The organism is Pseudoflavonifractor gallinarum (genome assembly GCF_014982855.1).
Classification (GTDB): domain Bacteria; phylum Bacillota; class Clostridia; order Oscillospirales; family Oscillospiraceae; genus Pseudoflavonifractor_A; species Pseudoflavonifractor_A gallinarum.
Map to the genome: position 1 here is coordinate 1 of NZ_JADCKF010000001.1, position 57,482 is coordinate 57,482.

A 57,482-nucleotide genomic window follows, 5' to 3' on the forward strand; every position below is an offset into this window, starting at 1 on the left:
ACTAAGTAACCCAATCCGTTGTCCGAAAACTCCGTCATGAGCACTCCGTTCGACTTGCATGTGTTAAGCACGCCGCCAGCGTTCATCCTGAGCCAGGATCAAACTCTCAATAAAATGGTATCTAAACACTTTCGTGCTTAAATCAATTTTATTGAAGCCTAATTCTTAGCTTCAAAGAAATTAATCAGTCGCCCCTTCACAAACTTGCGCTTGCGAAGGACAACTTGTCCTTCTGGTGCTTCGTGTTTCTTTCACGTTGTTTAATTTACAAGGTACACGCTCAACAGCTTTTCAGCTGTCAGTGCGCTATATTTTAGCACACTCTTTTTCGCTTGTCAAGTACTTTTTTCAGAAGTTTTTCGCTTCTTACTCAGCAGCACTCTCATTCAAGCTCGTTCGCTCTCATCGAGGAACTCGTTTATTTTACCATACTCTTTCGAGTCTGTCAAGAACTTTTTTCAAGTTTTTTCGAGGTTTTCAACCTCAAATCACTTGATTTCAGTCCTTTTTCAACGACTTCCACTCTCCCGAGCGAACTCATTTAGTTTACCACACGCTCCTCACTTTGTCAAGCACTTTTTTCAAATCCCGTTCGAAGTCCGTCCAGCTTCCGCTCGGTTTCTTCTCACTTTTCGACTCGCTTCAGTGCCCTCTCGTGAGGCGCTCAGATAGAATACCACCCCACACCACTTTTGTCAACACCTTTTTTCACTTTTCTTCACTTTTTCTTTGCAGTGGGTCTGGCTTCCATTTCTATGATGTTATTTTGTCCGCCTTATTTCTTTTATATACAGGATAATTGCCCCAATGACAGGGAGCAGGATACCCACACACACATTCCCCACTGTGACCGCCTTTTCCATCAACCAGTTCAACCGAAAGGCATCCGGTACCGTCCATAGTCCAGCTGCCATGGCTTCTCCGGCAATCACCCAAGGCATCCACTCCCGGTACGCTCCACCATTCCAATGTTCCAGAACACTCCGGCAGCCAAAAAACAGCATTCCCAACAGCGCAAGGTCAGCCAGTACCCACAGCGCCATCACCAGGGATTCCACCCGCTCAAAGGCTCCGGGCACCCGTACATCCTTTACCATCATAAAAAAGGGGATATCCATTCGTTCGATCAGATCCGGGCCAAAGGTCGCAATACACACCAGCTGGAACACCGCCAACAGGATCCCTGCTCCCCAGATCCAGCGCGTGAGCTGCCTCCCGTTTTCCGGCCGTCCCGCCATATGCCCGCCCAGAAAGGCGGCATATACGCCATAGCCCAGCAGCCCCAGCACCGGAAGCGCCCCCCATACGGCCCCGGGCAGATCTTCAATCCAAATGGGGGCAATGTTTCCCCATTCTGTCTTAAGGGTCCCCAGGCCCAGCGCCAGCACCAGGGCAATGCCCAGTGCCAGTGCAAACACCTCCGCCGCGCGCAGGAAGGCCACACGTTTTCCCCGCCCGATCCATAAGGTCACACCCAACAGAATAAAAAAGAACAGCTTGAGCGGCGCATTGCGGTACGTAGTGGCCAGAAAGCGAAAGGCGCACCAGCGGGTATTCCACCCCAGCAGCAGCAACCCCCACACCAGATAAACCAGTGTGACCACCCGGCCGCCCCACCGTCCAAAGGCCAGCTCCAGTGCACCGGCCAGTCCCGTCCCCGCCGGGGCCGCCCCCAGCAATCTGCGGAATGCCCATCCCACCAGGAGAGCCACAGGCAGCGCTGCCAGCGCAGAGAGCCATCCCGCCCGTCCTCCCACTGCCACAGTCTCCCCCGGAAGAAGCAGGATCAGAGGAGAGAGCAGCGCCGCGCTGAGCAGCGACAATACCTGCCGCATGGAAATATTATCGGTCTTCATTGGTGTTCCCCCTCATGGTAAACTCGTTTCCCACATCATAGCCCCGGCGCAGGGTCCCTTCCACCCGAACTTCGATCGGCATGGACGGCTCCCACTCCTTTTTCAGCATCTCTTTCTGCCAGGGGGCCGACCGCCCCGCTCGGTTTTCCAGCTGAAAGAAATCTGCATTCCAGGTCCGGCAGTATTCCAGTGCCTGTTCCAACCGGCTGCGGCTGCACTGCTCCAGGGCCTCCTCCAGCTGTCTGCGGATCTCTTCCCGGGCCAAATTGACTTCTCCGGCGCCCTCCGCCAGGTTGGCGTCCACCCGGCAGGTCACCGTCAGCCCGGTCACTCTCCCGTCTTGCACCACCGGCTCCACCCGGCTCTTGGCCCCTACAATCCGCAGGGCCACCTTCCCCAGCTCGGGCAGAGCCAGCTCCAGCACATCGGCATCCACCTCTCCCATGAGAAGGTTCACGCCTTTCGCCCCATCGCCGTCCACCCAGTCGACCAGCTGACCATATTGAATGAGACCATATCCGTCGGCCGCCATGGTTCGCTCCTCCCCCTCCAGGCGAAGGGAGGGCAGAAAGGTACATCCTGTCTCCTCCAAATCCTGAAGCGCGTCCTCCACACTCCGGGACATGGAGTGAGACAGGAGCCCCGCGTCATTTTCCATAGCCTCCAGACGCCGGGTGGCCGACCCGGTCTCCGCGGCCGCCTGAATGGCCTCCCCCGCCCGGGCGCCCCGTACCAGATAGACATTGGTCTGCAGGCGCATCTCAATATCTCGCAGCACATAGTCCAGAGAGGTGTCCACTCCCGCGCGGGCAAGTTCTTCTCCCAGCAGCAGCTGGCCCACGTGCCCGTAAAAAACATAGGATACTCCCCTGCCCTGCATGGACAGGCAGGCCCCGCTGATGGTCTCGGCCTCTTCCTGCAGGACCACCGCGCTGCTGTTGCCCTCTCCGCTGCCCTTGCTCTGTTCTCCGCTGGATACCGTCACGGAGATACTCTCTCCCTCTCCGGCATCCACACCCATGGTCCGCATGAGTGCCATATTCTCCAACTCTCTGGAGTAGGGCAGAAAATCAAAGGTCTCCTTGCACCCGCTCAGCCCCAACAGCAGGGCCGCGCTGGCCGCAAGACACCCCATTCGTTTTACCTGTTTCATCGCTGCTTTCTCCTGTTCGGGGTTTTCAGTGTCCGCTCCCGCAGCTTCTGCCAGGGCAGCGGGGCACGCACCACGGCCCGTGCCGTTCCGCCCAGGCCGGCTCCGCCCGCAAAGGGCGCCAGATAGGGCACACCGAAGCTCTCTATCTTGGCCAGGTGATAGACCAGCAGCGCCGCGCCCCCCACTACGCCGAAGAGTCCGGCCGCGCTGGCCAGAACCGCCAGCAGGAAACGCCACATCCGCAGCGCGCCCGCCATCTCCTGACTGGGCATGGTATAGCCCGCGATGCCCGCGATGGCCACCGCAATCAGGACAGCAGGCGAGACGATCTTGGCCTCTACCGCCGCCTGACCCACCACCAGGCCGCCGATGATGGATACCGTCTGTCCGATGGACTGGGGGAGCCGCAGCCCGGCCTCCTGCAAGATCTCAAAGGCAATGAGCATGATGAGCACCTCAAACACCGTCTGAAAGGGCACATCCTGCTTGGCCGCGATCATGGACAGGGCCAGACGTGTTGGGATCATCTCCTGATGGAAGGTAGCCATGGCAATATAGAGGGCGGGCAAAAGCAGCGTCACCAGGACGCACAGATAGCGCAGCAGCGTCAGCACAGAGGCCAGCAGCCAGTTGTTGGATTTATCCTGTCCCGCCCGCAGAAAGCTGCTCACCGTGCCGGGGGCCAGGTAACCGAAGGGCAGGCCGTCCACTAAAATGCCCACCCGACCTTCCGCCAGGCCGCCGCAAAACCGGTCGGGCCGCTCTGTATATTGGATCAGCGGGAAGGCGGTGGCAACATCATCCACCAGATATTCCTCCAGATTTCCCGAGGAGAGCACGGCATCTATGTCGATCCGGGCCATTCGCCGTTCCACCTCTGCCACGGTCTCCGGATCGGCGATCCCGTCCAGCCAAACAATGTCCACGCTGGTCAGGGACTGCCGTCCCACGATCTGCTCTCGGATCTTGAGCTCGGGCGCCTTGATGTGGCGGCGCACCAGGCTGGTATTGGTGCGCAGGCTCTCCACAAAGCCGTCTCTCGCGCCCTTGAGCACCGTCTCGTTGACCGGCGGGCCCACGGCGCGCTTGTCCTCGGTGGCCACAAAGAGAGAGAGCGCGGTACTCTCCCCCGGGCAAAACAGAATGCACCATCCGCTCACCAGATCATAGGCCACCTGGTCCACCGTGGTCCGCTCGGTCACCAACAGATTGTAAAGGGCGCCCTCCGCCATTCGGCGGTAGGCCGCCCGGTTGTCCAGCTGCCGGAGCGCATCATCCTGGGCCAAGGGGCGCAGAATATAGTCGCTGACCCGCTCCAGCTTTACCATTCCCATAATGGAACAGAGCACCAGCTTTTCTCCGCTCCCCCCCGGCCGCTCCACCTCCCGCACCGAAAAGTCGGCGCAGTCCCGGAAGACTTCCCGGATCCGCTCCAGGGTAAGCGGTCCCTCCAGCCTTGGCTCCTTTCTCGGATGCGGCGGCACGGCCTCTTCCCGTTTTTTTCTATCCCACATAGCGCTCCCTCCCCCATATCATCCAGCCATGGATCGGTTTCATTCTGCCCATACCCTCCCCTTTTTATACCACGCTAATTCGTCATATTATCTATGTTTAGCCCGGTGTTTTTGTCTGTTTCTCCATAATATACTGTCCTAAGTATTTTTGTACTTGCAAATTTAGAATGATGAGTATAAAATTGAATCATAAATTCCAAGTCGGCACTTTTTATGGCTGTATGCCATCTTTTTTTCTGTTTGTACCACTTTTTATAAACTTTATACCGCAGTTTCTGTTTTTTAAACTCACCCGTACAGCCCAGTGCGGGTTTAAAAAGGAGGCCCCTGCATGAAGCCCTTTGCACAGAAATTAAATGAGCTTACGCCCGAACTGGTGGCCCTGGTGGACGACGTCATCGCCCGTCATAACGGAGATCCCACTCAGCTGGTCGGGATCCTGCTGGACCTGGAGGCCGGTGTGGAGCGGCACTATATCCCCGAGCCCGCCGCCTACTATCTGGCCGAGCGGCTGTCCATTCCTCCCACGCAGGTCTACGACGTCATTTCCTTCTATACCGCCCTGCACGATCAGCCCAGGGCCAAGTACACCCTTCAGGTGTGCGACAGTGCCCCCTGCCGGGTCAAGGACAGCGACGCACTGTGTGAGACCCTCAAGCGGCTTTTGAATCTCGAGGTGGGAGAGGTCACCTATGACGGCCGTTTCTCCATTGAAAAGGTCCCCTGCTTCGGCGCGTGCGACGTCTCCCCTGCGGTGCGGGTCAACGGCGTGGTCTACGGCCATCTGGACAGCGAGGAGCGTATCATGGATATGCTCCGCCAGCTTGATTAAGGGAGGCGTGAAGGCATGAGTAAGACTGTCTCTTTCATCACTCGGAATTTCGGGAAGTATAACCCCTCCAGCCTGGCGTCCTATGAGTTCATCGGCGGCTTTACCGCCCTGCGCAAGGCGCTGGATATGGACGGGGACGCCATCGCCCAGCTTCTGGCGGACAACGGCGTCCAGGGACGCGGCGGCGCGGCCTACGACATGGGACGCAAGTGGTCCCAGGCCCGGGCGGTGCAGGCCCCCCACAAGTGCGTGGTCTGTAACGCCGACGAGGGCGAGCCGGGCACCTTCAAGGACCGTGAGCTCCTCTCCAAGGACCCCTTCCAGCTGCTGGAGGGCATGATCATCGCCGGCTGGGCGGTGGGCGCCGATAACGGCTACATCTACATGCGGGAGGAGTACTCCCATCTGCGTCCCCAGCTGCTCTCCGCCATTGAGCAGTGTGAAAAGGCTGGCTATCTGGGCGAAAACATTCTGGGCCACGAGGGCTTCCATTATCACATCCACCTCTACTCGGGCGCGGGCGCCTATGTCTGCGGCGAGGGCAGTGCCCTGTGTGAATCTCTGGAGGGCCACTCGGGCCGTCCCCGCATGAAGCCCCCCTTCATCAAGCAGTGCGGCGCTTTCCACCTGCCCACCTGCGTGAACAACGTGGAATCCCTCTCCCTGGTGCCCCCGCTGCTGCTGGACAAGGACGGGTTCTACAAGAGCCAGGGCACGCCCGACTGCCCCGGTACCAAGCTCATCTCGGTCTGCGGAAACGTTAAGAATCCCGGTGTGTTCGAGGTTCCCTTCGGCATCACCCTGCGGGAGATCATCTATGACCTGGCCGGCGGCATCGAGGACGGCCATCAGCTCCAGCTGGTCCAGCTGGGCGGCGCTTCCGGCCGGCTGGCCTCTCCGGCCCAGCTGGATACCCAGTACACCTACAAGGGCATGAAGGGTGCCGACCTCACCGCCATCGGCTCGGGTGCTATCCTGGTGGTGGATGAGCGCACCAGCGTCATCGGCTTCCTGCGCATGACCCAGCAGTTCTTCTCCCATGAGTCCTGCGGCCAGTGCACCCCCTGCCGGGAGGGCAACCGCCACATCGCCCGCTTCCTGGACAAGATCGCCGCGGGCACCCACACCGAAGAGGACATCAAGCTCATGGAGAAATACGCCAACATCATGTCCACCGCATCCATGTGCGGCCTGGGCGAGACGGCGCAGTCCGCTCTCCTCTCCGCCATGAAGCGCTTCCCCGAAGTATTTGCCGTTAAGAAGGAGGTGGCTGTCAGATGAGCGAGACCAAAATGATCCATCTGACCATCAATCATATGCCCGTGGAGGTTCCCGCCGGGACCCGGATCATCGAGGCGGCCCAGAGCATCGGCATCGATATCCCCCACCTCTGCTATCATCCCGACCAGTCCATCAAGGCCCACTGCCGTATGTGTATGGTGGAGGTCACCGGTCAGCGCAAGCTGCTGGCCGCCTGCTCCACCCTGGTGTGGGAGGGCATGGAGGTCGTGACCGACTCCAAGCGGGTCTACGACGCCCAGGTGGGCGTGCTGGACCTGATCCTGGCCGATCACCGGCAGGACTGCCTGGCCTGCGCCCGCAACAATAACTGCGACCTGCAGAATCTGTGCCGCCGCTTCAACCGTCTGAAGCCCGACCTGCCCGACGTCTCCTCCCAGGAGCGCCCCCGTCTGGATAACCCCTCCATCGTGCGCGACCCCTCCAAGTGCGTCAAGTGCGGCCGCTGCGTGAAGGTCTGCTCCGAGGTTCAGGGCATCGGCGCCCTCTCCTTCACCGGACGCAGCGCGGACTGCAAGGTCACCACCGCCTTTGACCTGCCCATGAACGAGACCGACTGCGTCCTGTGCGGCCAGTGTACCCTGGTCTGCCCCGTGGGCGCCCTCACCGAGGTGGATCACACCAGCCATGTCCGCCACGCCCTCCACGACTCCAACAAGCACGTGGTGGTGCAGATCGCTCCCTCGGTCCGCGTGGCCCTGGGCGACGACTTCGGGCTGGAGCCCGGCGCGCTGGTCACCGGCAAGATGGTCACCGCCCTCAAGATGATGGGCTTTGAGAAGGTCTTTGACACCAACTTCACCGCCGACCTCACCATCATGGAGGAGGGCTCCGAGCTCCTGGAGCGCATCCAGAAGGGCGGCCGTCTGCCCATGATCACCTCCTGCTCCCCCGGCTGGGTCAACTTCATGGAGAAGCATCACCCCGAACTCATCGGCAACCTCTCCACCGCCAAGAGCCCCCAGGGCATGTTCGGCGCGGTCCTCAAGACCTATTATGCCCAGCGCATGGGCTGGGATCCCAAGGACATCTTCTCGGTCTCGGTCATGCCCTGTACCGCCAAGAAGTTCGAGGCCACCCGTCCCGAACTGGGCCGGGACGGCTATCAGGACGTGGACGTGGTCCTGACCACCCGCGAGCTGGCCAAGCTCATCCGCTACGAGGGTCTCAACCCGGTGAACCTGCCCGAGAGCGACTTTGACTCTCCCCTGGGCACCGGCTCCGGCGCAGGCGCCATCTTCGGCGCCACCGGCGGCGTCATGGAGGCCGCTCTGCGTACCGCCTATGAGCTCTACACCAAGAAGGAACTGCCCCGCCTGGAGTTCGAGGAAGTCCGCGGCGAGGTGGGCGGCATCAAGGAGGCCACCATCGATCTGGACGGCACGCCCCTCAAGGTGGCCGTGGTCAACGGCCTGAAGAACGCCGAGGAGGTCATCCGCCGGATTCAGAGCGGCGAGGCCGACTATCTCTTCGTCGAGATCATGGCCTGTCCCGGCGGCTGCATCGGCGGCGGCGGACAGCCCATCGGCACCAACAACGAAAAGCGCAAGGCCCGCATCAAGGCCCTCTATGATCTGGACAAGAGCCTGCCTCTGCGCAAGAGCCACGAGAACCCCGATATCCAGACCATTTATCAGGAGTTCTTCGATCATCCGCTCAGCCACAAGGCCCACGAGCTGCTCCACACGGAGTATTTCCCCCGGCCCAAGCGCTATGACTTCTCTCCCTACATTGAGAAGTACCGGAAGTTCCTGCCCGACTCGGCGAAAAAGTAATCAAAAATCCCCCGGAAGCCGCGGCTTCCGGGGGATTTTTCTGAAATTCCCTCCTCCGCCGTTGCCTTTTGGAGGGGGACTGGTTATAATAATGTCTACCGAAAACCCGCCGCGGCCCCTGCGGCCGCCCGATACTATATATCTGTGAAAAGAGGAACGTTCATGGAATTCCATGCCAACGAAGGAAAAAGCGTCACCATCCAGGCCATGGGCAAGACCTGGGCCCGCCATGCCATCGCCACCCATTTTGTCACGGTGGGAGAGAGCTATATCGACCTGATGGAGCGGTATGTCAAGCCCGTCTATCAGGAGGGGGACATCCTCTCCATGAGCGAAAAGGTCATTGCCATCTGCCAGAAGCGGGTGGTCACCGAGGAGGAGCTCAAGCCCGGCTTCTGGGCCAAAGTGCTCTCCCGCTTCGTCCATCAGACCTCCGCCGGCCCCGGCATGGGTCTGCCCATCAAGATGCAGTTTGCCATCAATGTCTGCGGTCTGCCCAAGATCCTGTGGGCCGCGTTCCGGGCCGCCATCGATAAGCTCCGCGGTGTCCGGGGCACCTTCTACCGGATCGCCGGTCTGGAGGTCTCCGGTCTGGACGGCTTTTACGGCGAGGACATCCCTGAGTATGAACATATGGGCGTGCGCATCCCCGAAAATCCCGCCGGGGTCTGCGACGAGATCTTTGAAAAGACCGGTATCCTCTCCATGATCGTGGACGCCAACGACCTCAACGTGGAGATGCTGGGCCACTGCTCCCAGCTCAAGGAGAGCGATGAAGCTCTGCTGGACCTGATCCGGGACAATCCCGCCGGCCAGGACCGCCAGCTGACCCCCTTCGTCCTCATCCGTCCCCTTCCGGAGGAGCAGGCTAAATAAATACAAGATCCCGCCTGAGATAGGAGCTACGCCTCCTATCTGGCGGGGTCTTTTTTCTTACACATGTTCACCTTATCAAAAGCAGTTCCACCCCCAACTATTCAAACTCCTCATGTCTGCGTGTCGGAAGGCCATGGTCAAAAAAGATTCCTATAATTTCTTCTATCCTACGAAAACAAGTCGGATCATCTATATCCATATTTTCAAGAACTTGTCGGATCTCTTCCAGTGCGTGAACCGCCCTATTGCAGCCTAAGTGGTATATCACTCGCTCTCTCGCTTCCTGGCCCATCCATTTTAATACCAGCTGACCAACGGCCTGTTCTGCTAACACTAATGGTATGATATTTTCTTCGTTCCCCTGCTCACACATTGAAATCACCTCTTTTACCGCATTATAGGTCAAAATCACCCTAATTTCAATAGGTCAATTCACCCATAATAAGCTTGGGTGATGTACCATGTCCCGACTGAAAGAACTCCGCAAAAAGCGGGGATATACCCAGATCAAAATGTACCATCTGACCGGTATTGACCAGAGCGACTATTCTAAACTGGAAAATGGCCACCGATATTTTACCTTTGAACAGTGCCGCCGACTGGCCTTGGCATTGGATACCAGTATGGACTACCTGGCCGGTCTCACCGATGTGGAGGCTCCCTATCCCCGCACAAAAGAATCCTAAAAAGCCCTGGCCGCTCTGGCCAGGGCTTTTTTATGTTTCAGCAAAAGAAAGGCTTGGCTCGGGGCGGCTTATCCCTTCCTCACCAGCACTTTCTCCTCCTTGGGCTTTTTCCCCTCACCTCTTTTTCTCCGCCGCAGGGCCTTGGTCAGCTCGCATACCACCAGAGGGGTCAGGGCCAGGGCCAGGACCGCAGACCACTCCGTCACCCCCAGGGGCACGGTCTTGAAAATCATCTGAAGGGGCGGCATACACAATACCGCCAGCTGCATCAGCGCCCCCACCAGAAAGGCCTTATTCATGGAGGGATTGGAGAACAGGCCGATGTGAAACAGGGACTCGGTCTCACTGCGCACATCAAAGGCATGGAAGAGCTGGCAGAAGGTCAGCGTGGCGAAAGCCATGGTATTGGCGGTGGCCGACGCCGTCAGCGGGTCGGAGAGCACATACTCCCCCAGGAAATAGGCTGTCAGGGTGAGCAATCCCACCATGGCCCCCTGCCAGGCCAGGCGGAAGGAAAAGGCCCGGTCAAAGAGGGAGGCATGGGCATCCCGGGGCTTGCGGTCCATCATCCCCTCCTCCACCGGCTCTACCCCCAGCGCCAGAGCGGGCAGGGCGTCGGTCACCAGATTGAGCCACAGGAGCTGCACCGGCAGCAGAGGCATCTGCCGGAACTGAAAGAGAGTGGCCAGAAAAATGGTCAGGATCTCTCCAATGTTGCAGGAGAGCAGGTAGTAGATGGCCTTCTTGATGTTGGCGTAGATCCCCCGCCCCTCTTCCACCGCCGCCACAATGGTGGCAAAGTTGTCGTCTGTGAGGATCATGTCCGCCGCGCCCTTGGCCACGTCGGTCCCGGTCACCCCCATGGCACAGCCGATGTCAGCTGCCTTGAGAGCCGGGGCGTCGTTGACGCCGTCCCCGGTCATGGCCACCACCTTCCCCCGCTTCTGCCAGGCCTTGACGATGCGCATTTTGTGCTCCGGGGAGACCCGGGCAAAGACCGAAAACTGTTCCACATCGGATTCCAGCATCTCCTGGGGCATAAAATCCAGGTCCTCTCCCGTCAGGGCCAGATCCCCCGGCTGGAAGATGTCCAGCTCTTTGGCCACCGCCACGGCGGTGAGCTTGTGGTCCCCGGTGATCATGACCGGCCGGATGCCCGCGCGGTAGCAGCGGCCCACCGCCTCTTTCACCTCGGCACGGGGTGGGTCCATCATCCCCGCCAGCCCCACAAAGGTCAATCCCTGTTCCAGTACCGCGCTGGAGCACTCCCGAGGCATCAGTTCCAGATCCCGGTAGGCCAGTCCCAGCACCCGCAGGGCCCGCCGGGCCATTCCCTCGTTGGCCGAGAGGATGCGCTGCTTCTCTTCGCCCCCGATCCTGCACCGCCGCAGCAGTACATCGGGCGCGCCCTTCACCAGTACCCGGAAGCCCCCCTCCGGCCGAGCATGCACGGTACTCATCAGCTTCCGCTCCGAGTCAAAGGGGACCTCCCCCCGGCGCGGCCGGGTCTCTTCCCACACATTTTTGTTCACGCCCTCCACCAGGGCCAGCTCCACCAGGGCGATCTCTGTGGGGTCGCCGGTATATACCGCCTCCCCCCGGCTGCCGCGCTCCACGTGGACGTCGCTGCACAGCGCCCCGATCTCCAGCGCCAGCTTTCGCTGCCCCGGGCGTAAGGTCCACAGATCCACCACTTTCATCCGATTCTGGGTCAGGGTGCCCGTCTTGTCGGAGCAGATGACCCCGGCGCACCCCAGGGTCTCCACTGCCGGCAGACGCTTGACGATGGCATGGCGGTTCACCATCCGCTGCACGCCCATGGCCAGAACAATGGTTACAATGGCGGGCAACCCCTCCGGAATGGCCGCCACGGCCAGAGATACCGCCGTCATAAACATCTCAAAGACCGGCTTGTGAAAGAGGAGACCCACCCCAAACATGACGCCGCACACGCAAAGGCACACAAAGGAGAGGGTCCCCGAGACCTCGGCCATTTTTTTCTGCAACGGGGTCTCCCCCCGCTCCTGGAGGAGCAGCATCCCCGCGATGCGGCCCACCTCACTGTCCATCCCGGTGGCGGTCACGGCGCACAGGGCATGTCCCGCCGTTACCACCGTGGCCCCCACCACCATGTTGCTCCGGTCGGCCAGAGGGGTATCCTCCCCCAGCACCTCCCCGGCGCCTTTGGAGACCGGGACCGACTCCCCCGTCATGGCGCTCTCGTCACAGCGCAAGGCCGTGCTCTCCAGGATACGCCCGTCCGCCGGGACCAGATCCCCGGCCTCCAGCACCACCAGATCTCCCGGGACCAACTCCTCCGCCGGGACCAGCACCACCGTGCCCTCCCGGATTACCTTGGCCTTGGGGGCCGACATCCGGCGCAGGGCCTCCAGGGCACGCTGCGCTCCGTCCTCCTGAGAAATCGAGATGGCGGCGTTTACCACCACGATCAGCAAAATAATGGCGGCATCCAGCCAGTCCTCTCCGCCGCTCACCAAAAGGGAGAGCCCGGCCGCACCCAGCAGCACCAGGATCATGGGGTCCCGGAGCTGGTCCAGCAGGCGCAGGGCCATGCTCCGTCGCTTTCCCTGCTCCAGGGTATTGGGGCCGTACCGCTCCAGCCGCTGTGCCGCCTCCTGCCGGGTCAACCCCTTCTGTCCGTCGGTTCCCAGGCCGTCCAGGACCTCCCGGACACTTTGACTGTGCCATCCGCTCATGATTTCCTCCGCTCCTTTGCACGTCCACTTTTTTCCAGTACTCTGGACTATAACCATACCCGGGACGTAAGTCCGATTGCAAGGGAATCCTGGCGCAAGGCAAAAAAACTCCGCGGGAGAGATGTAAGATCTCTCCCGCGGAGTCAGGATTCAGATGATTTCAAGCCGGTCCGGCGCTCGATCTCCCGGGCCACCGCCCGGAGAAAGGCCCGGTTGGAGGGGCGGGTATCGCTCTTCACGATGCGCTGATAGGAAGCCGCTCCCTTCTGGTGGAGCTGGTGGACCAGATCGCGGATATTTTTGTCCACGCTCTGATAGGTGCCTCCACTCTCCCGGATGGCCGCATAGTAGAGCTCCTTCATGAGCCGCTCTCCAATATGACCGGCCAGACATTCGGCCGCCAGCGCGGCGCAGAGACTGCCCTTCCACTCACTCTGCGCCCCCATTTCCGCGAGGATCTCCCAGGCCTGGCCCCGGAGAACGGGCTCCTGCTGGGGAATGCGGCAGATCAAAAGATCCACCAGGTTCCCCAGCTCACTCAAATTGACCGGTTTCCGCAGATAAAAGTCCACTCCCATGGACAATACCTGGTCCACAATGAGCTCACTGCCCACCTTGGAGAGGACCAGGATGCGGGGCCGCACCGGAGGCGGGTCCCGCTCCAGTTCCCGCAGAAGGGAGATCCCGCTGCACTGGGGCATGATGAGATCCAGCAGCACCAGCTGCGGCTGCCAGTCCCGGATCAGGCGCATCCCTTCCTCCCCGTCGGCGGCAGACCAGGGACACAGCTCCAGTTCGGGCCGGGTCCTCACCCAGTCCTCCAGCAGCATGCGGGTGGCGCGGTCATCTTCCACCACCAGCGTGCGCACCCGCGTCTCCATGGTCTCTCCTCCTGTTCCTCCTCCGGCTCCCCAGGGGGACGCCGCCGCGCTCGGCCGGCGGCGGGCGGTTCGGTCTCCCCCTGCTTAGGGCTGGGCCGACGCGCTGGGCGCAGGACTGGCCGTGGGCTCCGGCGCGGCACTTCCGGTGGGCGCGGGGCTGGCGGTGGCCTGCTGGTTGGCCTCTACCTGGGCCTGGATTTCCTGCGCATGGGCGGTCAGCTTTGTGTAGTAATCCTTGGGATCGATGCTCTCATAGGCGTCGGTCAGTTCCACCTGGACATCCTGCATCCACTCCTCCGTCAGCTGGCTGAAGCGGTACTGGGGATAGGAGGCCCGGGTCTCGTCGGTATCGGCATCCAACCGCAGGATGATGTGGTAGCCGAACTCGCTCTTGACCGGATCGCTGATCTCTCCCACGTCCAGCGCCAGGGCAGCCGTCTCAAACTCCTGCACCATCTGGCCGGGCGTAGCGGTGTACCCGTCAGGAGAGTAGAGGTTGCCGTCGGCATCCCGTCCGTCGTCGCTGCGGGCGTTCATCTTCTCGTCAAAGAGGGCCTGAGGGTCGGACGCGGCCCGGATCTCGGCCGTCAGGGCGTCGGCCTCGGCCTTTACCTGGGCCTCTTCGGCCTCAGAAAAGGCGGTGTAGGTGCCGTCCTCGTTCTCATGCCGGGTGGAGAGGAGAATGTGCTTGACCCGGTAGATTCCCTCCTCTTCCAGATAGGCATCCATGTCCTCGTCGGTGGGGACCAGGGGGCCGCCCTCCTCACTCAGCTTCTCATAGAGATTCTGGACCAGATAGCTGCTCTGCTCCATAAAGCTGCGGAAGCCATCCTGGGAAATGCCCTGGGCGTCCACTGCCATCTGGAGGGTGCCGCCCTGTTCCTTCAGGCTCTCCTCCAGCTGCTCAAACTGGGTATCCAGCTCACTCTTCTGCTCGTCCGTGACCGTGACGCCGTACTCCTTGGCCTTGCTCTCGATGACCGAGTAGTATTTCACCAGCTGAAGGGCATCCTCCTTCACATACTGGGAGAGGGTCTTTCCATCGCTGATCTCCTGTTCCCAGGCATCCTCTCCGGAGAGGGCCCCCAGCTGCTCCATATAGCCGATGTCCTGTCCCAGCTGGAAGAAGTACTCCTCCGCCGTCACCGGCTGGCCATCCACCTTGAGCAAAACAGCATCCCGCGCGATCCCGGTCAGCTGGTAGGTCACATCATCGGCCGCAGGCTTGCTCTCACAGCCAGCAAGGGCGCCGGTCAGCACCGCGCCGGCCAGGAACACGCCCAGCCCTCGTTTCATTCGATCCATGGATATCCTCCTTTTATTTGCTTGTTACACTATACCACCGATGTCCGTCGAGCACAACCGGAAAAGGGCACGCCCGCTCCGTCACTCCGCCACGGCAGGGGCGGTGGCGGAGTAGTCCTCCACCAGCTTTCGGCTCCACTTGAGGGCGTCCTCTCCCTTTTTCAGGCGCAGGGCGATGCAGGGCCGCTCCCCGGGCACCACCACCAGCCGCCCCTGGTATTTCCGCTCGGCGCAGAGAGTGGAGATCCGCTCCAGCCGGAAGTCGCTGAGGTAAAAATGGAGGTTGGTCCCCTTCTGATTGATCTCCAAAATGCCGTTTCGGGCGGCGTCGGCACGCATGAGGGCCACGGCGATGAGGTTGTTCACCGTCCGCGGGGGATCGCCGTAGCGGTCGATGAGCTCGTCGGTCAGATCGTCGGCATCCTCCTCGCTGCGGATGGCGGCAATGCGCCGGTAGAGGTCCATCCGCTGCTCAGGACTGGGCACATACCGGTCGGGGATGGAGGCCGCCACCGTGAGGTCGGCGGAGCACTCGGTGTTGCGGGGCACGGGCTCTCCCCGCTCCTCCAGCACCGCCTCCTCCAGGAGCTTGAGGTAGAGATCGTAGCCTACGCTGAGCATGAAGCCGCTCTGCTCGGGGCCCAGCACGTTGCCCGCGCCCCGGATCTCCAAATCCCGCATGGCGATCTTGAAGCCCGAGCCGAACTCCGCAAACTCCCGGATGGCGCCCAGCCGTTTGGAGGCCACCTCGCTGAGCACCTTTCCCTTCCGGAAGGTCAGATAGGCATAGGCCCGGCGGCTGGAGCGGCCCACCCGGCCGCGGATCTGGTGGAGCTGGGCCAGGCCCATGTGGTCGGCGTCCTCAATGATGAGGGTGTTGGCATTGGCGATGTCGATGCCGGTCTCAATGATGGTGGTGCACACCAGGATATCCACCTCGCCGTCGCTCATGCGCTTCATGACGTCGTTGAGCTCCTCCTGGGACATCTTGCCGTGGGCCACCCCCACGGACACCTCGCCTCCCAGCATCTCCTTGATACGGGCGGCCGTGCGGGTGATGGTCTCCACCCGGTTGTGGAGGTAGTAGATCTGGCCGCCCCGCTCCAGCTCCCGGCGCATGGCGTCGGCCAGGACTCCCCAGTCGTGCTCCAGCACATAGGTCTGCACCGGCTGCCGGTCCATGGGGGGCTGCTCCAGGGTGGACATATCCCGGATGCCCGAGAGGGCCATATTGAGGGTCCGGGGAATGGGCGTGGCCGACAGGGTGAGCACATCCACCTGCTTGGAGATCTCCTTGAGCCGCTCCTTGTGGGCCACGCCGAAGCGCTGCTCCTCGTCGATGACCAGGAGCCCCAGGTCCTTGAACTTCACATCCTTCTGAAAGAGCCGGTGGGTTCCGATGAGCAGGTCCACGCCCCCCTGCTCCACCCGGCGCAATGTCTCCTTCATCTGGGCGCTGGTGCGGAAGCGGGAGACCACGTCGATGTCCACCGGATACCGGGCAAAGCGCTGCTTGGCGGAGAGGAAGTGCTGCCGGGCCAGAACGGTGGTGGGCACCAGGATGGCCGCCTGCTTGCCGTCCAGCACACACTTCATGATGGCCCGGAAGGCCACCTCCGTCTTGCCGTAGCCCACGTCGCCGCAGAGCAGACGGTCCATGGGCCGGGCCGTCTCCATGTCCCGCTTGATCTCCTCGATGCAGCGGAGCTGGTCGTCGGTCTCAGCGTACTCAAACTGCTCCTCAAATTCCCGCATCCACTCGGAGTCGGGAGAAAAGGCATAGCCCGGCTGGCGCTGCCGCTCGGCATAGAGCTGGATGAGGCCCTTGGCCAGGTCCTTGACCGCCTTTTTCGCCCGGGTCTTGGCCTTTTCCCAGTCGGTCCCTCCCAGCTTGGAGAGTTTTTTCTTCTCCTGGGCGTCCTCGCCGCCTCCAATGTATTTGCTCACCAGGTCCAGCTGGGTGGCAGGAACATAGAGTACATCGGCCCCGGCATAGGCGATCTTGATGTAGTCCTTCTCCACCCCGTCCACCTGCATCTTGACCATCTCCTGATAGCGGCCCACCCCGTGGTGTTCGTGGACCACCAGGTCACCGGGAGAGAGATCGGCATAGGAGCTGAGCTTGGCCCGATTGGTGACTGCCTTGGCCCGGGCCTTCTTGACGGGGGCCGCGCTCCCCTCGGTGAGGATGGCAAAGCGGGCCTCCGGGAATTCCAGGCCCGCCGACAATCCGCCCACGGCGATGGTGGCCTTTCCCGACTCGGGCAGAGCATGGAGGGCATAGTCCACCGCAGGCCGGAGCCCCTGCTCCCGCAGGAGGGCCTGGAGGTTGTCGGCCCGCTGCTGGCTGGAGACCAGCACCACCGCCCGGTATCCCTCGTCCAGATAGTGGGAGAGGTCGGAGACCGCCGTCTCCAGGCTGGTCCCGTAGGAGGGGAGCTGCTTGGCCAGCAGGTTCAGGAGGGTGCGGGGCTTCATGGGGTACTGCCCCGTGGCGAAGGAGTCCAGATAGGCCACCGGCCAGTCGGACAGGCGGGCATAGAGCTCCTCCAGGGTGCGGGTAAAGCGGGCGCACTCCCCGGCCAGGGTGCCGTTTTCCAGCAGGGCATTTGTGTCCTCCCCCATCTGCCAGAGGTAGTTTTTCCCCCGCTCGACCACCCGGGGGCTCTCGCTGAAGAGCACCACCGCGTCCTCGGGCAGGTAGTCGGCGGCGGTGGCCATCTCCGGATAGACCAGGGCCAGATACCGGTCCAGGGCCGGGAAGGAGGTCTCCTGGGTCAGCCGCTCCAGATCCTCCTCCAGATTCTGAAGGAGGGCGGCCTGGTCCCCCTTCCGGCGGCGGACCTGGGAGAGCAGCCCGGTCAGGCGCTCCTTCAGTCCCTCCGCCCCGCCGGGGGAGAGCTGGGGCAGCACCTCGGCCGCCGGGAGGAAGCAGGCCTCCTCACAGTTTTCCGTGCGGCGCTGGGTGTTGACGTCAAAATAGCCCATGGAGTCGGCCTCGTCGCCGAAGAACTCCACCCGGACCGGCCGCTCCTGGGCCGGGGAGAAGAAGTCCAGAATACCGCCCCGCAGGGCAAACTGGCCCACGCCCTCCACCTGCTGTCCCCGGGTATAGCCCGCGGCGGAGAGGGCCTCGGCCAGCTCGTTGAGGTCATAGCTCTCCCCCAGGCGGATGGTGCGGCTGGCCCGTCTCAGGGCCTCCGGGGGCAGGGTGCGCTGGAGGAGGGCCTCCACCGTTACCACGGTGAGGGGACTCTTCCCCTCCAGCAGAGCGTGGAAGGCGGCCAGGCGCCGGTGCTCATATTGCCGAGAGACCACCGCGGCGTGGTGGAAGGTAAACTCCCGGGCCGCTACCAGGCGCACCTCCTCCCCGGTCAGGGCCCTCAGATCCCGGCTGAGGCGCTCCCCCTCGGTCTCGTCGGCGCAGAGCAGTACCACGCTCCGGCCGGTCTCCCGCCGGACGGCGGCGGCAATATAGGCCCGCAGCACTGGGGAGAGGCCGGAGAAGGCCGCGGGGCAGCCCCCCTCCTCGATGGCCGCCAGGAGCTTGCGCACCTCCGGCAGCTCCCGCAGGACCTGGGTCAGCAGCTGCATGCTGTGCCCTCCTTTCTAGAAAAATATGGAAGTTATAGACGTGCCGAAAGCCCCCGTTCCCATCCGGGAGGGGGGTATACGTGTGGACAGTATAGTCCCTGTTCGGGGTGGCCGTCAAGGGAAATCAGGCGGTTTCCGGCACAAAAACGCCCCCTTCTCAAAAACTCAGACGGTTTTGAGAAGGGGGCAGACCTTTTTTCTATGTCACATTTCGGCCGCCCGGGCCGCCTGCAGGATGGACTCCGCCGTGCGGAAGGTCTCTCTGGGAAGCTGGGTGGGGATCAGCTCGATACCCCGGTCCTCCAGACCCTCCAGCAGGGTGATGAGGGCCAGGGAGTCCAGAAGTCCCCGCTCCAGCAGGTCCACCCCCGGCTCCCCCGCCTCCGGACTTCCACAGGCCTCCACCAGCAGGTCCCGGATCTCATCCAGGCTTACCATCTCGCACCCACTCCTTTAAGGTATTCCGGTCGCATTTTCCGTTGGGGGTAAGGGGCATATGTTCCACCCACGCATACTGCCCCGGGCACATCCAGGGTGGGAGGCGCTGTTCCAGTTCCTCCTTCACCCCGCTCCAGTCAGGTAATTGGGGGCTCTCCACAAAGGCGACCAGGCCCTGTACGCCCCCGTCCCGGCCCAGCCGGGGGAGCACCGCCGCCCGCTCGATGCCGCTCAGGGTCTCCAGCGCCGCCTCGATCTCCCCCGGTTCCACCAGGTAGCCCCGGTATTTGATCTGTTCATCCATCCGTCCCCGGTACCAGAGCTTTCCGTCGCGAATTATCCCCAGGTCTCCCGTGCCGTAGGCCCGCCCGGTGAGGGTATCCCGGAACCCGCCCGGTATCCCATTCAGATAACCCGGCGAGAGCTGCGCGCCCCGCAGCACGATCTCCCCCACCGTCCCCTCCGGACAGGGCGCTCCCCCTATCTCTATGGAGATATCCGCGCCGCACCGCGCCATCTCTCCGATGGGAAGCTCACTCCCGCAGTCCTCGGGATGGATGCGGGCAGCAGAGACTGCGCAGGTTCCCTCCGTAGGGCCGTAAGCGTTGTAGAGGAGCAGTTTTGGGAAGCGCCGGAACAGTTTTTCCGCTGTCCGTGACCGAAGGACTTCCCCACAGGAGAGCACCCCGCCCAAAGTTCCCATCTGTCCGCAGCAGAAGGACGCATCCGTGAGGCAGAGCCGCAGAAAGGTGGGCGTGGCCACCAGCAGTCCCGCTCCGCTTTTCCACATCCGGGCAAACATTGTGGAAAAGTCGCTCTGCTCCTCTCCGGTCAGGGCGGTGTGGGTCCCCCCTGTCATCACCGCCAGATAGAGGTCGGCCACCGACAGGTCAAAGGCATAGCCCGCCTGATTGAGCACTCCCCGCCCGGCACAAGCGGCGATCCCCGGCAGGGAGAGGGCCCAGGTCAAAAAATGGTCTAAACTTCCCCGGGAAATGGGGACTCCCTTGGGTACTCCCGTACTCCCCGAGGTGAAGATAATATAGGCAATCTCCGCCGGACCGGCCATACATTCGCACCATGTCCCAGGGTCGGGGAGGGCCTCCAGCGCCCCCCGGTCCCAGGTCTCCAGTCCGGGCAATTCCATCGGTTCCACCGCCAGCAGCAGTGTGGCACCGGCCAGCTCCGCCGCCCGGCGCACCCGCTCGTGGGGCCAGCTCCGGTCCGCCGGGAGATAGGGCCGCCCGGCCAGCAGGCAGGCGAGAAAGCACGCGGGCATCCACGGCTCCTTGTGCCCGTATACCACCACCGGTCCCCGGCCACGGGCCAGCATAGCCGCGGTTGCCCGCACCTTTGCCCCCAGAACCGCCCAGCTCATCGCCTCCCCGCCGCCGCAGAAGGCGGGACGCTCCCCCAGTCCGCCGCAGTTCTCCCGCAGCCGCTCCAGCAGTCTCATACCTTCTCCTCCTGGGGGATGAGGGCGGGATCATACATCACCCGGGAGTGGTTGTCCAGCACCAGCTCCCGGCCCACCACTTCACCGGTGGCGCGGTCCAGTACCTCCCGGTAGACCTGGCTCACCCGGAACCAGTCCTCCCCCTCCCGGACATAACCCGCGCCCTCCTCCCGCAGGCGGTAGCGCCGCAGGAAGGGATGCCCGGCCCGCAGTTCGCCGCACAGGTCGTCCCCCTCCAGCCACACCCGCAGCTGTACGGTCTGGTCCGTGTCATTCCGGAAGCGGTAATCCACATGGGGATAGAAAATGGACGTGCCCGTGCCGAAGGGTACCCGCCGCTGGGCGTCCGGGAAGAGGGCGTCCGAGTGGTGGTGGAGCTCCCGCACGGTGAGGGGGCTGTTGAGCACCAGATAGTGGATCAGGTTGGCCAGCTGGCACAGTCCCCCGCCCACACCGGTGTAGAACCGCCCCCCGCCGATGGTCAGGCCCTCCCGGTATCCCCGCCGGGCGGTGGGCGGCCCCACCAGTGCCCAGAAGGAAAAGACCTGCCCCGGCTCCACACAGATGCCGTCCACACAGGGGGCCGCCAGGGCCAGATTCTGCCGCTTGTTCTCCTGAAGGGCCATATCCACCCCGTGCAGCGGGCGCAGGATGGGAGAGCGGTGTCCCTTCACCACCACCGGAAGCGATTCCACCTGTCTGGTCCGGGCAAAGGCGGTGCGCTCCCGCCAGTCCCACAGCCTCCGCCGCAGCGCTTCCTTTTTCAGTGAGATCCGGTAGCAGACCGGCCCCCACTGGCAAAACAATTTCCTCTGTCCCATGCCTTCCATCCCTCTCCCGGGCCGTTCCAGGTCCGTCTCTCTGGATTGTATCCCATACGTGCCAAAAAGTCCCCACAGTTTGGTAACAAAATTGCCCATGCGTACAGCGCCGCGGGAGTGCTCTCTCCCGCGGCGCCCATTTGCTCCGATATGGATTGGAAGAACAGTCTGCCTCAGCGTCCCAGCTCCAGCAACTCCTCCGCCCGGCTGCGTATCGCCAGACGGTTTCCATACTGGGCCACGAAGCGCAGATGCTCCGCCGCCTCTTCCGGCCGGCCCAGCGCCCGGAAGAGCTGCCCCAATTCATAGTGCCAGGCCACCCGCAGACGCAGGGAAGACGCCTTCTCCAGGCAGGCCTTCATGGCCCCCTCCAGTCCCTCGGTCTGTCCCTGCCGCAGGGCGAGGCAGAGCTCCTGTTCCCTCAGGGCCTTCTCAAGGGTCTTGCGCCCCAGCCATTTCCGGCGGGCCGCCCGGCGGCCCTGCTCCAGCCACTGTCCCGCCGTCCCGGGGTCGGACAGATCACTGCGGCAGGCCACATAGAGCAGGAAGCTGTCCGGCTGCCGCCAGAGCTTCCGCCGCCCCTCCACCTGTTCCAGGGTCGACAGGGCCTCCACCTCCCGCCCCAGCAGAAGCAGGCAAAACCCCTCATAGACCCGATAGCGGGTACTGCCTGGGTTCTGCCGCAGGACGGAGCGGCACCACGCCAACAGCGGTGCCGGATCACAGGTCTGATCCAGCCGGGCCATCTGGTGGCGCAGTTCTTTTATCGTTAGAATGGAGATCACATCCATATAGCCTATGACCCATACCCAAAACAGCAGCAGCGGGAGCTGCCACCCATCGTACAGCATTTCCGCCGCTGCCAGGCCCAGCAGCCCCAGGCCCATCCAGATCCAGGCGCCCACCCGGGCCCGTTCCAATATCCAGCGTCTGATAAAAGCCGCCTCCCATTCCATGTGTTCTCTCACACAGAATAGCAGACGGCTTTTGAGAAGAATGAACGATTTTCTTACAAAATACGAAAGATGGCAGACTTACCCGTTGAAGCGGCTCATGGTCTTGTCCGGCCCCTCCCGGAGGAAGCACTCCACCGCGTCGGCCGCCCGTTTGACGGCCACGTCCATGGTCTTGCGGTCCTCCCCCTGGAATTTTCCCAGCACCCAGTCGGCCATGTCGTAGTCGGGATGGGGCTTCTCCCCCACGCCTACCTTGATCCGGGGGAACTGGTCGCTGCCCAGGTGCTGGATGATGTTTTTCAGGCCGTTATGTCCCCCGGCCGAACCGCCGCGGCGCACCCGCAGCTTTCCCACCGGCAGGGACACATCGTCCGAGATAACCAGCACATGGTCGGCGGGCACCTTGAAAAAACGGGCCGCCTCCCCCACCGCCTCACCGGAGAGGTTCATATAGGTCACCGGCTTCATCAGCAAAACCTTTTCTCCCCCGATCTCCAGGGTGTTGGTGAGAGCGCGGTACTTGAGCTTCTGGATGGGTACCCGTCCCCGCTCCGCCAGCTCATCGGCTACCTCAAAGCCCACATTGTGCCGGGTGTTGTCGTACTTTTCACCGATGTTGCCAAGGCCCACTACCAGCCAGGATACGCCGCCCGATGTCCTTCCGAAAAACATGGATACCACCTCACAGGATTACAGCATTGCAGAAAAGGGGGCGTCCCCGCCGGGCAAATGACCCGGCAGGGGCGCCCCGCACCCGCCCGCAGGCGGGAGAGGATGCTTACAGGAACAGCTTGGAGACCGAGATCTCCTCGTAGATGCGCTCAATGGCCTCGGCGAACATGGGGGCCACGGACAGATACTTGATCTTGTCGCAGGTCTCCGCCTTGGCGGGGATGGTGTTGAGGAAGAGGACCTCGTCCAGGGCGCTGTTGCGGATGCGCTCCACCGCAGGACCGGAGAGGACGCCGTGGGAGGCGCAGGCGGTGACCGACTTGGCTCCGCCGATCTCCACCAGAGCCTGGGCGGCGTGGCAGAGGGACCCGCCGGTGTCCACCATGTCGTCCAGCAGGATGACGCGCTTACCGCGCACATCGCCGATGATGTTCATGACCTCGGAGGAGTTGGCCTTCTGGCGGCGCTTATCCACGATGGCCAGAGGCATATCCAGCTTCTGGGCAAAGGCGCGGGCGCGGGCCACGGATCCCACGTCGGGGGAGACCACCATCACCTCGTCGTGGCAGTCCTTGTACTTCTCCAGGAAGTGGTTGACGAACACGGGAGAGCCCATCAGATTGTCCACGGGGATGTCGAAGAAGCCCTGGATCTGATTGGCGTGCAGGTCCATGGTGAGGACCCGGTCGGCGCCGGCGCGGGTGATGAGGTTGGCCACCAGCTTGGCGGAGATGGGATCGCGGGGCTTGGTCTTGCGGTCCTGACGGGCATAGCCGAAGTAGGGGATGACCGCGGTGATACGGCCGGCGGAGGCGCGCTTCATGGCGTCGATCATGATGAGCAGTTCCATCAGGTTGTCGTTGACGGGGCTGCAAGTGGACTGGATCACAAAGACGTCAGAGCCACGCACCGTCTCGTAGATGGACACATACTTCTCGCCGTCGGAGAAGGTGCCCACCTCGGCCTCACCCAGGGAGGTGCCGATCTTCTTGCAGATGTCCAGGGCCAGCGCCTGGTTGGAGCTTCCGCAAAAGATCTTAATGTCCTTACCGTGTGCAATCATTTCTACATACATCCTCTCATATGTTTTGCGGCCAAACCCTGCCGCTCAAGTCACTTCTCTATCTGCATCTTATCCGGGTTCTGCCCGGGGGATGGCTTATTTTCTGCGGTTGCGCCGGCGGGCCGCCCACTGCTTCTTGACCACCTGGATGCTCCGGGCAATGGCCAGAGAATCCGCCGGCACATCGTCGGTGATGGTAGAGCCGGCAGCGGTATAGGCGCCGTCCCCGATCTTTACCGGGGCCACCAGATTGGTGTTGCAGCCGATGAAGGCATTGTCGCCGATGGTGGTGCGGAATTTGCTGGTGCCGTCATAGTTGACGGTGACCGTACCGCAGCCGAAGTTTACATGGCCGCCCACGTCGGAGTCGCCCACATAGGTCAGGTGCGAGATCTTGGTGCCGTCGCCGATGGTGGAGTTTTTCAGCTCCACAAAGTCGCCCACCTTGACCTCCCGGCCCACATGGCAGCCCGGACGGATATAGGCAAAGGGTCCCACCTTGGTCCCCTCCTCCACCGTGCTCTCATTGAGCTGGGAGGCATTGACCGTCACGCCCCGGCCGATCACGCAGTCCCGGATCATGGTGTTGGGGCCCAGTTCGCACTCCGGACCGATCACGGTCCGTCCCCGCAGGATGACCCCGGGCAGCACCACCGTTCCCCGGCCCAGTGTGACCTGAGGCCCGATATAGGCCTGGGCGGGATCCAGGAAGCGTACCCCCGCTTCCCGGGCACGGCTGACGCTGTCCTCCCGGGCTACGGTCTGGAGGTCCTCCAGATTTTTCTCCTCCAGGGGGAGGAAGCAGCTCTCATAGGGACGGCAGTGGACGGTCAGGACCTCCAGAATATCGCCGCCCTCGGCCAGCGCAGCCCGGCCGGCGGGAGTAAACTCAAACACACCGTGTCCCTCCGGGTGGATCCCCCGGCTGAGCATGGCATTTTTCTCCTGGGGCGGCAGCTCAGCCAGCCCATCCCGGACGCGGCTGACGGCATAGGCGGGCATAAAAACAGGCCGGGTCACCGCCACCACCCGGTCATGTCCCTCCAGGAAGGTCAGCAGACGCTCTCTGGCCCCGTCGGTCCCGGTGGTGATGAACACCGTTCCCTCCGGGAAACAGGTCTCGGCCTGGGCCTGGTCGTCCTGATGGCATACCACCAGAAACTCCTCTGCTCCAGCGCGCTCCAGTGCCTGCTCCAGCCAAAGGGCCGCAGGGTCAAAGAGCAGCGGCTCCAGCAGCAGGGACGGCCGGTTCCCCTCCCGCGGCAGGAATACGATTGCACCCACCTTTTCCGTCATACGCGGTCACACTCCTTCTCTTTTTTCGATTATATCAAAGCGGCCGTGGAAATGCACCCATATTTTTGGGAAAATCCGTCTCCCGATGCCATATCAGACAAATGCACAATTCCAAATGGGTTTTCCCCCGGCTTCTCAACAACTTTACCGCCTCTTTACACAGCAGGTTGCCTGGAAAGCGTAAAAAAAGGAGGACCCCCGGGGATCCTCCTTCCGGTTCTGCCCCGGTTATGCCATGACCAGGCGGCGCATCCCCATGACACGCCAGAGCTGGGAGACCTCCAATGTGGCACAGAACTTATCCGCCAGGTTCACAACCGCCGCCTCCCGGCTGCGGGGCCGGCGTTTGGCCAGGGGCCACATATGGGACAGAATGATATTCTCTTCTTTGGGCGAGAGCTCGCCGCACAGCATGCGGGCATTGCGTGCCGCGGCCACCGGGTGGTCAAAGCACTGGTTGCCCGGATGGGTCCCGGGTTCCCGGGCGTTGTACAGGTACAGGTCGTGGAGCAGGCCGCAGCGAGCCGCCGTGCGGCAGTCCAGTCCCCAGCGCCGGGCCAGGCGGAAGGCAATATAGGCTACGAATACCGAGTGCTCGTAGCAGTTGCAGCCCGGGTGGTGGGGGATCTCCCGCATGGAGAGCACCTCACGGCTCTCAATCAGGTCGGCCACGCACTCCAGGAACCGATACCAATGCGTCTCATCGAACAAAACCATGGGAATCACCCCTTCACAGTCATTGGACCCACTTGGGTCCGGGGCCCTGAGATCCGGGCCCCTCCGTATTTATTATAGTAGCTTTCCAACGGTTTGTCATGTCGTTTTGGGCAATTGCCAGCATTTTCTTTCCGGTCCGAACCGGCCCCTTTCCCGCTCTTTTTCATGCGCACGACATATATTTCACTTTTTTACAGTTTTTTGCTTTTATTTTTGTTCTATCTATACAAATTTTTCTTACATCGTCTCCAATATAAATACGTTTTATTTCAAAGTGTATTTACATCAAATACACTCACTGACTGTTCAATAAAATTTTTCTTGACAAACTGCACAACCTTGCCGTAAACTCCTCATATCACTATATGAGTTTTGGCAAAACAGCGGCTTGCCGGCTCATAAAATTCAAAAGAAAAGATGGTGGATTTTCTATGTCTACTCCCTCCGCTGCAACAAAAGATCAAGTGGTCAAACGCTGGATCGTCTTTTTCATCGGCATGTTCCTGATGGGTACCGGTATTGCGCTGAGCATCAAGGCTACCATTGGTGTCTCTCCCATGAGCAGTATTACCAACCTCTTCTATCTGATTTTCCCCAACATTTCGCTGGGTACCTTTTCCTTTCTGCTGAACTTCCTGTTTTTTGTGGCTGAGTTTATCGTGGCGCCTAAGACCTGGCACCCGGTCAAGATCCTCACGCAGCTGGTTCCCACCTTTATCTGCAGCGTCTTTATCGACGTCAATATGTGGCTGTGCAACGCTGTGGTGCCCACCTCCTACGTGTCCAAGCTGCTGGTCCTGGTGGCGGGCTGCATTGTCTTTGGTCTGAGCCTGGCCCTGATGGTCTCCGCCGACGCCACCCTTCAGCCCAGCGAGGCTTTCATCAGCGTGGTGGCCGAGCGTACCGGTCGGGCCTGGGGCAATGTCCGCACCGCGACCGATATTACCCTGGTGGTGCTGGCCACCATTGGTTCTCTGATTGTTTTCCATGGCGTGACCACCGTACGGGAAGGCACTATTATCGCTGCTGTGCTCATTGGCCAGTCCTCCCGCTGGTTTGCCCCGCTCACCGACCGCCTCTTCCGCTCTCAGGAAGAGCTTACTCCCGTCTCTCAGAATTGACCGTTCCGAACCGCCCCGGTGAAACCGCCGGGGCGGTTTTTTGTCTCCCGTCCGGAATCGTCAGAAAATGTTAAGACTTTTTCCCTTGTTCCCGGTCATATACTCCTCTATACTGACTGTATTAATACACCTCATACAGTTCAACTCTAGGAAAGGGGTCTGATTATGATTCGTCTTGACTCCCGGGATGCGCGCCCCATTTATGAACAGGTGATGGACAGTCTGCGCCGTCTGGTGGTGTCCGGCGCTATTCAGCCTGGGGAGAAGCTCCCCTCGGTCCGCGCGATGGCCACTACGCTGGCCATCAACCCCAACACGATCCAGCGGGCCTATGAATCCCTGGCGGCGGAGGGCTACCTCCACCCAGTGGCCGGCAAGGGCTGTTTTGCGGCTGACCGGGGGGATATCCAGGGCCGGCGCCGGGAAACCCTTTTAAATCGGTTTGACCAGACGGCTGCTGAACTGATTTTTCTGGGACTGAGCCCGGACGAGCTCTCTCGTCGCCTGCATGCTGTTTCCCAGCCATAATTTGAGAAGGAGGAGCCGCTGTTTATGATCTCAGTCCAAAATGTAGTAAAGACCTTCGACAGGTTCCGGGCCCTGAACGGTCTGAACATGGAGGTGCCCGACGGGGCCATCTACGGCCTGGTGGGCCCCAACGGAGCGGGAAAATCCACCATTCTGCGCCACATCACCGGCATTTATCGGCAGGATTCCGGCCAGGTGCTGGTGGCAGGTGAGCCGGTCTACGAGAACCCCGCCGTCAAGGCCCGCATCGCTTCCATCCCCGATGAGCTCTACACCTTCCTGTCCGCCTCCACCCGGGATATGATGCGCTTTTTCCGGGGCTTCTACCCCCGCTTTGATGAAGCGCGCTACCAGGCTCTGAAAGAGGTCTTTTCCTCGGTGCAGGAAAATATCCCGGTGCGCCGTCTCTCCAAGGGCATGCAGAAGCAGGCGGCCTTCTGGCTCTCCCTGTGCTGCCGGCCCGACCTGCTGGTGCTGGATGAGCCGGTGGACGGTCTGGACCCGGTGATGCGCCGGCAGGTCTGGTCCCTCCTCATGGGCGACGTGGCGGAGTATGGCACCACTGTGCTGGTCTCCTCCCACAACCTGCGGGAGCTGGAGGACGTCTGCGACCATGTGGGAATCCTCTCCCAGGGCAAGGTGCTGCTGGAGCGTGCCCTGGCGGATCTGCAGGACAATATCGTGAAGATGCAGATCGTCTTCCAGGAGCGGGAGCTGCCTCAGCTCCCCGAGGACCTGGCCGTCCTCCATGTGTCCCAGGTGGGGCGTATCCATACCCTGATTGTCCGGGGCTCGGCCGACGAGGTGACCAACCGTCTGGCGATTTATGCCCCCATTCTGATGGAGGCCCTGCCTCTGACGCTGGAGGAAATCTTTATCTATGAATTGGGAGGTGAGGACTATGCCGTCCGTGACATCGTGCTCTAAGGAGCGCCGCCCCTGCGCCTGGTTCAACATCACGCTCTTTCGGAAAAACTGGTCCCGGTTCTGGCCCCTGTGGTCTCTGTACGGGGTGATCTGGTTCTTAATTCTGACCGTGGGCATTCTCAACAGCCGCAGTATCTATGATACCATGCCGGATAATTACTACCCGACCGGTTATGTAGTGTACGCCATCCCCATGGGTATCCTACTCTCACTGGGCTTTGGTGTACTGTGTGCCATGGCGGTCTTTTCCTATCTCTACTCCAGCCGTCCGGTGGGGCTCATGCACGCCCTGCCCATCCGGCGGGAGGGGCTCTTTCTCACCAACTACCTCTCGGGCCTGAGCTTTTTTGTCCTCCCCATTCTGGTGGTGGCCCTGCTCACCCTGGGGGCAGAGCTCTATGCGGGCCACGGGGTGGATTTGACCTCTCTCTTCCTGTGGGGCTGGTGCCAGTGCATGGTCTCCCTGTTCTTCTACTCCTTTGCGGTGTTCTGCGCCATGTTTACCGGCCACATTCTGGCGTTGCCCGCCTTCTACGGCATCCTCAACGGCCTGGTGTTCGGCCTGGATGCTCTCTTTCGGGAGCTGGCCCGCATCTTCCTCTTCGGATTTTATACCTCATATCAACTCAACCCCTGGGTGGAGTGGCTCACTCCCACACTCTGCTACATCGACCGCATGGGCAGCACCGGCTCCCCCAATTATCACTTTACCGGACTGCTTCCCGTCTTTGTGTATATGCTGGCCGGGCTGGTTTTCACCGGACTGGCCCTGCTCCTCTACCGCCGCCGCCATCTGGAGACCGCCGGGGATGTGGTGGCTGTCTCCTGGCTGCGCCCCATCTTCAAATACGGTGTGGCCTTCTGCTCCGCCGTGGTTATCGGCACTTTTCTGTGGAGCGTCTTCCTGCCCCAGGTCTCGCATAGCATCCTGTGGTCTCTCCTGTTCTTCCTGCTGCTCACAGGAGCCCTTGGCTACTTTATCGCCGAAATGCTGCTGTGCAAATCCTTCCGCGTCTTCCGGCAGGGCTGGAAGGGCTGCCTCTGCTTTCTGATCCTGCTCACGCTGGGCGTGAGCACTCTGGAGGTCGACCCGATCGGCTTTGAGGTCCGGGTCCCCCAGGCCCAGCAGGTGGTGGAAGTACGCCTGGATACTCCCTCCTTCGCCCCCTATGATGGAGCTTCCTCTCCTTCCGTCCTGCGCCGGGAGGAGGACATTGCCCGTCTGGTGGAGCTCCATCAGACCATCATCGACCATCAGTCCCAGCTGGAGTCGGCTGAGCGTGTATCTTCCCACTCCTATGTCTCCCAGCAGGTGGGAGATTATATGGTGGATGTGGAGACTTCCGGCTCGTTCTACTTCTCCTTCACCTATCTCTTCCGGGACGGCGGCACCATGCGGCGCAGCTACCGTATCCCGGTGGACGAGGAGCTTCTGGCCGAGCCCACCTCTCCCGCCGCCAAGCTGGATGCGCTCATCAATGCTCCGGGTCTGGCACAGCAGGAGTATCTCTCCCTCTACCGCAGCGGCGATGTGCTGACCAGAGTCAACCTCTCCACTTATACGGGAGCCGATCAAATTTTCTCCAGCGGCGCGGATACCCAGCTGCTTCTGGACGCCGTGCTCACCGATCTGGAAGAGGGAAATCTGGGCCGTCACTATCTGTTGGAGAATCAGGACCGCTATGCCAACTGCTACTATAACGATCTGACCTTCCACTTCTACTCGCAGGAGGCCCGTTCGGAACTGGTGGAAGACGGACATATTTATCAATTCACCATTACCATTCAGACCACGGCCACCCATACCCTGGAGGCCCTGCGGGAGTTGGGCGCAGAGGATGTACTCATCCTCCGCAGCGCAGCCCCCTGAGAAACTCCGGCATCCCGCACCTCTCCAAAGATTTTTTGAAAGTATGTTAAATTTTTAACTTTCTCATTCAAATCCGGCGGTCCTGGGCGTTTCGTCCCGGTGACCGCCGGATTTTTGACCTCCAAAGTATATTGTTAAAATATTCACAAGTCACCGTTGCATTTTTCTTCCCCATCATATATAATAAGCTCATCCGGTTCGCAAACCGAATTTGTATTCATTGCCGATTCCGCGACCATATATCGAACGAAATGTAAAATATTTGGAGGGTCAATTCTATGAAGGACATTTATGTTGTCAATTGCTGCCGTACCGCCATCGGCTCCTTCGGTGGTTCCCTGAAGGATGTTCCCGCCGCCAAGCTGGGCTCCATCGTTGTGGCTGAGGCGCTCAAGCGTGCCAACGTCAAGCCTGAGCAGGTGGACGAGGTCATGTTCGGCAGCATCCTGACTGCCGCTGCCGGTCAGAATATGGCCCGCCAGGTTTCTCTGGGCGCCGGTATTCCCGTTGAAGTGCCCGCCTACACCGTCAGCATGGTCTGCGGCTCCGGCATGAAGTCCGTGATCGAGGGTGCCCGTACCATCCTGGCTGGTGACGCCGACATCATCGTGGCCGGCGGCACCGAGAACATGTCCGCTGCCCCCTATGCCATGCCCGCCGCCCGCTTCGGCGCCCGCATGAACGACACCAAGCTGGTGGACACCATGGTGAAGGACGGCCTGTGGGATGTGTTCAACGACTACCACATGGGCATCACCGCTGAGAACGTCTGCGACCAGTGGGGCATCACCCGCGAGGAGCTGGACGAGTTCGCCCTGAACTCCCAGATGAAGGCCAAGGCTGCTCAGGAGGCCGGCAAGTTTGACGACGAGATCGTCCCCGTGCCCGTGAAGGTCAAGAAGGAGATCGTGGACTTCAAGGTCGACGAGTTCCCCCGCCACGGCACCACCGCTGAGGGTCTGGCCAAGCTGAAGCCCGCCTTCAAGAAGGACGGCCGCGTCACCGCCGGCAACGCCTCCGGCATCAACGACGGCGCTGCCGCCATCATCCTGGCCTCCGGCGAGGCTGTGGAGAAGTACGGCCTGAAGCCCATGGCCAAGCTGGTCTCCTGGGGCCAGGGCGGCGTGGATCCCAAGATCATGGGCGTGGGTCCTGTTCCCGCCTCCAAGCAGGCTATGGAGAAGGCCGGCCTGACCATCGAGGACATGGATCTGGTGGAGGCCAACGAGGCCTTTGCTGCCCAGTCCATCGCTGTGGCCCGCGAGCTGAAGTTTGACATGAGCAAGGTCAACGTCAACGGCGGCGCCATCTCCCTGGGTCACCCCGTGGGCTGCTCCGGCGCCCGCATCATCGTCACCCTGCTGCACGAGATGAGCAAGCGTCCCGAGGCCAAGAAGGGCCTTGCCACCCTGTGCATCGGCGGCGGCATGGGCACTGCCGTCATCCTCGAGAAGTGCTAATCTGAATATTTTTTCCGGCGGGCCGCATTTGCGGCCCGCTTTTTTCTGTCTTTCTCCGCGCCGCGGCCGTTCTCTGTTTTTATCGGGCGGACAGAATTTCACTCATCTGAACGTGCATGGTCACACTCCCGTTATTTTGTACAAATAATTCATTATATGATTTACTTTCAATGAAAACGCCTAAGTTCAAAAATTATTTCTTTCCTCTTGATTTATTTCCAGATTGTGCTATGATTAGGGCATGGCAGCGCCTTTGGCACTCTGTATTTTAAGGAGGACACGGAATATGATTGACCTTACCATCCGCCGAGACAGTCTGGACCGAAACATCAAAAAGGCCCGCGAAAATAACGTCATCATTCCCACCATTGCCCAGATGCAGGAGCCGGAATCCATTCCTGGCGCCATCCGGGACAAGCTGAAAAATGTGGGACTGTGGGACGTCAATCCTCTGAACCTGTTCCGCATTACCTGGAAGAACGAAGCCAAGGAATTTGGCGGCGGCTATCAGGCTGTGCCCAACTATGTGGAGCTGCCCTCCTCCCTGACCGGTGTTCCCTGCCGCATTCTGGCCATGGCGGGCAAGTGGTTCCCCACCGGATGCCACAAGGTGGGCGCCTCCTTTGGATGTCTGGCCCCCCGTCTGGTGACCGGACAGTTTGACGCCACCTATCACCATGCCGTCTGGCCCTCCACGGGCAACTACTGCCGCGGCGGCGCCTTCAACTCCAAGCTGCTGGCCTGTGACAGCGTAGCCATCCTTCCCGCCGAGATGAGCAAGGAGCGCTTCGAGTGGCTCAGCCAGATCGCCGGCCAGGTCATCGCCACCCCCGGCTGTGAGTCCAACGTCAAGGAGATCTTTGACAAGACCTGGGAGCTCAAGCAGGATCCCACCATGATGATCTTCAACCAGTTTGAAGAGATGGGCAACCCCCTGTGGCACTACAATGTGACCGGTACCGCTCTGGCCGATCTCTATGAGGCGGTCAAGCGCCCCGGCGACCGTCTGGCCGGCGCCTGCTTTACCTCCGGCTCGGCGGGCACCATGTCGGCCGGCGACCTGCTCAAGGACCGCTATCCCCATGTGAAGCTGGCCGTGGGCGAGGCGCTCCAGTGCCCCACCATTCTGGAAAACGGCTTTGGCGGCCACCGCATTGAGGGTATCGGCGACAAGCACATCCCCTGGATCCACAATGTCAAGAACACCGATATGGTCATCGACATTGATGATGAGGATTCCCAGCGCCTGCTCCGCCTCTTCAACACCCCCGACGGCCAGAAGTACCTGAAGGAAGAGCTGGGCCTCTCGGATGAGCTGCTGGAGAAGCTGACCTGGATGGGCATTTCCGGTATCGCCAACGTGCTGTGCTGCATCAAGATGGCCAAGTACTACGAGCTGACCGAGCGCGACGTGGTGGTCACCGTCCTCACCGACTCGGCCGTCATGTATCAGAGCCGCATCGAAGAGCTCAACCAGATGCACGGCGCCTACAACCTGCAGGAGGCCGCTCTGGACCACAACCTGCACATTCTGGGCCTCAAGACCGACAACATGGCCGAGCTCAACTACTGGGACCGCAAGCGGGTCCACAACCTGAAGTACTACACCTGGGTGGAGCAGCAGGCCCGCGACGTGAAGGACCTCAACGCCCTGTGGTACGACACCGAGGGCACCTGGGACGCCGTCCACCAGCAGGCCAAGGATCTGGACGAGCTGATCAACGAATTCAACGACGCCACTGGACTGCTCAAGGCCCTGTAAGCGCCTCATTCATCCATACACACCGGACCGGCGGGCGGGGAAATCCCGCCCGCCGGCTGTTTTGAAAAGGAGGTCATCCCGTTGCTGAAGAATGTGAAATACGCCAAATGTGTCAAGTGCGGCAAGGAGTATGAAGCCACCCCCAACACCACCACCTGTACCTGCGGCGGTATCCTGGACATTGTCTACGACTACGATTACATCAAGGCCCACTTCACCAGGGACGACCTGGAGCGCAGCCAGGAGTGGTCCATGTGGCGTTACCGTCCCTTCCTGCCCGTGGAGGCCGACTCGGCGCCCACTCCACTGCGGGTGGGCTGGTCTCCCCTCTACCGGGCGGACAATCTGGCCCGGGAGCTGGGCCTCAAGACCCTCTACATCAAGGACGACGGACAGAATCCCACCGCCTCTCTGAAGGACCGCGCCTCCGCCATGGCGGTGGTCAAGGCCCGGGAGGCGGGTGCCCACACCATTGCCTGCTCCTCCACCGGCAACGCCGCCTCCTCTCTGGCGGGCAACGCGGCGGCGGCGGGTATCCCCACCTACATCTTTGTCCCCTCTCGCGCTCCCAAGGGCAAGGTGGCCCAGCTGCGCATCTTCGGCGCCACGGTCATCAGCGTGGACGGCTCCTATGAGGACACCTTTGAGCTCTCCAAGGCCGCCATCGAGAAGTGGGGCTGGTACAACCGCAACGCCGCCATCAACCCCTATCTCTCCGAGGGCAAAAAGACGGTCACCCTGGAGATCCTGGAGCAGCTCCACTGGAAGGTGCCCGACTTCATCGCCCTCTCGGTGGGCGATGGCTGCACCATCGCCGGCGCCTGGAAGGGCCTCAAGGACCTCTATGCCGCCGGATTCATCGACCGGCTCCCCCGCCTCATCTCGGTCCAGGCGGAGGGCTGCTGCCCCCTCAACCGGGCTATCATGACGGCCACTCCCTGGCAGCCCATGGAGGAGAACACCCTGGCCGACTCCATCGCCGTGGGCGTGCCCCGCAACGCGGACAAGGCCCTCCAGGCCATTGAGGAGTCCGACGGTCTGGTGGTCAACGTCACCGACGACGAGATTCTGGCCGCCATGCGCCTTCTGGGCCGGACCCAGGGCGTCTTTGGCGAGCCCGCCGGTGTCACCGGTACTGCCGGTGTCAAGAAAGCCCTGGAGCGCGGCATCCTGGACCCCGACGCCACGGTGGTCAGCGTGGTCACCGGCAACGGCCTCAAGGATGTGGCCAACGGCATCAAGGCCGCGGGAGAGCCCATGCTGGTCCGTCCCTCCATGGACGAACTGCTCAAGGCCTTCGACGCCAATGGGATCCATCCCTGACCCCTCCGGCGCAGCGTTCCTGTACTCTTGCGTTCAACCTTTCCATGTGCTACAATAGAGCCGGAAATGGCTGAAACGGAGCCTGAATGGGCGGGTCACATCCGTTTTGGATGTGACCCGCCCTGTTTTGTATTTACTCTTATTGAAGGAGGCCTATCTATGTCCATCCTCATTCAAAACGGTACCCTGATCCTCCCCGACGGCCCGGTAAAGGCTGATCTGCGGGTGGATGCGGGCAAGATCGCCGAGATTGGCCCCGCCCTCTCCGCCGACGGCTGTCAGGTCATCGACGCGGGGGGCAAGCTGGTTTTCCCCGGCTTTATCGACACCCACACGCACTTCGAGATGAACAAGGGCACCGACCGGGAGACTGCGGACAACTGGGAGACCGGCACCCGGGCCGCCCTGGCCGGCGGCACCACCTGCGTGCTGGACTTTGCCGAGCCGGAGCACGGCCACTCCCTCCAGTCCGCGCTGGACGAGTGGCACAGCCGTGCTGATGGCCACGCCTCCTGCAACTACTCCTTCCACATGACCATCGTGGACTGGGATGCCCGCATCCGGGAAGAGCTGCCCAAAATGACCGAGCAGGGCATCACCTCCTACAAGGTCTACCTGGCCTACCACGGCATGCGCATCCCCGACGGCGTGGCCTATGAGGTCATCAAGGCCGTTGGTAAGGAGGGCGGCGTGGTGGGCTGCCACTGCGAGAACGGCGACCTCATCGACGAGGCCATTGCCGAGCTCAAGGAGGCCGGTATGCTCACGCCCGCCTCCCATCCCCTGGCCCACAGTGACCTCATCGAGTCTGAGGCCGTCAACCGCTGGCTCAATCTGGCCGAGCAGGCCGGCTATCCGGTCAACGTGGTCCATCTCTCCACCCAGCGCGGCCTGGAGGAGGCCCTGATGGCCCGGTCCCACGGCCAGTCCCTCTACCTGGAGTCCTGCCCCCAGTACTTCACCATGACCGACGAGAAGTATCACCTCCCCGGCTTTGAGAGCGCCAAGTACGTCTTCTCTCCCCCGCTGCGCAAGCAGGAGGATGTGGACGCCCTGTGGGAGGCCCTGGGTGAGGATGAGATCGACACCATCGGCACCGACCACTGCTCCTTTAACTACGCCACCACCAAGCACCTGGGCAAGGACGACTTCTCCGCCATCCCCCCCGGCATCCCCGGCGTGGAGCACCGTCCGGCTCTCATGTACACCTACGGCGTCCGGCAGGAGCACATCTCCGAGCTTCAGATGATGAAGACCCTCTCGGAGAATCCCGCCAAGCTCTTTGGCATGTTCCCCCAGAAGGGCACGCTGGCCGTGGGAAGCGACGCTGATATCGTTATTTTTGATCCGAATTATACGTGGTGTATTCGTGCGGCCGAGCAATATCAGAATGTGGACTACACGCCCTATGAGGGCATGGAGATGGCGGGCCGTACCGAGACCGTCCTGCTGGGCGGCGAGGTCGCCGTGGAGGACGGCAAAGTGATCAAGGAAGGCCTGGGCAAGTTCGTCCACCGCGGACCCTCCCAGTTCTGGAGATAAGGCTGTATGGAGATCGGATGCGTCCTGATGGCCTCGGGATTTGGCCGGCGCTTTGGCTCCAATAAGCTCCTTCTGCCGGTGGAGGGGGTGCCCCTGGTCCAGCGGGCGCTCACCCTCTATGCCGGTGCCCCCTTTGCCCGCCGGGTGGTGGTGAGTCAGTATGAGTCTATCCTCTCCCTGGGCCGGAAGGCGGGTTTTCTCCCCCTTCCCAACCCGGAGGCCGCGCGGGGGATCTCCGCCTCGGTCACCCTGGGGACTCGGGCCTGTATGGACCTGGACGGCATCCTCTTCGGCGTGTGCGATCAGCCCTGGCTCACTCCGGAGAGCGTGAATGCTCTGCTGGAGGCCTTCCAGTCCTACCCGGACCGGATCTGCTCCCTCTGCTATGGGGAGCGGCGGGGCAATCCCGCCCTGTTCCCCTCCGCCCTCTTTCCCGAGCTTCTGGCCCTCACCGGCGATACCGGCGGCGGCCAGGTCATCCGCCGTCACAAGGAGCTTCTGCACCTGGTGCCGGCCGCCCATCCCCGGGAGCTCTTTGATATCGACCGCCCGGAGGATCTCCCCCAGACATAAAAATACCCCCTGTCCTCGGTGGACAGGGGGTATTTTTTGACTTATTCGGCGCTCATGGCAGCCGCAAAGACCTTCTCCACATCCTGCTGGGTGACGGGACCCTCATGGATCTTCACTCCGTCCACATAGTAGGTGGGCACATAGTAGTAGTCGTGGGCGTCGGCCAGCTCCTTCTCCACTTCCTCATCCACGATGCGCAGGGGCACCTGGGCCCACTCGGGATGGAACTTGGCGGTCAGCGCCTCATGCCACTTGAGGGCGCGCTTACAGTGGGGGCAGCCCGCCTGGACAAACATCAGGATCTCTTTCATGGCGATCAACCCTTTCGGTTCTCAAAGTCCACTTCGATCTTGCCGCCGCAGACCATGCCCAGCTCGGCCGCCGCGTGGGAGAGATCGTAGAGCTTGTGCTCCCGCTCCACGCCGTTCTTCATCATCTCCAGGGCGTCCAGCTTGGCCCGGTACTCCACCGCGCCGCCGCCGATGGTACCCACGCACGTCCCGTCAGGATGCACCAGCATCCAGGTCCCCTCACCCCGGGGCGCGGAGCCGCTCTTGCGGGTAATGGTGCACAGCACGCCCTTCTCACTGGGAGGAGGCGGCGTTCCGGGGCCCTTGCGCGCCCGCTCCTGGATGACCTCACCCAAGATGGATACGGCGATCTCCGCCGGAGTCTGCGCGCCGATCTGGAGTCCCACGGGAGAGTGTACCCCAGCCAGCACGTTGGCGTGGAAGCCAAGCTCCTTCATCCGCTTCATCACAGCGGCCACCTTGATCTTGCTGCCGATCATACCCACATAGGCGTAGTCGCCCTGGAGCACCTTGGCCAGGCACTCTCCGTCGAAGGCATGTCCCCGGGTCAGGATCACATAGTAGTCGTCGCTCCGGCTGCCCAGCTCGTCCAGGGCCTCCAGGAAGGGCTTGCACAGCACCTGCGCAGCCATGGGGAAGCGCTCGGGGTTGGCAAACTCCTCCCGGTCGTCGATGACCACCACTTCAAATTCCAGATGGCTGGCCATGTAGGCCACTTCCAGCGACACATGGCCGCCGCCGCATAAAATCAGTCGTTCCATGGATCATTCTCCTCTGTATCATCGGTTTCCCGCCCTGGAGGCGGGGTCGTCTTTATCCCTTCCGGTTCTGGAAATAGAGCAGGCCCTCCAGCACGCCACCGCCGATGGCCCGGGCCTTGTCCGAGATCGTGAAGCAGTGGTTGCACTCACACCGGGGATCGATGTCCCCCGACTTCATCCCCTGCTTGACCCGCAGCCCGTCGGGCAGCATGCCCCGGACCGTACCGGGCATCAGGGCATAGACCGGCTCGCCGTCCACAGTGGCCACCACATCTCCCTCAGCGACCATGTCGCCGATGTGGGCCACCGGGTGGAAGATGCCGTCCCGGCAGGCGCGGATGATCCGCTGGGTGGTGTAGCCTCCCACATCGCCGGGCACGCCCGTGTTGGGGATGGCCGACCCCTCCAGGATCAGGCGGCCCAGATAGTGGCCCCGCTTGGTCTCAATGACGCCGCGGCAGTCTACCCCGGCGGTGAAGCCGGGCCCCAGGGCCAGCACGATGGGGGCGTCGTCTATCCGGGTGTTGACATTATACTTGGCCAGGATGGCGTCCACCTCGGCGTCAAAGGGCATCTGGGTGCGGATGGCCGCCTCCGGGTCCACCAGCACGGGGATCTCCCCCCGCTCCAGACAGGCCTTGACTTCCTCCACGGTCTCCACCCGGCGGGAGGTGACCCCCTCCACCGTGGCGGTGCCGTCATAGATACACTGGCAGAAGGCCACCGTCCGCCGCACCGCGGTGGGCTGTTCAATATCGGTCATTACGATCGAATAGCCCGCCCGGTAAAGCCGGTAGGCCACCCCTGTGGCCAGGTCTCCCGCGCCTTTGATCAGAACCAGCATAGTCCTCCTCGCTCCTTTTCCTCATAGCTCTTGATGAGCGTGAAAATACCCAGCCGGTCCAGACCGGCGGCGATGACCCGGGCCCGCTCCCGCAGGGCCGGAGTATCCGTCTTATTCAGCAGGCACCGGTATGCCATGCCGGGGGCCACATTCTTCCGGCTCCCTCGCTCGCTGGAGAGGATCGCCGTCATATCGGCCTCGGTGACCTTGTCCTCCAGCGTTTTCCCCAGAAAGGCCGCCACCAGGTCGGCCCGGTGGCAGATCTCACCGATAGGCTTGTCCAGGGCGTCCATCCCGGCTACCGCCACCACCGCGTCGCTCTCCGGTGGGATGACCGGCTCATGGTCGGCCGGGATCTTCAGAGGCCGGATCCGGGCTCCGTCCCCCTCCACCAGGACCACGTCGGCCACCGAGCGGCAAAGGCCGATCTCTCCCGTGCCGCACAGCTTGTCCGCCCGGCCCAGGGTGCCCAGGGTGATGATCCCATGGCGCTCCAGGCACTGGCGCAAATGCTCCGGCGCGGGGTCGTCCGTGAGAAAAATGCGGGGGTGGGGCATGATGTGGGTGGTGGTGGTCACGATCACCCGCTTCCCCGCCTCCCGGGCCTCCCGGGCCAGGGCATACATGGTGGTGGTCTTTCCGCCGCCTCCCACCAGGGTGACCGCCCGGTGGCGGTCCATATCCAGGTGCAGATCGCTCCAGAGTCCCATCCGATTACCCCCTTATCCCAAGAGATGTTCCAGCAGGATTTTCAGGCCGATGCCGATGAGCACCAGTCCGCCCACCAGCTCCGCCCGCTTCTGAAAGAGGCATCCCAGCCGGCGTCCCGCCAGACCGCCCACTACCGACAGGCCAAAGGCCACCACGCCGATCACCAGGGCGGACGAGAAAATGTTCACGTTCTTCATGAAGGCCATGGAGACTCCCACGGCCAGCGCGTCAATGCTGGTGGCCACCGCCAGCATCACCAGGCGGCGGCAGGTCAGCTCCACGGGGCCGCTCTCGGTCTCACAGGAGTCGTCCCTTGCGCCCCAGACCATGCGTCCGCCGATGACCGCCAGCAGGGCGAAGGCCACCCAGTGGTCCAGCGCCTCGATGTAGCCGCTGACGCTGGTCCCCAGGAACCAACCGATCAGGGGCATGGCAAACTGGAAAAAGCCGAAATAGAGGCCCATGCGCACGGCCTGCTTCCAGCCGAAGCCAGGGACTGAGATACCGCTGGACACGGATACCGCAAAGGCGTCCAGGGCCAAACTTACCGCAATCAACAAAACTTCAATCAAATATGCTCACCTATTCTCCTGTTCTTCTCCCGATGCCTAGCATTTCCCCAGACATCATCACATGATTATACCATAGAGTTTTCCCCCACGCCATCTTTTTTCCGCTCCAACTTCTCCTTTCTCCCCTTGCGCCGCCCGGGAAAAACAGGTATGCTAATGCTGCCCCTGCGGGGAGAGCAAGCGAAAGGGGATGGCTTTCATGACCCATGAGGACTATATGCGCATGGCCCTGGATTTAGCCCGGGAGGCCATGGAGGAGGGCGAGGTGCCGGTCGGCTGCGTCATCGTCTGGGAGGATGGGCGGGTGGTCGGCCGTGGCCGCAACCGCCGGGAGACCGGGAAAGACGCCCTGGCCCATGCCGAGCTGGAGGCCATCCGCCAGGCCAACGCCCTTTTGGGTGGATGGCGGCTCCACAAGGCCACCCTCTATGTGACGCTGGAGCCCTGCCCCATGTGTGCCGGAGGCATCATCAACGCCCGCATCCCCCAGGTGTGGTACGGCGCGGCCGACGCCAAGGCGGGCTGCTGCGGGTCGGTGCTGGACCTCTTTGCCCAGCCCTTCAACCACCACCCCCAGGTCCACAGCGGCCTTTTGGAGGAGGAGTGCGCCGCGCTGCTCCAGGCTTTTTTCCAGCGTCTCCGGGACAAGCGTAAGGCGGCGAAATCCGTTTCGTCCCCCTCCGATGCGGCGTCTGCCCCGTCTCGTGAGACCTTTACATAAAATCCAAAAAGATTTAAAACTCTTGTAACACCTTTTCGCTGATTTGTTAACAACTCTCGGCTATTATAATACCTGCAAGAGACAGTTTCTTTTCATTTCATTGTATCCTCTTTCCTAAGGCAGGGGCCGGACGTCAGGAGCAGGCGTCCGGCCCTTGTCGTTTTCGTTTGGCCCTCTCATTTTGTGAGAGATATGCTACATATAGCCACAGAGGGCACTCCCATATGCGTCCTCTCAACCGCAAAACCTCCTGCCCGGCGGGTATGCCGGACAGGAGGTTTTTCTGCGTTTATGGCTTAGTTTGCGGAGCAGCCCTTGTTATCGCTCTTCCCGGAAATAGGCGTTGCCCAGGTTGGCGGGGGGCTGGCTCTCCCGGCGCTGCCGGATGCTCACGGCGATGAGGACCACCACCGTGGCGATGTAGGGCACGATGTCATAGATGGGGGCCAGACGGTTCCCGCCCCAGTTCATGTACAGGCGCAGCACCGACAGTCCGCCGAACACCAGGCTGCCCGCCAGCGCCCGGGCCGGGCTCCAGGTGGCGAAGATGACCAGAGCCACGGCGATCCAGCCTTTACCTGCGATGCAGTTGTGCACCCAGACGCCCTGCTGCTGGGCCATGACGATGTACATACCGCCCAGGCCCGAGATCCCGCCGCCGATGCAGGTGGCCAGATACCGGTAGGCCGTCACATTGATGCCGGCCGCATCGGCCGTGCCCGGATTCTCACCCACCGAGCGCAGGTTGAGGCCCAGCCGGCTGTGATTCAGGAACAGCGAGAGAACGACCGCCACCAGCACCGCCAGATAGACCAGATAGTTGTAGGAGAAGAGGAGCTTCCCCACCACCGGCAGGTCTTGAAGCACCGGGATGCCGCCGTTGAAGACGCTCTTGGTGCTCTGGCTCACCGCCACAAAGCCGCCGGCGGCGTTGCCCATGGCCTCGCCCACCAGGTTGCCGAAGCCGGTGCCGAAGATGGTCAGGGCCAGACCGGTCACGTTCTGGTTGGCCCGCAGGGTGATGGTGAGCACGCTGTACAGAAGCGCCCCGAAGGCCGCGCACAGGAAGGCACACACCGTGGCGATGACCGCCGCCGTCACGCCGGAGGCCGCGGGACCGGCCATCTGCTCGTAGTAATAGGCCCCGGCCAGACCGGCCACGCCGCCCATGTACATCATGCCCTCCACACCGAGGTTCAGGTTGCCCGATTTCTCGGTGAGGATCTCTCCCAGTGTGCCGAAGAGCAGGGGCGCCCCCGCCGCCACAGCGGCCATGACAAAGGCAATGGAAAACAGATTACTCATGCGTACGCTCCCCCTTTCCCCGGACGATGAGCCGGTAGCTGATGAAGAACTCACATCCCAGCATGAAGAAGAGCACGATGCCCGTGAGCATGTCAGCCGCCGAAGCCGGGATGGTATAGAGGGTCTGGATGGTATCCGCGCCCTTTTCCAGGATGGCCAGCAGCGCGGCAATGGCGATCATGACAAAGGGGTTGAGCTTGGCAAGCCACGCCACCGTAATGGCGGTAAAGCCGATACCGCCGGCGGTGTTCTCGGTGAGGGTGCCGCTGGCCCCCGACACCTGGAGGAAGCCAACCAGCCCCGCGATGCCGCCCGAGAGGAACATGGTGCGCCGGATGATGTGGGATACGTTCATGCCCGCATACTGGGCGGTGCGCACGCTCTCGCCCACCACGGCGATCTCATAGCCCTGCTTGCTGTATTTGAGATAGCCGAACATGAGGGCGGTCACCGCCAGGACGATGATCCAGCCGATGTGGACGCCCAGCGCCTTGGGCAGCAGGGCCGCCGAGTCAAACATGGGGATCTTGGGATAGCCGTTGGCGTTCAGGTCGGGGCCCCAGGGTCCGGCCTGGAGATACCTTACAAACCCCAGGACGATGTAGTTGAGCATCAGGGTAAACAGGGTCTCGTTGGTCCCCCACCGGGCCTTGAAGACCGCGGGGATGAGTCCCCACACTCCGCCGGCCAGGATGCCGGCCACTGCCATGACCACCAGCAGGACCGGCCGGGGCAGGCTGTCCGCCCAGAAGAGGGCAAAGTAGCTGGCCGCGATGCCGCCGGCCAGGATCTGGCCCTCCGCGCCGATGTTCCAGAACTTCATCTTGAAGGCGGGGGCGATGGCCACCGCCGCACCCAGCAGAGGGATGGCCTTTTTCACGGTCTCCCGCAGGACCCGGCTCTTGCCCAGGGACCCCTCCACCATGGAGGCGTAGACCTGGATGGGGTTGTGCCCCAGCACCGCGATGATGAGTCCGCCGGTGACCAGGGCCAGCAGGATGGCCGCGGCCCGGATGGCCCACGCCTGGGCGCGGGGGATGTCGTCCCGCTTGGCCAGACGAATCAGTGGCTCTCTGTGTTCGGTGTGTACGCTCATACCGCCGCACCCTCCTTTCCAGTCCCGCTCAGGTGGGTCATGAGGAGGCCCACCTCCTCCTTGGTGGTCTGTTCCGCGTCCACGATGCCGCTGACCCGGCCGCCGCAGAGCACCAGGATGCGGTCGCACAGCTCCAGCAGCACGTCCAGATCCTCACCCACCAGGATGACGGCCACCCCCCGCTTCTTCTGCTCATTGAGAAGGTTGTAGATGGTGTAGGAGGAATTGATGTCCAGTCCCCGCACCGGGTAGGCCGTCATGAGCACCGTGGGGCTGGAGGCGATCTCTCGTCCCACCAGCACCTTCTGCACGTTGCCGCCCGAGAGGCGGCGCACCGGGGTGGAGATGCTGGGCGCCACGATCTCCAGCTCCTCCTTCAGCCGCATGGCCAGCTCCCGGGGCGGCTTCCGGTCCACCAGAGGGCCCTTGCCCTGCCGATAGGTCTTGAGCATCATGTTGTCCACCATGTCCATGCTGGCCACCAGGCCCATGCCCAGCCGGTCCTCGGGTACGAAGGCCAGGGAGACCCCGATCTTCTGGATCTGGGTGGGAGTCTTCCCCACCAGCTCCTCTCCGGCCTTGTCCACCGGGACATGGAGTCCGGCGATCTCCGAATTGGGATGGGGCGGGTAGTAGAAGATATGCCCCGACTCCACCTTCTGGAGTCCCGCGATGGCCTCCAGCAGCTCCTTCTGGCCCGAACCGGCGATCCCGGCGATGCCCAGGATCTCGCCGCCCCGGGCCTCAAAGGACACATCCTCCAGGGCCTTGACTCCCTCTGCCCCCCGGCAGTTGAGTCCCTTGACCTCCAGACGCAGGTCCTGATACTCCGTCTTGGGCCGGTCGATGTTCAGGCTCACCGCATGGCCCACCATCATCTCGGTGAGCTTCTGGGGATTGGTCTCACAGGTGGGGACGGTACCGATGTATTGGCCCTTGCGCAGGACGGCCACCTGGTCGGAGATGGCCATGACCTCGTGGAGCTTGTGGGTGATGATGATGATGGACTTGCCGTCGCCCCGCATGTTGCGGAGAACGGCAAAGAGCTTGGCGGTCTCCTGGGGGGTGAGAACGGCGGTGGGCTCGTCCAAAATGAGAATATTGGCGCCCCGGTAGAGGACCTTGACGATCTCCACCGTCTGCTTCTGGGAGACCGACATGTCGTACACCTTCTGATCCGGGTCGATTTCAAAGCCGTATTTCTCACTGATGGCCTTGACCTGGCGCCCCACTTCCCGCCGGTCCAGACGCCCGCCCCCCTTGAGACCCAGAATGATATTCTCGGCGGCCGTCAGCACGTCCACCAGCTTGAAGTGCTGGTGGATCATGCCGATGCCCAGGTCGTGGGCGTCCTTGGGGGAGCGGATGGTGACCTCCTTCCCGTCCACCAGGATGGAGCCATGGTCGGGAAAATAGATGCCCGAGAGCATGTTCATCAGTGTGGTCTTACCGCTTCCGTTTTCTCCCAGCAGGGAGAGGATCTCTCCCCGGCGCAGGGTCAGGGAGACCTTGTCGTTGGCCACCACCTCGCCAAAGGTCTTGGTCAGCTCCCGCAGCTCGATGGCATAGTTGGCCTGGTTATCCATGTGCTCACCTCTCTTGCTCAGTTTGGGCAGCGCCCTGTGGAAAAAAGGGCGGGGCTGCGGGAATGCGCAGCCCCGCCCGGGGTGTTGCCGTCGGTTGCTCTCGGTTACTGGTCGGACACCACGGTGATGCCGTCCACAATATAGTCAAAGTAGGGGGCGCTGGTCTTGCCGCCGGCCACATCGCTCTCGATGAAGGCCTCGCCCTCAGCCAGGTCCAGCACGTCCTTCTCGCTGCCGTCGGGGTTGTAGGACACGCCGTGCAGCGGACCGGCAAAGACCTGGAGGCTGCCGTCCTTCAGGCCGGCCTCGGCGGCCTCGATGGCCTCCTGGGTGCCCTCGGCGGCGATGGCCTCATTCAGGGGGGTAAGGAGGACGGCGCCGTCGGCATAGCCCTGGCTCCAGTCCTTGGGGATCTCCTTGCCGTCCAGGACTGCCTGGACCGCCTCGGTGAAGTAGATGCCCCAGTCGATGCGGGTGGACAGGAGGGAGGCACCGGGAGCGGCCTCGGTCATGTCGGCGTTGTAGCCCACCTGGAAGGCGCCGTTCATCTCGGCGGTGGTGGCGGGGCCGGTGGAGTCGGAGTGCTGGCTCACCACGCCGCAGCCCCGGTCGATGAGGGCCTGAGCGGTCTGGCTCTCCAGGCTGGCGTCATTCCAGGTATTGGTATAGATGACGTCCATGGTCACTTCGGGGTAGACGCTCTTGGCGCCCAGATAGAAGGCGGTGTAGCCCGAAATAACCTCGGCATAGGGATAGGCGCCCACATAGCCCAGCTTGGGATTGCCGATCTCCTTGGCCTTCATGCCGGCGGCGATACCGGCCAGGTAGCGGCCCTCGTAGATGTTGGCAAAGCAGTTATGCAGGTTGGGCAGATCCTCTGTGTGGGCCTGGGTACCGGTGGCATGGCAGAACTGGATGTCGGGATTCTCCCGGGCCGCCATGGTCACATAGTCACCAAAGCCAAAGCTGGTGGCGAAGATGATGTCGCATTCCCGGTCGATCAGGTCGTTGAGGGCATCGGCGCAGGCATCGTTTTCCGGGATGTTGTACTTGGTGATGATCTGGTCGTCGGAGAGACCCAGATTGGCCTGCATCTCTTTGACGCCCTGGACCATGTTGTAGGTGTAGCCCATGTCGCTCTCGTCGCCGATGTGGACAAAGCCTACCTTCAGCTCCTCCTTGGCTACACCGGCCGTCTCTCCCCCGCCGCTTCCGCTGGGAGCCGGAGTTTCCTCACCGCCGCCGCAGGCGGCCAGCCCTACGGCCAGCGTACCGGCCAGGAGCATCGCCAAAATCCGCTTTTTCATACCATGTTCCTCCTTTTCACATTGGTCTTTGCAAGAGTGTCCTTGTGTATCCTATAACGGCGCGTGCCGTAATAGACATATGATCTGCGCAATACCTGCAAGAGAAAAAACGGGAGAGGCGCGCACCTCTCCCGCGGTTCTTATTCGCAGAACTCGATGGAGTTGGTGGCCTCGTCCATAGACTTGACCCGGGCCAGAGACTCCACCCGCACGCCCATGGAGCGAATCAGGTCGCCGCCGGGCTGGAAGGCCTTCTCCACGCAGATGCCGGCGCCCACCAGGGTGGCGCCCGCGTCCCGCACCAGGTTGATCAGACCCTGGAGCGCGCTGCCGTTGGCCAGGAAGTCGTCGATGAGGAGCACACGGTCCTCAGGGCCCAAAAACTCCTTGGACACGATGATATCGTACACCTTTCCGTGGGTGAAGGACTCCACCTTGGAGGTGTACACATCGCCGGCGATGTTCTTGGTCTTGTTCTTCTTGGCAAAGATCACGGGCACGTTAAAAAACTGCGCGGTGATGCACGCAATGCCGATGCCCGAGGCTTCGATGGTGAGAATTTTGTTCACGCCGCAGTCCCCGTACAGGCGCTTGAACTCCTTGCCGATCTCATTGATGAGGCCGATATCCATCTGATGATTGAGGAAACGGTCTACCTTGAGCACCTCGGTGCCCCGGATGGTGCCATCCTTGCGAATGCGCTCTTCCAACAGTTTCATAGCTCTTCTCCCATTCTCGTCATTCATTGGTCCCGCGAGGGACTTTCTCTTTGTTTTATCATAGCAAAAAAAAGCACCTCCGTCACCCCCTTTTCATCGAAAAATGGTTTTCTTAGAAACAAAATATTTTGTTGTTCCACCACAGTTCGACCCCTTCCGTCCGGGTATCCATTGCGTTTACTTCCTTCGCCTGCTACAATGAAAGCGGCATCTGTCCGGGTTCTCCTCCCGGACAGGAGTCTCACCCGATCGAGTTATCCATCCGCTGATTCATAAGGAGGTTTTTTCATGCGACGCAGACTTCTCTCTCTGGCGCTTTCCGCCGGATTGATGCTCTCTCTGTCCGCCCCCGCTCTGGCTTACAGCGATACCGCCGGCCACTGGGCCGAGTCGGTCATCCAGCGGGCCACCAATTACGGCCTGATGGTGGGCTATGAGGACGGCCGCTTCGGCGTGGCCGACAACCTCAACCGCGCTTCCTTTGTGACCATCCTCTGCCAGATGTTCTCCTGGGAGGCGGTCCGGCCCGATCACGCCAGCTTCATCGACTGTCCCTCCTCCCACTGGGCCTACGGCTATGTGGAGGCGGCCCGGGCCCACGGCGTCATGGACGCGGGTGGTAGCTTCCGCCCCGACGACTACATCAGCCGGGAGGAAATGGCCGTCATGCTGGTCAAGGCCCTGGGCTATGACACGCTGGCAAAGAGCGCCGCGGCCGATCTGCCCTTCTCCGACGTGACCGAGAACCAGGGCTATATCTCCCTGGCCTACCACATCGGCATGGTCTCGGGCATCGAGGAGGACGGCAAGCTTCTCTTCAAGCCCGCCAGCTCGGCCACACGGGCCGAGGCCGCCACCATGCTGGTGCAGGTCTATGAGCGCTATACCTCCACCATTGAGTGGCTCCATGGGTTCTATGCTCTCTCCTCGTACAGCCAGATCGACCTGACCCGGCAGATGGACGCCGTCTCGGTGGGCTGGGCCCGGATGGAGTACGATCCCCAGCGGGGAGCGGTCCTCAACACCACCAGCGCGGAGGGCAACGACTGGAAAATCCCCGCTCAGAGCGAGGCGGCCACCGGCTATTTTGAAAGCAATGGCATCCCCTATAACCTGTGTGTCTTTGGAAGCGCTTCCGACTCCATCACCCTCCCGGACGGCACCACCACTTCCACTGTGGCGGCCGTGACCGCCTCTTCTGCCAGCCGGGCCCAGGCCGTGGCCGCGCTGGCCGCCGCCGCGTCCGACTATGCGGGCATCACCATTGACTTTGAGGGACTCAAGGACAAGGACGGCCTGAAGGAGCACTTTGCCTCCTTTATGTCCGAACTGCGTGCCGCCCTTCCGGCGGACAAGCGTCTCTACGTGTGCGTCCAGCCCGGGCCCTATAACAATGGCTTTGACTTTAAATCCCTGGGGGAGAGCTGTGACAAGGTCATCCTCATGGCCCACGACTACCGCCCGCCGGTCTCCGGCCTGAAGGTGGGCTCCATCCCCTCGGAGAGCTTTGCCCTCACCCCCTTCTCCAAGATCTATGCCGCCCTGGTGGAGATCACCGACCCCCTCACCGGCGTGCAGGACAAGAGCAAGCTGGCCTTGGCCTTCTCCATGGATACCACCGGCTTCCGGATCGACGAGAACGGGCGTGTGCTGGAGAGCAAGTATTACCGTCCCACCATGGAGACCCTCTCCCAGCGCCTGGCCCAGAGCGACACCACTGTTACTTACAGCCAGACCGCCCGCAATCCCTACGCCATCTACACCGACGAGAGCGGGGCGCGCTATCAGGTCTGGTTTGAGGATGCCCAGAGCATTGCGGACAAGATCGATCTGGCCCAGATGTTCGGCATCACCGGCTTCTCCTTCTGGCGCCTGGGGAACATCCCCACCTATAGCAACTACAACCTGTGGACCGCCGTCCAGGCCGAACGTCCATAGCCCATTACTGGATCGGAGAGATCCATCAACAGGAGGATGACCTGACATGAAGGCATCATGGAACGCACGGCTCCGGGACGTTTTCCTCATGACACTGGGGATTGTTCTGGTCTCCATCGGCGTGTATTTCTTCAAATTTCCCAACAACTTCTCCATGGGCGGCGTATCCGGCCTGGCCGTGATTTTGGCCCCTCTCTCGCCCTGGCCCTGGCTGAGCGCCTCGGCCATCAACGGCGTGATCAATATTCTCTTCCTCTTCCTGGGCTTTGCCATGCTCAACCGTGGGTTCGGCCTGCGCACGGTCTACTGCTCCATCCTCTACTCCCTGGTCATCCAGGCCTTTGAGTGGATCTGTCCCCTGGATGCCCCCCTCACCCACGAGAAGATGCTGGAGCTCTTCTTTGCCGTCATCTTCCCCGCCCTGGGCTCGGCCATCCTCTTCAACATCAACGCCTCCTCCGGCGGCACCGACATCGTGGCCATGATTCTGAAAAAGTACACCGGCCTGGATGTGGGCAAGGCCCTGCTTCTGTCCGACGTGGTCATTGCCGCCTCCACCTTCCTGATCTTCGATGTGGAGACCGGTCTCTTCTCTATGCTGGGCCTGGTGCTCAAATCGGTGCTGGTGGACAGCGTCATCGAATCCCTCAACCGCCGGAAAAACTTCTTTATCATCACCTCCGACCCCCGTATGGCCTGCGACTACATCACCCTCCGCCTCCACCGGGGCGCCACAGTGTGGGAGGGCGAGGGCGCCTATACCCACGAAAAGCACTGGGTGGTCCTCACCGCGCTCTCCCGGGGCCAGGCGGTGGCCCTGCGCCGCTACCTCAAGGAGAACGATCCCCAGGCCTTCTTTATCATCGCCAATTCCAGCGAGATCTTCGGCAAAGGCTTCCTGCGGGCCTGAGTACAAAAAACTGCGGCCGGATACCAATGGTATCCGGCCGCAGTTTTTCTCTTATCGCAGAAGTTGGATGCCTCCCACGATGGGCAGGGGCTTCTCCACATCCTGAGCCGCGTTGATGATGCCCACAATGGTCAACACCAACAGCACCAGATAGAGGATCTGTACCACGATCAGCAGCAGCCAGCCCAGCACCGGGATGACCGCTAAAATCTGCGAGACCACCGAGAGCACCAGACTGCACACACACAGGGTCAGCGCCTGGTTCAGGTGAAAGCGGCAGGCCGCCCGGTCCCCCAGCAAAAGCGCAATAATCAGTCCAATCAGCGTCAAATATGCCACAACATTGGTTGCTTTCCGACTCATAGCCGTTGGCTCCTTTCCTCTCTTTCCACCAGGGCATGCCGCCCCGGGCCCGCGTGATTTGGGTTCTTTCAGTATAGCACAGCGCTCCGGCCGGCTTCAAGGGCGACCAGAGCTTTAGGAAATATTTCCCACTCGACCCCCTTCCCCTCCCTTTGCGCGATTGTATGGTAAAATATGGTTATCAAATCTGTTGTGACAAGGAGGGAAGCTCCCATGCTTTTATCTCGAAAAAAGGGACTCTTTGAGAGTACCCGCGTCCTCTTTCTCCCCGCCGACGCCATTGCGCCCAACCCGAACCAGCCCCGCAAGGCCTTTGCCCAGGACGGCTTGGAGGAACTGGCCGCCAGCATCCGGTTATATGGCATCCTTCAGCCCCTTTCAGTGCGCAAGGTGGAGAGCGGCTATGAGCTGGTCTCCGGGGAGCGCCGGCTCCGCGCCTCTCAGATGGCAGGACTGACCCAGGTTCCCTGTATTCTGGTCAATGTAGATGATGAGGCCTCCTCTCTGCTGGCCCTCATTGAAAATCTCCAGCGGCGGGATCTGGATTTTGTAGAAGAGGCAGCTGCTCTGGCCAAGCTGATTCGCACCTTCCACCTCTCCCAGGAGGAGGCCGCCCAGAAGATTGGAAAATCCCAGTCTGCGGTGGCCAACAAGCTCCGGCTCCTCCGCCTCCCCCCCGATGTACTGGCCCTGCTGCGGGAGAAGCACTACTCCGAGCGGCACGCCCGCGCCCTCCTCCGTCTGCCCACCGCCGAGGAGCAGCGCTCCGCCGCCCACTATGTGGTGGAGCACTCCCTCACCGTGGCCCGCACTGAGGAGTACATTGACTCTCTCCTGGCTCCTCCTCCGGCCGCTCCCCGGCGCAAGCCGGTCTTTATCCTCAAGGATGTCCGGCTCTTTCTCAATTCCATTACCAAGGGACTGAGCATGATGCAGAGCGCGGGGGTAGATGCTAACTGTGACCGGGAGGATACTGAGGACTCCATCCTGCTCACCATTCGCATCCCAAAGCGCGGTCGAAGCTGATGTTTCACGTGAAACCATCTTCCCCTTCTTTTTTCCCTCTCTCCGTATGTTTCACGTGAAACATACGGAGTTGTTTTTTTATTTTTGCATTTTCGGTTGCGCTCCATCCAGGATGGCATTATAATAAGGTCTGCTGAATCTATGTTCCGGTGGTTTTTGCTTTTATCCCACTCAGGGCTGTATTATGGAAACCACTTGGCAAAATTCAACTTACTTATTCTACCGTGCAGGTAAAAGGCAGGTGCATTATGGCAAAAACCATCGCAATCGTCAACCAGAAAGGCGGCGTCGGCAAAACTACCACCTGCGTCAATCTGGCCGCCGCCCTGAAGGCCTTGGGCTCCCGGGTACTGGTGTGCGATTTTGATCCCCAGGCCAACACCACGTCCGGCTTTGGGGTGGACAAGGTGACCGCCTCTCCCAACATCTATGATGTGTTGGTCAACGACGCGGATATCACCAAGGCCATCGTTCACACCGACTATGCCGACGTGCTCCCCACCAACAAGGCGCTCACCGGCGCCACGGTGGAGATGATCGCCATGGACCGGCGGGAATACCGGCTCAAGGACGCGCTCTCCAAAGTGGCGGGAGACTATGACTACATCTTCATTGACTGTCCTCCCTCTCTGGAGCTGCTCACCCTCAACGCCCTGTGTGCGGCTGACAGCATCCTGGTGCCGGTCCAGTGCGAATACTATGCCCTGGAGGGACTGTCCGATCTCCTCTCCACCGTGCGGATCGTCAAGCGGGCCCTCAACCCGGACATCACCATGGAGGGCGTGGTCCTCACCATGTACGACGGGCGCACCAACCTCTCGCTCCAGGTGGCCGAGGAGGTCAAGCGCCATTTCCCCGGGCAGGTCTATGCCACCGTCATCCCCCGCAATGTACGGCTCTCCGAGGCCCCCAGCCACGGACTTCCCGTGTCGGCCTACGACAGCTTTTCCCGGGGTGCAGAGGCCTATGCCGCCCTGGCCCAGGAGGTCCTGGACCAGAACCGCACCTGAAGCTCACATCACTTAGGAAAGGACTGAGTATATGGCATCCTCAAAGGACCGCGGACTGGGCAAGGGCCTGGGCGCCCTGCTGGGCGACAACGCCCTTCAGCCCCAGGAGGGCGGTTCCCTCTCCCTCCCCATCTCCGAGGTACAGCCGGGCCTCAAGCAGCCCCGCAAGCGCTTTGACGATGAGACGCTGGCCGATCTGGCCGACTCCATCCGCACCCACGGCATCATCCAGCCCCTCACCGTCCGCCGCCTCTCCTCCGGCTATTATCAAATCATCGCCGGGGAGCGCCGCTGGCGGGCCGCCAAGCTGGCGGGTCTCCATGAGGTCCCCGCCGTCATCATTGAGGCCGACGACCGCACCGTGATGGAGCTGGGCCTCATCGAAAACCTCCAGCGGGAGGACCTGAATCCCATCGAAGAAGCGGCCGGCTATCAGACCCTCATCGACGAGTACGGCCTCACCCAGGAGGAGGTCTCCAAGCGGGTGGGCAAGTCCCGCTCGGCCGTGACCAACGCCCTGCGTCTCCTCTCCCTGCCCGACGCGGTACACCTTCTGTTGGAGGAGGGGCGTCTCTCGGCAGGTCACGCCCGGGCCATCCTCTCCTGCCCCGTGAAGGAGCTCCAGAAGAAGCTGGCTCAGAAGGTGGTCAATGACGGACTCTCCGTCCGCCAGACCGAGGCGCTGGCCAAGCGGCTGGCCAAGTCGGAGGAGGCCCTGGATGAGACCCCCGCCGCACCGGCTGCCGCCGACTTCTCCCTCTACCTGCGGGACGCGGAAAAGGATCTCTCCAGCCGCTTCGGCCGGAAGGTGCATATTATAAATGGTAAGAAGAAGGGTAAAATCGAATTGGAGTATTACAATACCGATGACCTGAATCTTCTCCTGGAGGTGCTGGAGCAGCTCCCCTCCTCCGGAAAGGAGGTCGAATAAGCCGTGCACGATGACAACCACGAGCAGCCTCTTCAGCATGAGGCGGAGCACGCCAAGCCGGGTAAGAAGAACGCGGTGCTCCTCTATCTGGTGATCCTCTTTGCCGCGGCCTTCCTCCTGTTGCTCCTCTCCTATTTTATGCAGCAGCGCACCAATCAGGAACGCTATAACGACCTGCAGCAGACCTCCAATTCCACCGTGCAGACCCTGGATAACATGCTCCAGGAGAATGAGGATCTGAAAAACCGGGTGGCCGAGCTGGAGGAAGCCAACGAGGCTCTCCACGAACAGCTCCAGGACAGCCGGGTGGAGCTGGCGGAGGAAAAGGAGTCCTCTCAGCAGGCCCTCACCGCCATGGACTGGTTCTGGCGCATCCAGCGGCAGTACTCCCGGGGCTACTACACGAAGGCCCGGGAACTCATCGCCGCCTTTGAGGCCACCGGCCTTCCCCAGTATCTCCCCACCGAGAACCTGACCGGCCAGGAGGGTCTCTCCCCTGCCGAGCAGTACCGGGATATCCTGGACCTGCTGGATGTGGAGACGACCTCCGCGCCCTCCCCTTCCCCCTCTGCCCAGCCCTGAGCGGCAGAGCTTCCCCCCGCGCGATTTTGAATGACGAGGTGTAACACAATGTTGGATATTCGTTTTGTCCGGGAAAACCCCGAACTGGTCAAGGAAAATATCAAGAAGAAGTTCCAGGAGGAGAAGCTCCCCCTGGTGGACAAGGTGCTGGAGCTGGACGCTGAGAACCGCGCCACCATCCAGGAGGCCCAGGACCTGCGCACCGCCCGCAACTCCAAGTCCAAGCAGGTGGGCGTGCTGATGGGCCAGTCCAAGAAGGACCCCTCCAAGCTGGCCGAGGCCGAGGCCCTCAAGGCTGAGGTCAAGGCGGACGCCGACCGTCTGGCCTATCTGGAGGGTCGCGAGACTGAGCTGGCCGAGGAGATCCGCAAGATCATGCTGGTCATCCCCCAGATCATCGATCCCTCCGTGCCCATCGGTCCCGACGACTCCGCCAATGTGGAGGTGGAGCGCTTCGGCGAGCCCGTGGTGCCCGACTACCCCATCCCCTACCACACCGAGATCATGGAGTCCTTTGACGGCATCGACATGGACGCCGCCGGCCGGGTGTCCGGCTCCGGCTTCTACTACCTGCTGGGCGACATCGCCCGCCTCCACGAGGCCGTGCTGGCCTATGGCCGTGACTTTATGATCGACAAGGGCTTCACCTACTGCATCCCCCCCTTCATGATCCACGGCAACGTGGTGGAGGGCGTCATGTCCTTCGCCGACATGGAGTCCATGATGTACAAGATCGAGGGCGAGGACCTCTACCTCATCGGCACCAGCGAGCACTCCATGATCGGCCGCTTCATCGACCAGATCATCCCCGCCGAGAAGATGCCCCAGACCCTCACCTCCTACTCCCCCTGCTTCCGGAAGGAGAAGGGCTCTCACGGCATCGAGGAGCGCGGCGTCTACCGCATCCACCAGTTCGAGAAGCAGGAGATGATCGTGGTCTGTAAGCCCGAGGAGTCCATGGACTGGTACGAGAAGATGTGGCGCTACTCCGTGGAGCTCTTCCGCAACTTCGACATTCCCGTGCGCCAGCTGGAGTGCTGCTCCGGCGACCTGGCCGACCTGAAGGTCAAGTCCTGCGACATCGAAGCCTGGAGCCCCCGTCAACAGAAGTACTTCGAGGTCTGCTCCTGCTCCAACCTGGGCGACGCCCAGGCCCGCCGCCTGAAGATCCGCTACCGGGACGACGAGGGCAAGGTCTGCCTGGCTCACACCCTCAACAACACCTGCGTGGCTCCCCCCCGCATGCTCATCGCCCTGCTGGAGAACAACCTCCAGGCCGACGGCAGCGTGAAGATCCCCAAGGTCCTCCAGCCCTACATGGGCGGCAAGGAAGTCCTGCTGCCCAAGAAATAAGAGCGCACATCCAAACACAAGACCCGGGGCGGCGGAATTCCGCCGCCCCTTCCCTTCTTTTTTATTTACGATCGTGAGGTTTATCATGTCAGTCAATCAAAAGGCCACCGGCTTTCTGGCCGAGTTCCGCAAGTTCATTGCCCGGGGCAATGTCATGGACCTGGCGGTGGGCGTCATCATCGGCGGCGCCTTCAAGTCCATTGCCGACTCCCTGTCCAACGACCTGCTCATGCCGCTGCTGGGTCTGCTGACCCCCAGCGGACTCTCCCTCTCCGGCTGGACCATCGGTCCGGTGGCCGTGGGACATTTTCTGGACACGGTGCTCAGCTTTCTTATTACCGCCTTCGCGCTGTTCTGCCTGATCAAGGCCCTGAATGTGTTCCACCGGAAAAAGGAGGAGGCCCCTGCCGCTCCTCCCGCTCCCTCCAAAGAGGAAATCCTGCTCACCGAGATCCGTGATTTGCTGAAGGAGAGATCGTAATGCCGGACGACAAGATCCCCGGAGAGAACAAGCCCACCTATACCCCCGCCTCCCCCATCAAGCGTGCCCTGGCCTGGATGGGCATTGTCTACATGGTCATCCTGGTCCTTCTCACCACCTATAATCTGGCCACGGGGGAGCCGCTCCACGGTATCCCCGGCATCCTGCTCTTCCCCGCCTGCGGCGGACTCTCCGCCATCTCTTTTCTGAAATACCGCGCCGAGAAGCGTCTGCCCATGCTCCTCCTGGCCGTGCTGGCCGCCGTGGCCTGCCTGGTCAATCTGGTGCTGGGTGTGACCGCTCTCCTGGGCGCACTGGGAGGTTGAGCCCATGAAAGAACAAATTCAAGCGGGGCTGTCCGCCCTGGGTCTTCTGGACCGGGTGCCCGCCCAGGCTCCGGACCAGCTGGCCGAATACGGCCGTCTCCTGCTGGAAAAGAATCAGGTCATGAACCTGACCGCCATCACCGACCCCGACCAGGTGGTCAAGCTCCACATGCTGGACTGTGCCGCCCTCCTCACCTGCGCCGACTTTGCGGACAAGCGCCTCGTCGACGTGGGCACCGGAGCCGGTTTTCCCGGCATGGTGCTCAAGATCCTGGTCCCCTCTCTGGATGTGGTGCTGCTGGACAGCCTGAATAAGCGCCTAGACTGGCTGGGCGAGGTGGCCCAGACTCTGGGGCTCTCCGGCATCCAGACCCTCCACGCCCGGGCCGAGGAGCAGGCCCTCCATCCCGGCTGGCGGGACAGCTTTGACCTGGTGACCTCCCGGGCGGTGGCGTCCCTGGAGCTGCTCAGCGAGCTGTGCCTTCCCTATGTGAAGGTGGGCGGACAGTTCCTGGCCATGAAGGCCGTGGACTGTGAAGAAGAGCTCTCCCGCGCCGCGGCGGGGATCGCCAAGCTGGGCGGGACCCTGCGCCCCAGCCAGGACTATACCATCCCCGGCACGGAAGTCACCCACCGTCTGGTGCGTGTGGACAAGACTTCCCCCACCCCAAAGGGCTATCCCAGAAGATGGGCTAAAATACAGAAATCGCCTATAAGATAAAGAAATTCTAAAAAATGGTTTCATTTTTTCTGATTTGCACAAATTCAGAGGGAAAGACCATTGTATTTTCCGCCATTTTATGATACATTAGACTGGCGAAAAGGGAGGCAACCCCATGTCAACTGCAATCGCGATCACCTCCGGCAAGGGTGGGACGGGCAAGACCTCACTCACCGGCGGCGTGGCCTCCTGCCTGGCCGCCCTGGGACACAAGGTTTTGTGCATCGATATGGACATCGGACTGCGCAATCTGGACCTTTCCCTGGGGATGAGCGACCGCGCCCTGATGGACTTTACCGACGTGGTATCCGGCCGCACGACGCTGGAAAAGGCAGCGGTGGCCCACCCGGTCATCCAGGGCCTCTATCTTCTCACCGCGCCGCTGACCCAGCCCCGGGATGTGATCACTGAGGAAAAACTGCGCGCCTTCCTGGCGCAGGCCAAGGCTTCCTACGACTATGTGCTGATGGACGCCCCCGCCGGTCTGGGCGGCGGGTTCCGTATGTCGGTCTGCGGCGCGGACCGGGCGCTGGTGGTCTCCACCACCGACGCCTCCGCCCTGCGGGACGCCCAGCGCACCGTGGGAGAGCTGAGCCGTTCCATCCGTTCCCTGCATCTGGTGGTCAACCGGGTGCAGCCCAAGCTGCTCCGGCAGCTGCGCACGACCATTGACGACGCCATGGACGCCGCCGGTCTGCCCCTTTTGGGCGTCGTGCCCGAGGACCCTCAGGTTATGCTGGCCGCCAACCGGGGCCAGCCCCTCATCCTGATGGCCCGCTACGGCGCCGCCCGGGCCTATCTCAACATTGCCCGCCGCCTGACCGGCGAGCGCGTCCCGCTGATGCGGATCCGGTAAGCCGGTCCGCCCCTGTATTTCTCAACACGAGAGGAGTCC

General features: G+C 61.7%; 52 protein-coding genes and 1 rRNA gene. 26 read left to right on the forward strand and 27 right to left on the reverse strand.

From position 1 onward, the window contains the following. The 4 genes from INF37_RS00005 to INF37_RS00020 form a co-directional block, all read right to left on the reverse strand. Positions 1–114 (reverse strand): 16S ribosomal RNA (locus INF37_RS00005); the annotation flags it as partial. A 647-nt stretch (positions 115–761) separates the two neighbouring features. Further along, positions 762–1,856, reverse strand: coding sequence for a GerAB/ArcD/ProY family transporter (locus INF37_RS00010; protein ID WP_193535598.1), 1,095 nt, complete (start codon positions 1,854–1,856; stop codon positions 762–764). Then, complete coding sequence (locus tag INF37_RS00015; protein WP_235964087.1) at positions 1,843–3,009, reverse strand: Ger(x)C family spore germination protein; 1,167 nt, start codon at positions 3,007–3,009, stop codon at positions 1,843–1,845. Before INF37_RS00015 ends, INF37_RS00010 begins: the two co-directional genes overlap by 14 nt. Then, the gene (locus INF37_RS00020; protein ID WP_193535600.1) at positions 3,006–4,523 is read right to left on the reverse strand and encodes a spore germination protein; all 1,518 of its coding nucleotides are present in this window, start codon (positions 4,521–4,523) and stop codon (positions 3,006–3,008) included. Before INF37_RS00020 ends, INF37_RS00015 begins: the two co-directional genes overlap by 4 nt. 331 nt (positions 4,524–4,854) lie before the next feature. Between INF37_RS00020 and INF37_RS00025 the strand changes: the two genes are divergently transcribed. The 5 genes from INF37_RS00025 to INF37_RS00045 all read left to right on the forward strand — a co-directional run bounded on the left by INF37_RS00025 (position 4,855) and on the right by INF37_RS00045 (position 9,991). Then, a complete protein-coding gene (locus tag INF37_RS00025) occupies positions 4,855–5,355 on the forward strand; it encodes an NADH-quinone oxidoreductase subunit NuoE family protein (protein WP_101692637.1) in 501 nt (166 codons plus the stop codon). A gap of 15 nt (positions 5,356–5,370) precedes the next feature. Beyond that, positions 5,371–6,636, forward strand: a complete 1,266-nt coding sequence (locus INF37_RS00030) for a complex I 51 kDa subunit family protein (protein ID WP_101692636.1) — start codon at positions 5,371–5,373, stop codon at positions 6,634–6,636. Beyond that, positions 6,633–8,429 carry an NADH-dependent [FeFe] hydrogenase, group A6 gene (locus INF37_RS00035; RefSeq protein ID WP_193535602.1) on the forward strand — a complete coding sequence of 599 codons (1,797 nt, stop codon included), beginning with the start codon at positions 6,633–6,635 and terminating at the stop codon, positions 8,427–8,429. The genes INF37_RS00030 and INF37_RS00035 overlap by 4 nt, the downstream gene beginning before the upstream one ends. Positions 8,430–8,591: 162 nt before the next feature. Beyond that, on the forward strand, positions 8,592–9,305 hold the full coding sequence (locus INF37_RS00040; RefSeq protein WP_186963236.1) for a F420-0--gamma-glutamyl ligase: 714 nt from the start codon (positions 8,592–8,594) through the stop codon (positions 9,303–9,305). 461 nt (positions 9,306–9,766) lie between these two features. Next, on the forward strand, positions 9,767–9,991 hold the full coding sequence (locus tag INF37_RS00045) for a helix-turn-helix domain-containing protein (RefSeq protein WP_193535604.1): 225 nt from the start codon (positions 9,767–9,769) through the stop codon (positions 9,989–9,991). 68 nt (positions 9,992–10,059) lie between these two features. On the opposite strand, the gene INF37_RS00050 is transcribed toward INF37_RS00045, so the two are convergent. The 12 genes from INF37_RS00050 to INF37_RS00105 all read right to left on the reverse strand — a co-directional run bounded on the left by INF37_RS00050 (position 10,060) and on the right by INF37_RS00105 (position 25,907). Further along, entirely contained in the window at positions 10,060–12,708 is a 2,649-nt protein-coding gene (locus INF37_RS00050) for a calcium-translocating P-type ATPase, PMCA-type (RefSeq protein WP_193535612.1), read from the reverse strand. Positions 12,709–12,851: 143 nt separating this feature from the next. Then, on the reverse strand, positions 12,852–13,589 hold the full coding sequence (locus tag INF37_RS00055; RefSeq protein WP_193535614.1) for a response regulator: 738 nt from the start codon (positions 13,587–13,589) through the stop codon (positions 12,852–12,854). Between the two features lie 84 nt (positions 13,590–13,673). Next, positions 13,674–14,894, reverse strand: a complete 1,221-nt coding sequence (locus INF37_RS00060) for a peptidylprolyl isomerase (protein WP_193535620.1) — start codon at positions 14,892–14,894, stop codon at positions 13,674–13,676. A gap of 81 nt (positions 14,895–14,975) precedes the next feature. Next, entirely contained in the window at positions 14,976–18,488 is a 3,513-nt protein-coding gene (gene mfd / locus INF37_RS00065; RefSeq protein WP_193535622.1) for a transcription-repair coupling factor, read from the reverse strand. A gap of 204 nt (positions 18,489–18,692) precedes the next feature. Further along, a complete protein-coding gene (locus tag INF37_RS00070; RefSeq protein WP_193535624.1) occupies positions 18,693–18,926 on the reverse strand; it encodes a phosphopantetheine-binding protein in 234 nt (77 codons plus the stop codon). Next, on the reverse strand, positions 18,910–20,382 hold the full coding sequence (locus INF37_RS00075) for an AMP-binding protein (protein WP_193535626.1): 1,473 nt from the start codon (positions 20,380–20,382) through the stop codon (positions 18,910–18,912). Before INF37_RS00075 ends, INF37_RS00070 begins: the two co-directional genes overlap by 17 nt. After that, positions 20,379–21,203 (reverse strand): VanW family protein, encoded by an 825-nt coding sequence (locus INF37_RS00080; RefSeq protein WP_193535628.1) that lies wholly within the window; start codon positions 21,201–21,203, stop codon positions 20,379–20,381. The genes INF37_RS00075 and INF37_RS00080 overlap by 4 nt, the downstream gene beginning before the upstream one ends. A 173-nt stretch (positions 21,204–21,376) precedes the next feature. Beyond that, positions 21,377–22,159, reverse strand: a complete 783-nt coding sequence (locus tag INF37_RS00085) for a tetratricopeptide repeat protein (protein ID WP_193535630.1) — start codon at positions 22,157–22,159, stop codon at positions 21,377–21,379. 78 nt (positions 22,160–22,237) lie between these two features. Beyond that, positions 22,238–22,831 (reverse strand): aminoacyl-tRNA hydrolase, encoded by a 594-nt coding sequence (gene pth / locus INF37_RS00090; protein WP_101692625.1) that lies wholly within the window; start codon positions 22,829–22,831, stop codon positions 22,238–22,240. A gap of 106 nt (positions 22,832–22,937) precedes the next feature. Then, a complete protein-coding gene (locus INF37_RS00095; RefSeq protein ID WP_101692624.1) occupies positions 22,938–23,894 on the reverse strand; it encodes a ribose-phosphate pyrophosphokinase in 957 nt (318 codons plus the stop codon). 96 nt (positions 23,895–23,990) lie between these two features. Beyond that, complete coding sequence (locus tag INF37_RS00100) at positions 23,991–25,190, reverse strand: DapH/DapD/GlmU-related protein (protein ID WP_193535632.1); 1,200 nt, start codon at positions 25,188–25,190, stop codon at positions 23,991–23,993. Positions 25,191–25,418: 228 nt separating this feature from the next. Next, positions 25,419–25,907 (reverse strand): HD domain-containing protein, encoded by a 489-nt coding sequence (locus INF37_RS00105; RefSeq protein ID WP_101692622.1) that lies wholly within the window; start codon positions 25,905–25,907, stop codon positions 25,419–25,421. A 431-nt stretch (positions 25,908–26,338) separates the two neighbouring features. On the opposite strand from INF37_RS00105, the gene INF37_RS00110 reads away from it, so the two are divergent. The 9 genes from INF37_RS00110 to INF37_RS00150 all read left to right on the forward strand — a co-directional run bounded on the left by INF37_RS00110 (position 26,339) and on the right by INF37_RS00150 (position 37,013). After that, a complete protein-coding gene (locus tag INF37_RS00110) occupies positions 26,339–27,028 on the forward strand; it encodes a YczE/YyaS/YitT family protein (RefSeq protein WP_193535634.1) in 690 nt (229 codons plus the stop codon). A gap of 165 nt (positions 27,029–27,193) precedes the next feature. Continuing rightward, a complete protein-coding gene (locus tag INF37_RS00115) occupies positions 27,194–27,556 on the forward strand; it encodes a GntR family transcriptional regulator (protein WP_101692620.1) in 363 nt (120 codons plus the stop codon). Between the two features lie 24 nt (positions 27,557–27,580). Then, a complete protein-coding gene (locus INF37_RS00120) occupies positions 27,581–28,483 on the forward strand; it encodes an ABC transporter ATP-binding protein (protein ID WP_193535636.1) in 903 nt (300 codons plus the stop codon). Continuing rightward, on the forward strand, positions 28,458–30,353 hold the full coding sequence (locus INF37_RS00125; protein ID WP_193535638.1) for an ABC transporter permease: 1,896 nt from the start codon (positions 28,458–28,460) through the stop codon (positions 30,351–30,353). Before INF37_RS00120 ends, INF37_RS00125 begins: the two co-directional genes overlap by 26 nt. Before the next feature lie 278 nt (positions 30,354–30,631). Beyond that, positions 30,632–31,813 (forward strand): acetyl-CoA C-acetyltransferase, encoded by a 1,182-nt coding sequence (locus INF37_RS00130; protein WP_193535640.1) that lies wholly within the window; start codon positions 30,632–30,634, stop codon positions 31,811–31,813. A gap of 286 nt (positions 31,814–32,099) precedes the next feature. Further along, positions 32,100–33,575: a pyridoxal-5-phosphate-dependent protein subunit beta gene (locus INF37_RS00135; RefSeq protein ID WP_193535642.1), complete on the forward strand. Its 1,476-nt coding sequence runs from the start codon at positions 32,100–32,102 to the stop codon at positions 33,573–33,575. Between the two features lie 84 nt (positions 33,576–33,659). Next, positions 33,660–34,898 carry a threonine synthase gene (locus INF37_RS00140; RefSeq protein WP_101692678.1) on the forward strand — a complete coding sequence of 413 codons (1,239 nt, stop codon included), beginning with the start codon at positions 33,660–33,662 and terminating at the stop codon, positions 34,896–34,898. A 159-nt stretch (positions 34,899–35,057) separates the two neighbouring features. Further along, entirely contained in the window at positions 35,058–36,440 is a 1,383-nt protein-coding gene (gene hydA, locus INF37_RS00145) for a dihydropyrimidinase (protein WP_193535644.1), read from the forward strand. Between the two features lie 6 nt (positions 36,441–36,446). Further along, positions 36,447–37,013: a nucleotidyltransferase family protein gene (locus INF37_RS00150; protein WP_235964089.1), complete on the forward strand. Its 567-nt coding sequence runs from the start codon at positions 36,447–36,449 to the stop codon at positions 37,011–37,013. A gap of 41 nt (positions 37,014–37,054) precedes the next feature. Here INF37_RS00150 and INF37_RS00155 read toward each other — a convergent pair whose 3' ends face one another. The 5 genes from INF37_RS00155 to INF37_RS00175 are packed head-to-tail and all read right to left on the reverse strand — an operon-like array spanning position 37,055 to position 40,212. Beyond that, positions 37,055–37,324 carry a thioredoxin family protein gene (locus INF37_RS00155; protein ID WP_101692676.1) on the reverse strand — a complete coding sequence of 90 codons (270 nt, stop codon included), beginning with the start codon at positions 37,322–37,324 and terminating at the stop codon, positions 37,055–37,057. 5 nt (positions 37,325–37,329) lie between these two features. Then, positions 37,330–38,085 carry an XdhC family protein gene (locus INF37_RS00160; RefSeq protein ID WP_101692614.1) on the reverse strand — a complete coding sequence of 252 codons (756 nt, stop codon included), beginning with the start codon at positions 38,083–38,085 and terminating at the stop codon, positions 37,330–37,332. A gap of 52 nt (positions 38,086–38,137) precedes the next feature. Further along, positions 38,138–38,929, reverse strand: a complete 792-nt coding sequence (gene yqeB / locus INF37_RS00165; protein ID WP_193535646.1) for a selenium-dependent molybdenum cofactor biosynthesis protein YqeB — start codon at positions 38,927–38,929, stop codon at positions 38,138–38,140. Next, on the reverse strand, positions 38,917–39,639 hold the full coding sequence (gene yqeC / locus INF37_RS00170; RefSeq protein WP_101692612.1) for a selenium cofactor biosynthesis protein YqeC: 723 nt from the start codon (positions 39,637–39,639) through the stop codon (positions 38,917–38,919). The genes yqeB and yqeC overlap by 13 nt, the downstream gene beginning before the upstream one ends. Before the next feature lie 12 nt (positions 39,640–39,651). Beyond that, positions 39,652–40,212 carry a manganese efflux pump MntP gene (locus INF37_RS00175; protein ID WP_186963220.1) on the reverse strand — a complete coding sequence of 187 codons (561 nt, stop codon included), beginning with the start codon at positions 40,210–40,212 and terminating at the stop codon, positions 39,652–39,654. A gap of 199 nt (positions 40,213–40,411) precedes the next feature. On the opposite strand from INF37_RS00175, the gene tadA reads away from it, so the two are divergent. After that, complete coding sequence (tadA, locus tag INF37_RS00180; RefSeq protein ID WP_101692610.1) at positions 40,412–40,933, forward strand: tRNA adenosine(34) deaminase TadA; 522 nt, start codon at positions 40,412–40,414, stop codon at positions 40,931–40,933. Positions 40,934–41,251: 318 nt separating this feature from the next. Here tadA and INF37_RS00185 read toward each other — a convergent pair whose 3' ends face one another. From INF37_RS00185 to INF37_RS00205, 5 genes are all read right to left on the reverse strand, one after another. Beyond that, positions 41,252–42,238: an ABC transporter permease gene (locus tag INF37_RS00185; RefSeq protein WP_101692609.1), complete on the reverse strand. Its 987-nt coding sequence runs from the start codon at positions 42,236–42,238 to the stop codon at positions 41,252–41,254. Beyond that, positions 42,231–43,334: an ABC transporter permease gene (locus INF37_RS00190; protein WP_193535648.1), complete on the reverse strand. Its 1,104-nt coding sequence runs from the start codon at positions 43,332–43,334 to the stop codon at positions 42,231–42,233. Before INF37_RS00190 ends, INF37_RS00185 begins: the two co-directional genes overlap by 8 nt. Continuing rightward, positions 43,331–44,920 carry an ABC transporter ATP-binding protein gene (locus INF37_RS00195; RefSeq protein ID WP_193535650.1) on the reverse strand — a complete coding sequence of 530 codons (1,590 nt, stop codon included), beginning with the start codon at positions 44,918–44,920 and terminating at the stop codon, positions 43,331–43,333. Before INF37_RS00195 ends, INF37_RS00190 begins: the two co-directional genes overlap by 4 nt. Before the next feature lie 104 nt (positions 44,921–45,024). Continuing rightward, on the reverse strand, positions 45,025–46,227 hold the full coding sequence (locus tag INF37_RS00200; protein ID WP_101692606.1) for a BMP family ABC transporter substrate-binding protein: 1,203 nt from the start codon (positions 46,225–46,227) through the stop codon (positions 45,025–45,027). A gap of 140 nt (positions 46,228–46,367) precedes the next feature. Then, entirely contained in the window at positions 46,368–46,946 is a 579-nt protein-coding gene (locus tag INF37_RS00205; protein WP_101692605.1) for a xanthine phosphoribosyltransferase, read from the reverse strand. A 288-nt stretch (positions 46,947–47,234) separates the two neighbouring features. On the opposite strand from INF37_RS00205, the gene INF37_RS00210 reads away from it, so the two are divergent. Beyond that, positions 47,235–48,884: an S-layer homology domain-containing protein gene (locus tag INF37_RS00210; RefSeq protein ID WP_193535652.1), complete on the forward strand. Its 1,650-nt coding sequence runs from the start codon at positions 47,235–47,237 to the stop codon at positions 48,882–48,884. A 46-nt stretch (positions 48,885–48,930) separates the two neighbouring features. Next, positions 48,931–49,794: a YitT family protein gene (locus tag INF37_RS00215; protein ID WP_186963215.1), complete on the forward strand. Its 864-nt coding sequence runs from the start codon at positions 48,931–48,933 to the stop codon at positions 49,792–49,794. Between the two features lie 51 nt (positions 49,795–49,845). On the opposite strand, the gene INF37_RS00220 is transcribed toward INF37_RS00215, so the two are convergent. Next, positions 49,846–50,157 carry a hypothetical protein gene (locus INF37_RS00220; RefSeq protein WP_101692602.1) on the reverse strand — a complete coding sequence of 104 codons (312 nt, stop codon included), beginning with the start codon at positions 50,155–50,157 and terminating at the stop codon, positions 49,846–49,848. 213 nt (positions 50,158–50,370) lie between these two features. On the opposite strand from INF37_RS00220, the gene INF37_RS00225 reads away from it, so the two are divergent. From INF37_RS00225 to minD, 9 genes are all read left to right on the forward strand, one after another. After that, on the forward strand, positions 50,371–51,183 hold the full coding sequence (locus INF37_RS00225) for a ParB/RepB/Spo0J family partition protein (protein ID WP_101692601.1): 813 nt from the start codon (positions 50,371–50,373) through the stop codon (positions 51,181–51,183). Between the two features lie 248 nt (positions 51,184–51,431). Beyond that, positions 51,432–52,193: a ParA family protein gene (locus INF37_RS00230; protein WP_101692600.1), complete on the forward strand. Its 762-nt coding sequence runs from the start codon at positions 51,432–51,434 to the stop codon at positions 52,191–52,193. A gap of 31 nt (positions 52,194–52,224) precedes the next feature. Continuing rightward, positions 52,225–53,124, forward strand: a complete 900-nt coding sequence (locus tag INF37_RS00235; RefSeq protein ID WP_193535654.1) for a ParB/RepB/Spo0J family partition protein — start codon at positions 52,225–52,227, stop codon at positions 53,122–53,124. A gap of 3 nt (positions 53,125–53,127) precedes the next feature. Then, positions 53,128–53,706 (forward strand): hypothetical protein, encoded by a 579-nt coding sequence (locus INF37_RS00240; RefSeq protein WP_193535656.1) that lies wholly within the window; start codon positions 53,128–53,130, stop codon positions 53,704–53,706. A gap of 48 nt (positions 53,707–53,754) precedes the next feature. Further along, the gene (serS, locus tag INF37_RS00245) at positions 53,755–55,059 is read left to right on the forward strand and encodes a serine--tRNA ligase (RefSeq protein WP_101692597.1); all 1,305 of its coding nucleotides are present in this window, start codon (positions 53,755–53,757) and stop codon (positions 55,057–55,059) included. 85 nt (positions 55,060–55,144) lie between these two features. Next, positions 55,145–55,540, forward strand: coding sequence for a large conductance mechanosensitive channel protein MscL (gene mscL / locus INF37_RS00250; protein ID WP_101692596.1), 396 nt, complete (start codon positions 55,145–55,147; stop codon positions 55,538–55,540). Then, positions 55,540–55,866 (forward strand): hypothetical protein, encoded by a 327-nt coding sequence (locus INF37_RS00255; protein WP_101692595.1) that lies wholly within the window; start codon positions 55,540–55,542, stop codon positions 55,864–55,866. The genes mscL and INF37_RS00255 overlap by 1 nt, the downstream gene beginning before the upstream one ends. 4 nt (positions 55,867–55,870) lie before the next feature. Beyond that, positions 55,871–56,587 carry a 16S rRNA (guanine(527)-N(7))-methyltransferase RsmG gene (rsmG, locus tag INF37_RS00260; RefSeq protein WP_193535658.1) on the forward strand — a complete coding sequence of 239 codons (717 nt, stop codon included), beginning with the start codon at positions 55,871–55,873 and terminating at the stop codon, positions 56,585–56,587. A 115-nt stretch (positions 56,588–56,702) separates the two neighbouring features. Then, complete coding sequence (gene minD, locus INF37_RS00265; protein WP_101692593.1) at positions 56,703–57,443, forward strand: septum site-determining protein MinD; 741 nt, start codon at positions 56,703–56,705, stop codon at positions 57,441–57,443. Positions 57,444–57,482 lie beyond the last annotated feature (39 nt).

Coding starts and splice junctions, on each gene's coding strand:
- INF37_RS00010 (WP_193535598.1), bottom strand. CDS start 1,856: ATGAAGACCGATAATATTTCCATGCGGCAGGTATTGTCGCTGCTCAGC.
- INF37_RS00015 (WP_235964087.1), bottom strand. CDS start 3,009: ATGAAACAGGTAAAACGAATGGGGTGTCTTGCGGCCAGCGCGGCCCTG.
- INF37_RS00020 (WP_193535600.1), bottom strand. CDS start 4,523: ATGTGGGATAGAAAAAAACGGGAAGAGGCCGTGCCGCCGCATCCGAGA.
- INF37_RS00025 (WP_101692637.1), top strand. CDS start 4,855: ATGAAGCCCTTTGCACAGAAATTAAATGAGCTTACGCCCGAACTGGTG.
- INF37_RS00030 (WP_101692636.1), top strand. CDS start 5,371: ATGAGTAAGACTGTCTCTTTCATCACTCGGAATTTCGGGAAGTATAAC.
- INF37_RS00035 (WP_193535602.1), top strand. CDS start 6,633: ATGAGCGAGACCAAAATGATCCATCTGACCATCAATCATATGCCCGTG.
- INF37_RS00040 (WP_186963236.1), top strand. CDS start 8,592: ATGGAATTCCATGCCAACGAAGGAAAAAGCGTCACCATCCAGGCCATG.
- INF37_RS00045 (WP_193535604.1), top strand. CDS start 9,767: ATGTCCCGACTGAAAGAACTCCGCAAAAAGCGGGGATATACCCAGATC.
- INF37_RS00050 (WP_193535612.1), bottom strand. CDS start 12,708: ATGAGCGGATGGCACAGTCAAAGTGTCCGGGAGGTCCTGGACGGCCTG.
- INF37_RS00055 (WP_193535614.1), bottom strand. CDS start 13,589: ATGGAGACGCGGGTGCGCACGCTGGTGGTGGAAGATGACCGCGCCACC.
- INF37_RS00060 (WP_193535620.1), bottom strand. CDS start 14,894: ATGGATCGAATGAAACGAGGGCTGGGCGTGTTCCTGGCCGGCGCGGTG.
- mfd (WP_193535622.1), bottom strand. CDS start 18,488: ATGCAGCTGCTGACCCAGGTCCTGCGGGAGCTGCCGGAGGTGCGCAAG.
- INF37_RS00070 (WP_193535624.1), bottom strand. CDS start 18,926: ATGGTAAGCCTGGATGAGATCCGGGACCTGCTGGTGGAGGCCTGTGGA.
- INF37_RS00075 (WP_193535626.1), bottom strand. CDS start 20,382: ATGAGACTGCTGGAGCGGCTGCGGGAGAACTGCGGCGGACTGGGGGAG.
- INF37_RS00080 (WP_193535628.1), bottom strand. CDS start 21,203: ATGGGACAGAGGAAATTGTTTTGCCAGTGGGGGCCGGTCTGCTACCGG.
- INF37_RS00085 (WP_193535630.1), bottom strand. CDS start 22,159: ATGGAATGGGAGGCGGCTTTTATCAGACGCTGGATATTGGAACGGGCC.
- pth (WP_101692625.1), bottom strand. CDS start 22,831: ATGTTTTTCGGAAGGACATCGGGCGGCGTATCCTGGCTGGTAGTGGGC.
- INF37_RS00095 (WP_101692624.1), bottom strand. CDS start 23,894: ATGATTGCACACGGTAAGGACATTAAGATCTTTTGCGGAAGCTCCAAC.
- INF37_RS00100 (WP_193535632.1), bottom strand. CDS start 25,190: ATGACGGAAAAGGTGGGTGCAATCGTATTCCTGCCGCGGGAGGGGAAC.
- INF37_RS00105 (WP_101692622.1), bottom strand. CDS start 25,907: ATGGTTTTGTTCGATGAGACGCATTGGTATCGGTTCCTGGAGTGCGTG.
- INF37_RS00110 (WP_193535634.1), top strand. CDS start 26,339: ATGTCTACTCCCTCCGCTGCAACAAAAGATCAAGTGGTCAAACGCTGG.
- INF37_RS00115 (WP_101692620.1), top strand. CDS start 27,194: ATGATTCGTCTTGACTCCCGGGATGCGCGCCCCATTTATGAACAGGTG.
- INF37_RS00120 (WP_193535636.1), top strand. CDS start 27,581: ATGATCTCAGTCCAAAATGTAGTAAAGACCTTCGACAGGTTCCGGGCC.
- INF37_RS00125 (WP_193535638.1), top strand. CDS start 28,458: ATGCCGTCCGTGACATCGTGCTCTAAGGAGCGCCGCCCCTGCGCCTGG.
- INF37_RS00130 (WP_193535640.1), top strand. CDS start 30,632: ATGAAGGACATTTATGTTGTCAATTGCTGCCGTACCGCCATCGGCTCC.
- INF37_RS00135 (WP_193535642.1), top strand. CDS start 32,100: ATGATTGACCTTACCATCCGCCGAGACAGTCTGGACCGAAACATCAAA.
- hydA (WP_193535644.1), top strand. CDS start 35,058: ATGTCCATCCTCATTCAAAACGGTACCCTGATCCTCCCCGACGGCCCG.
- INF37_RS00150 (WP_235964089.1), top strand. CDS start 36,447: ATGGAGATCGGATGCGTCCTGATGGCCTCGGGATTTGGCCGGCGCTTT.
- INF37_RS00155 (WP_101692676.1), bottom strand. CDS start 37,324: ATGAAAGAGATCCTGATGTTTGTCCAGGCGGGCTGCCCCCACTGTAAG.
- INF37_RS00160 (WP_101692614.1), bottom strand. CDS start 38,085: ATGGAACGACTGATTTTATGCGGCGGCGGCCATGTGTCGCTGGAAGTG.
- yqeB (WP_193535646.1), bottom strand. CDS start 38,929: ATGCTGGTTCTGATCAAAGGCGCGGGAGACCTGGCCACAGGGGTGGCC.
- yqeC (WP_101692612.1), bottom strand. CDS start 39,639: ATGGGACTCTGGAGCGATCTGCACCTGGATATGGACCGCCACCGGGCG.
- tadA (WP_101692610.1), top strand. CDS start 40,412: ATGACCCATGAGGACTATATGCGCATGGCCCTGGATTTAGCCCGGGAG.
- INF37_RS00185 (WP_101692609.1), bottom strand. CDS start 42,238: ATGAGTAATCTGTTTTCCATTGCCTTTGTCATGGCCGCTGTGGCGGCG.
- INF37_RS00190 (WP_193535648.1), bottom strand. CDS start 43,334: ATGAGCGTACACACCGAACACAGAGAGCCACTGATTCGTCTGGCCAAG.
- INF37_RS00195 (WP_193535650.1), bottom strand. CDS start 44,920: ATGGATAACCAGGCCAACTATGCCATCGAGCTGCGGGAGCTGACCAAG.
- INF37_RS00200 (WP_101692606.1), bottom strand. CDS start 46,227: ATGAAAAAGCGGATTTTGGCGATGCTCCTGGCCGGTACGCTGGCCGTA.
- INF37_RS00205 (WP_101692605.1), bottom strand. CDS start 46,946: ATGAAACTGTTGGAAGAGCGCATTCGCAAGGATGGCACCATCCGGGGC.
- INF37_RS00210 (WP_193535652.1), top strand. CDS start 47,235: ATGCGACGCAGACTTCTCTCTCTGGCGCTTTCCGCCGGATTGATGCTC.
- INF37_RS00215 (WP_186963215.1), top strand. CDS start 48,931: ATGAAGGCATCATGGAACGCACGGCTCCGGGACGTTTTCCTCATGACA.
- INF37_RS00220 (WP_101692602.1), bottom strand. CDS start 50,157: ATGAGTCGGAAAGCAACCAATGTTGTGGCATATTTGACGCTGATTGGA.
- INF37_RS00225 (WP_101692601.1), top strand. CDS start 50,371: ATGCTTTTATCTCGAAAAAAGGGACTCTTTGAGAGTACCCGCGTCCTC.
- INF37_RS00230 (WP_101692600.1), top strand. CDS start 51,432: ATGGCAAAAACCATCGCAATCGTCAACCAGAAAGGCGGCGTCGGCAAA.
- INF37_RS00235 (WP_193535654.1), top strand. CDS start 52,225: ATGGCATCCTCAAAGGACCGCGGACTGGGCAAGGGCCTGGGCGCCCTG.
- serS (WP_101692597.1), top strand. CDS start 53,755: ATGTTGGATATTCGTTTTGTCCGGGAAAACCCCGAACTGGTCAAGGAA.
- mscL (WP_101692596.1), top strand. CDS start 55,145: ATGTCAGTCAATCAAAAGGCCACCGGCTTTCTGGCCGAGTTCCGCAAG.
- INF37_RS00255 (WP_101692595.1), top strand. CDS start 55,540: ATGCCGGACGACAAGATCCCCGGAGAGAACAAGCCCACCTATACCCCC.
- rsmG (WP_193535658.1), top strand. CDS start 55,871: ATGAAAGAACAAATTCAAGCGGGGCTGTCCGCCCTGGGTCTTCTGGAC.
- minD (WP_101692593.1), top strand. CDS start 56,703: ATGTCAACTGCAATCGCGATCACCTCCGGCAAGGGTGGGACGGGCAAG.